The organism is Wolbachia endosymbiont (group B) of Camptogramma bilineatum (assembly GCF_947251825.1).
GTDB lineage: Bacteria > Pseudomonadota > Alphaproteobacteria > Rickettsiales > Anaplasmataceae > Wolbachia.
In genome coordinates, this window is the sequence record NZ_OX366391.1 from 403037 (window position 1) to 460707 (window position 57671).

Here is a 57671-nt window from a genome sequence, read left to right on the forward strand (position 1 = left end):
GTTTCTAGGCACTGGATTTGTTGTAGACTTACTCTATCACTTCACCCTCTTATTTTACCACTCTCCTGCCTATATATTTTTATATGAGGATTTTTGCAAAAGTTTCGCATTTTTTGTAACATGATTTTCAGTATGTGTAACCTAAATGCAAATTGATCACGAAACTAGTGTAATTATTGAGGCCATAGAGAAATTTGGTGGTGAGGCAAGACTTGTTGGTGGATGTGTTAGAGATTCAATTTTGCAGCGTGAAATTCACGACATTGATCTTGCTACTAATCTGCTGCCTAATCAAGCAGTTAAAGCGTTAAAACTCCGTAATATAAAAACTATTCCAACTGGCTTAAAACATGGAACTATTACTGCGATTTTAAATAAAAGATCCTTTGAGATTACAACGCTAAGGCATGATGTAAAGTGTGACGGTAGACATGCGAAGGTAGAATTTACTAATGATTGGCAAGCTGATGCTTCAAGGCGCGACTTTACGTTTAATGCTCTTTATGCAGACAAATATGGCCATATATACGACTACTTTGGTGGCATTCAGGACTTAAAAGCACGAAAGTTAAACTTTATAGGTAACGCTGAAGATAGGATTAAGGAAGACTATCTACGTATTTTAAGAGCGTTTCGTTTTTACGCTAAAATATGCATAGGAGATTTAAGTGATGAAATATTGGATGTGTGCAAAAAGCATTCACACATGATTCAAAACCTCTCTGGAGAGAGGATAAGAGAAGAAATATTTAAACTCTTGGAATGCAATGATCCTGCTCCGACACTTAAGAGCATGCAAAAATCTGATGTTTTACAAAAAATTATTCCAAAAGAAGTAAAATGCGAAATTTTATCTTCACCACTTCTTATCAACACTAAACCTCCTACAAAACCCTCAGCGTATGTCCATACGCCTTTCCTAGATCCCACAATCGATGCACTAACAAAATTAGCGTTGCTTATTAGGACTGCTGAAGATAGAGTTAGTCTTGGGGAAGAAGTGAGCAAGTTTTTACGTCTTTCAAATAAGCAAAAGAAAAAAATATTATTTTTATTATCAAACAATATCAAAACAGAGCTTTCAGAAAAAGAGCAAAAGAAATACATATCTTTATTTGGTAAGGAATTATATTGTGACTTAATGAAGATTTGTGGTATTGAGTCTGGAATAAATGTTGATGAGTATATTTCATTTGCTAAGATGTTTAACATTCCAAAATTTCCTTTATCTGGTGATGATTTAATAACTATAGGTCATCAACCAGGGAAAAGTTTAGGTAGAAACTTGGAATTGCTACGACAACATTGGGAAGACAGCTCCTACACTTTAACAAAGGAGGAGCTAATACTTTATGCTAAGAGCCTACTCTAGTTATCTAGCTAATCTCTTCATGTTTGATATAGTAGTGTGACTCATGGAAGAATTAGGTGTGTATTCTTTTTTAGCTTTTTCTGTTAATTGATACTCGTTTACTCCTCCTTGAGTCTGATTACACATTCCCTGATCTGGGGATAAAAATTTATCTCTTATACTTGATGCTAGTTGTAACAACTCGATATTACTTGAAAAAAATTCCATTCTACCTTTTATTAACTCCTCCGAAACAATTTCTTGGAGATTGCTATTATCTTTGCTATGAAAGTTGTTCAAGACAGAATCTGTAATTGCATTAGCAGCTTCCTCATCCCAACTTAAATTTTTCATGCATTTTTTAATAGAAAGTAACAGCTTGTCTTTTAACACACCATCACGTAACTCCTTATCTATATTTCCAATATTACAATATTTTTTGACAACTCCTTTAACTTCAGCTTCTATGATCTCACTTGCTAATTTTTTCAAATTATTTTTTAATAATTCAAGTAACTTATTGCTTTCAAATTTACCATCACTTTGATTTGATAGAGATTTTATAGTTTCACCAAGCACGTTATGGCAAAAGTGTTTTCCTTCAAGTTCAGGAAAACCTTTTTTCAACTCTCTATTTTTATGAGATAAAAATTCCTTGAGCTTCTTATTACTGAAAAGATCATAAGAACCATTTGAAAAGCTTGACTTCATAGAATGAAAAAGTGTTTTTTTTGTAGTAGATGCTATACTAATTGCATCTACCTCTTTAGTTTTTTTATCCATATCTTCTAACTTTGTATCAACATTTCTCTTCTCTTTTTTCAATTCCAGTAACTCTTGATTATTTAACTTTAGTTGTTTCTGTAACTGTTCTTGCGCAACTGACAAATTTTCCTTTAAGCTATCTATTTTAACTAACAGACCTCTTTTTTCTTCCTGTAGTTTTGTAATATCAGCTTTCGCTTGATATTCTGCTTGCTTACGTTCCTCTTGTAACTGCTCAATCTGCTTCTCTTTCTTTGCAGAAGTTTGCTTTAAGCTATCATCTATTCCAGCTGATTCCCACTCTTTACCTTTTTCTAATGTCTGTACTTGTTCTTGTAACTTTTTATTCTCTTCTTGTTAAGATTTTAATTTTCCCTCCAAATCTGCCTTTTGTTTCTTTATTTCAACGTTACTTTCTTCTAATTTTTGTGATTTTTCCTGCAATTTGTCAACTTCACTTTCTAAGACTTTTTTCTCCTCTTTAGCAGCATTTAGTTTACTACTTGAATCCTTTAATTCATCTTTTAGATTAGTCTTTTCTTGCACTAATTGTTGCTGAGTACTTTTCAATTTTTTTCTAAGATCCTCTAATTCAGCATCTTTTTCCTTAGCTTGTTCTAATTCTGCTTGTTTCTCCTCAAGTTGATTTTTTAATTCCTTTATTTTAGTATCATATTTGTTTTTCCACTCAATAGCTTTACTTTCTAAATCTGTGTTTTGCGCTCTTAGGCTTTCATTATCTTTCCTCACAGTTTCATTTATGTCTTTATTTTTATCAGTAAGTGAAGTAATTAAAGCGCCTTGTTTGTCTATTTTTTCCTCTCGATCAAGTATGATTTGCTGTTGTGCGTTATTTTTATTCTCCATTTCCTTTTTCTCTTGTTCTAATACTTCATTGAATTTCGTAAAACTAACTATTTTCCCATCTTTTTCTTCTATATCTGCTGAGAGCGTTTCTATTTTATTTGCAAATTCTTTGCTGCACTCAATTAATTCTTTCTGCAAATGTAATATATCCTCAGACTTTTCCTTGAACTGTGCTAAAAATTCTTCTCCTCTTTTTTGTGCAATTTCTACCAATTCACTATAGTTCTTTTTAAGTCCTGCAAGTTTAGACTTTAACTCTTCATTTTCTAATTTTAAGTTTCCAATCTGCTGTGCTTGTGCTGCAAAAAATTTAGCAAATATTTCTTTTTCCTCTCCTAATAATTTTACTTGTTCTGTAAGTTCGTTCATTTCTTTCAATTTTTCTTGTAATTTCTCATTTTCATCCTTCAATTCCTTTTCTCTTTCAGATTCTAAAAGATCATCAGTTTGAACCCCATTATCTGCAATAACTTTATTGTAATATAGGATACTCTCTGCCCATTTATTCCACCTCTCTGGCAATATTCGTCCGATTGTTTTTAGATATAGCCAAGCAAGCACAGTGGATAAGCTATATTTTTTTTCCTTTTGTTTAATACTAGGTTCGTCATTAATCTTATTTTTAGTATTTACCATAAAATTACCTAATTTTTAAAGTATTGAAGTTATATATATAATAATATAATTATTAAATAAATAATAATATAAATGTTAAATTGTGTGAAAATTTTTATAGATTTTAAGTAGAAATACACATGTTCGTAAGCACAGAATTTGCTTTTTCTATTGCTCTTGCTAACATTTCTTGTTCATTGTAATGATTCTTCACATTGATTACCTGAGCTGACAAATTTGCAGGGAAAGTGACTAAACTAACTTCCCATAGCTCCACTTGTTTTAACACTCGAGCTCCGCTTTCATGATCAACATCATACTCTATCGGTATATAGCCAATCGAAAGACCGTTAATAGTTCCAGTTTTTAGCATTAAATATGCTTCCTCTGCTTTTTGAATACCAAAAAGCAAATGTGCAGTTATATATAGGCCAACATCATTTTCGCAAATATCTGTAATATTACCTATAGGCTCACTTGGGTTGTGCTGCCAAAGAAGTTTTATCTGACTTTTATTTAAGTTGTTCTTAAATGCTCCGGGTAATATCAGATCATTTTGCTTATCAACTATATTAAAAACGCTCGCATAGCCAGAAAATACTCCGTTTTCTTCTATGCTTTTTATTGATAATGGTGAATAGAGAAATTTCTTATTCATAAGTCCTCCTTGTAAATTATGGTATTGGGTTTGCCAGCGCTCTGAGCCAGCTTAAAATGTTGTATAGATTGTTTTCCTATATCTCAGGATGAGTATAAGGCACTACAATATAATTCTATTGTATGCAGTGCTTTGAAAATGGGGAAGTACTTTTTTAGTTATAAAATTTGTCATTTTATATACATAAGGGTAGGGTTTGTTGCACATTGGGTTGTTCAACAGCAGCGTTTTCCAGATTTGTAGAAACAGCTTCATTTGTAGGATTAATTATTTTTCCTAGAAGGAAGCCAAATCCCAAAGAAACAGCGGCTATAAAACCATTCATTAATGACTCTGTCCATGTTTCTCCCTCGTATTCTTGATAGATTTTAGAATATATCATTGTGCCTAAGAATGCTCCAATCATTGATCCAACCAGTTTACTTGTTTCAGCTACTCTCTGTCTTCTCAACTCAACTTCTCTTAGACCTTTATTATTGGCTTCATTCAGGTTTAAATTTCTTTCCAACTCTTCTGATGTTTTCTCCTCAGCATCTTGGGATTTTGTTGATGAACTTTTCTGTAAGTTTTCTAATTCTTGTGTGTCCATCAACACCTCACTATTAAAGCTTAAGTACAAATCATACAGCACTATAATTGTTTAGTCAAGGTAAATACTAGTATATTAAGTAAATATTTACTATATTAATATGATTGCTTAAATTAATCACTAAAAGAAAATAAATTAAGCTTTTCTGGACTGCAAAACCCAGCTATATGATTTGCAGTGAGTTGTAATTTCAGTAAAAACTGTACGAACATTTTAGATAATTTTCATAGTAGAAAGTGCTATCCCAGTTTTACAATACTGGGATGACGGTAAAAGTAGCTATATGCTCTGTCCTCTGTCCTTGAATATTTTGTTGTTCAGTGGTAGCATTTTCAGGAGTGTTAAATAAACTGTGTCAAATCGCATTTTTAGTTCAACTCGATTTTTAACCTACCAGGAAAAAAGATATCAAGTTGAGAGATAGTTAAAGCCCAATCATGTATAGGCATAGTCCATTTCTCTCCTGCCTTCTTTATAGCACAATACGCCTTCCCTCTAGCAGTTTTTTATAAATGGTGTTAATGCTCCATCTCTTCCTGTCAATGGTCTTCCTTCTCGTATAGATGATAAGATATTTGTTTCTAATTCTTTATAGTCTACCAAACTGGTAGTTGTGTTTGCTTGACTCATTGTCAAACCTCCATTTTTTTATCAATTTATTACTTTACTTCTCGGTTTGACACAGTTTATTTAACACTCCTAACTCATGTTCGTATAGTAGCTACTTGCATTTGTTGTAAACTCACTTTTACTCTATAGTTATCTTTTTACTACCTTATCTATTTTCTGAACTGATTTTCGTATTAAAAAACATCCAATAAGAAGAATTATAAAAGGAATAAACCATAAAATGTAGGTACTAGATTTTACAGGTGGTACAATGATAATTGAATCTCCATAAGAATTTTTTAATTCTGAAACTATTTGCTCGTTAGTATATCCATCACTGATCTTCTTGCGAATTGTCTTACGCATACCATATGCAACTTGAGACTCAGATTCGGATAATAATTCACCAGAGCATACAGGACACTTTATTACTGCAAATAAGCTACTTGCTCGCTCTTCCATACTTTCGTCTCTTAGTTTATCATCCAAAGTAAAAGCATTTATGCTTAAATGGAATATCAATGTAAAAAGTAAGCTAATTACTATTCTCATTCTTGGTGAATTGAGTGATAAAATCAGTAGTGGATAATTTTCCAATAAAGCCTGAACCTACATTATTGTCGTACTTTATTGAAAATTGAATGTCGTTATCAGTGATTTTTTCTGATAAGGAAGATATTGATTTTTCCAATTTATCTGCAGTCTTTGAATCATTAGTCACAAACGAAATTAATTCTTTATAATTTGATATGGCTACATTGATTTTATCTTCAAATGAAGATGTAACTAAATTGTAATTACTTACTCCACCATTCGCAGCAATAGAAAAGTTATTACTCTCAATCAAAAATTTTTCTATGTTGAAATTAATCTTAGAAGCTGAAATATGGTTTACAAATTCATAATCTAATTTAGCGTCGACACTAAGGTAATTTTCAGGACTTGCAGTATGTTTATAACGGTAAGTATAAAAATCAAATTCTAGTTTAGTATTTTCATTCAGTTCTTTATCAAAGTGAAATTGAATGTAATTACTTTTATCATTCACTTCAGTTATAACACTTTGCTGATTTTCTAAAACATCACATTTTAATCCATAATCTTCGTAACGAAATGTATCTATATAGTCTATTACAGTGTTATTTCTGTTGAATTTTAATGAAGATAGTAAATCATTTAGTTTAACAACAAAGTGGCTACTCACGTGTGTGTGACACTTTATATTCTTTTTCTCATCACTACGGACAGCAATGTTTACTTTATTGCTTGGTATATAGATATATACTGACTTATCAAATAATCTGTTTTTTATCACTAAAGCTTCAGATGAAACAGTTAATTGCTCATTAGAAAATTTTGGATTCGTTACACGAAAAACTAGGTTAAAAGGAAATCCCTTAAAATCATGTGAAATATCAACTTTTTCGTCATTAATGTAATCAGTTAAAAGACTTTTTACCTTAAATGCAGAAAAATACCAAAAACCACTATACGCTAGAGGAATAAACAAAGGTAAGGAGATGAGAATATAGATAAAAATTTTACGCATTATCCTCTTATTTATCTAATGATATATTTCTTGTACCTCTGGGCACGGTTACGCACAAACCGTCAATATCTTTTGTGATTTTTATTTGGCATCCAAGCCTCGATGTCTCTGTTAAACCGAAAGCTAGATCCAGCATGTCATTTTCCTCATCAGATATAGGATTATGTGTTTCTACAACATCATAAAATTTTGGATCAACAATCACATGGCATGTAGAGCAAGCAAGAGAACCTTCACATGCACCTTCAAGCAGATCTGGATCACTTCTATGGGCTAAATTAAGAAGAGTTTCTCCCTCTGCAGCTTCATAACTTTTCTTACTTCCATCAGGTAAAATAAAAGTAACGGATGGCATACTATTAAAATCTCTACTAATTTCTCTATATTCTACAAATAATAACTAATATTTGCAAACTCTTTGTAATTCCATTGCCTATCTCTTGTCATCTATATTCCTATCAAGAAAGTAAGATAGATACCACCAGCATCTCACAGAGTTGCAAGTATAGAATTTTCTTAGTTTTAGATTTTACCAAATATATTACTGAATTAACATTATTGAACTTGATCTGCCATTTCTTCTGATCTTAAGTTATAATTTTACTAATGCCATTTGATTAATTGCAACTTCAGCATTGCTATCTTTCAATAAATTTGCAGGACTATTACAATGGTATATGATTGCAGCAACAACAAGACAACAAACTCCAATTCCTATCCCTAACGCTAACATTCCTGAGTAAACTGCAATAGCTACTTCTAAAGCAACTCCTACTACTGCTAACGTAGAAGCAACTATGATAGAAGTATTACGACACTTAATACGAAGCTCATTTAGTTTATCTAATGCAGTAGTACCATCTTTATATTTTAGCTCTCTTAGTACATCTTTATTTTCACATTTGTTAAGCAACTTCCAAGCATAACTTAACCTTGACGCTTGACCATAAAACCCCTTCTCAACATATTCAACCAAGAGATCAAACGGAGTTTCACCTTGGTCATTTTTAACATAAAATCTCGCACCTGCACTCACAAGTGATTCAACTTTGCAAAGCATTGACTTATCGGAGTGTAAGTTTCTTAAAGCATGATGTAGAGCTGTATCCCCACTTTCATCTTGATAGTCAATTTTATTTTTATGTAAAAAGCAATCAAAAATCTTTTTATTGCAATTGCTTGTAACGATATTTTCTAAAGTAATACTTGAAATTTTTATGTTATTTTCGACTAGAAGATTTAGAGCTTCTTTATGGTTACATTCAACAATAATATCTACTAGTTTATTTAATGCAGGTGTACCTTCTAGCTTCTTTAGCTCATCAGTTTTACAACAACTAAGCACCACCGAAAGATTATTTAATCTTTCTATTTTTCTCTTAAGAAAAGGGTATGTAGCATAATTGACCAAGAGATCAAATGGAGTTTCATCTTTGCTATTTTTAACATCAAGCCTTGCACCTTTACTAAGAAGTGACTTGACAAAACCTTGGTATTTTGATTTATCCAAATCCAACCATTTTAATGTATGATGTAAAGATGTATTTCCTTTTTTATCTTTATAGTTGATATTTAATTTATCTAAGCACTCATTAAAAAAATAATCCAAAAACTTTTCAGATTGGTATTCATAAGCATATCTTAAGATTTCATTTAGTGATATTTCTATCCTTCCTTCAAAGAGCTCGAAAAATTCCACACGATCGTACGTAATAGCAATTTGCACTAGAAATGTAATGTCACCAGCAGCAATTGTAACTTTCTTTATTATATCAGAACACTTTTCATACTCATTTGACGAGATATTGCACAACAATTCCATAATAGTGTTTACATATTCGAGTTCGGTTAATTTTTCAGTCTCTTTAGCTTTGCCCATCTTGCCTATTTGTTTAAAACGCTTGATTACCCTTTCTGATTCCTCTTTGATTAATTTTTGACTTTTCAACAAATACATATTACATATTTCATAAAAAATTTTCATTCTTTTATTTTCTTGTTTAAGTTTACTTATCAGTTCCATCAGTTTTGCCCGCAACAACTCCAGTTCATCACTACAATCCCCATCCTCATACTTTCCTCTATCGTACTGGCTTCTTGTTGTTGGGTTAGATAACACTTCGTGTGCTACTGATATTTCCTTGAACTTTGTCAATTTCTCTTCAAGTTGAGTCCGTTGATCTTCTTCCGACTGTGATAGTAGCTTTCCGTCCTTCTTCTTTCCTTCTAGCCTATCTAGCTCTTTCACTTCCTCAAGCAATTTATCTGGATGAAGCTTCAATGCTAATTTGCGATATGCTTTTTTTATCTCATCGTGAGTAGCATCTCTTTTTACTCCTAATATTTCATAATAATCAGGCATTTGTTTCTCCACTATTTTGATACATTTTTTATAACATTAGTAATACTATGTCTTTAAAAGAATTGGTACTATATAAGTATTTTAGCAAATATTATAATATTTGTCAATTTATCAACAAATTGAGTGAAAATTTAAAGAGTTGTTTATGGTAATTGAGGAGCTACAACCGTACGACGTCTGCCGTTAATAACTATTTCACCTATCGCAACTGCTGCAAAAACAAAACAATAATATACTTTTGTCAGTACAGCAATAGGTGAAAGAGAGGCAATGCTGCTTGCTAGCAATATTTGAGAACCATAAGGTAAGATACTTTTTGTGATCGCGGTAAATATTTCTAATAAATACGCACTACGGTGTGGTGCAATGTTATATCTTTGTGCAAGTCTTTTCGCAATATTACTAGTTAATAAAATAGCAACAATATTGCTGGAAACTAAAATAGTAAACAAAGATGATATTCCTGCAATCATAAGTTCAGCTTGACTTCTTGTGAGATTCACCTCATCGGTGAATTTATCTATCTTTTTCTGACTGTATTCGTACATTAAGTGGCTTAATCCACTACTGAAAAGAATAAATATCATTACCTCATTCATCTTATTAAAACCCCTACATATATCATGAGAATAATCAATAATAGAATAATCAAAAAAAGCTATTCCTAATATTCCAGCAACAACCATATTAACAGCTAATGTTACCAGTGTGTTTATTTCAAATAAACCCATAATTATTAAAGATATATAAGGGATAATTTTGACTATGGATAAATAATTCAGACTTGAGAGAGAAACAACTTCTGTGCTATTTGAAATCATTACTAGATAAGTAAGTATTATAAGACCTGTAACAGATCCTGTCTTTAGGGTTAGTTTTAGTTTATCCTTTACTGAAGCTCCTTGTGAAGAAGTAGCAGCAATAGTAGTGTCAGATATCATTGAAAGGTTGCTGCCAAACATAGACCCACCTATCACAGCTCCAACGCCCACCGCACAATCAAAAGCTCCATTTTGTGCTAGATTCACAGCTATTGGTGTTATAAGTGCAATAACTCCGATTGATGTGCCTATTGCACTTGCAATAAACACAGAAATTAAAAACATTCCAGGAAGTAATAATTGTGCTGGAAGAAAGCAAATAGTTAAGCTAGCAATAACATTTATACTACCAAGCGATTGAGTAACAGTAGAAAATGCCCCAGCAAGGAGAAAAATCAAACACACGGTAAGAGTAGTTTTATTCCCCATACCTTTTATAAGAGTATCAACGCTATGCTGAATTTTGTTTTTATTGAATAGAATAGCAAAAAATAATGCTGGTAATAAGCAAACTAACGGTGAAATTTGATGAAGAGGATTGTCAAGTCCTATAAAGGAAAAATAAGTACCACTACCAAGATATAAGGTTAAAAAAATAATGAGAGGGAGAAATGCAAACACTTGTCGTAATTAAATAAATTGAAAATATACTAGAATAAGCTATTTTAAGCAACTACTAATACAGTGTTTTTCTAATAATTTTGAACATCTTAAGCCATCTACTTTTGAATAAATTCCATTTGCATTTCTTGTATACTATCCTCTATTTGCTTTATTTGTTCTATTAACCTTTCCTCTAAGTCAAAATTACCGCCCAGCCTTGCTTTAATTTTTTCTTCTTGTAATACATTTAATTCTTTCCGTAATACTATGTTATTCCAGACAGTTTCTGCCGATCTCTTCTCACTTAATTGACTATTTAGTACGCTAGTTTTTTCAAATATAAACTTTATAACACTAGACTCCTGTAGCAGAATTTCTTTATTAAAGTTGCTCTCACTAGTTACCATATTAATTACGCACTGTTGTAATTTTTTCATCTCATTAGTAAATTCGAAATGAGAAAATTGCTCAAAAAATATAGGACGGTTCAAGATTTTAGGAAATTCTACGGCTATACGCAAAATTATGGCCTGATTTTGCTCTGCTTCAATTAGCTCTGGAGATTTATTGTAAAGATACTCACCTTTTGTTGCTTTGATATTAAAAATCAGCTTTTTAAAGTTTCTTCTTAATTCACTGACCTTATTGTAAAAATAATCTCTATAATACCTTCTAATACTGCTGTTACCGATAGCATTGACATATTTCATGAACTTGTGCTCAAGAATTGAATATTTTTCCGGAGCAAATTTTTCATAATTTTGCAAATTGCTACCAATTATGTGATGCCATAAATATTCAGAGTGCAGTTCTGTTGAGTGGTTAAAAGCAGAGAGTACGTCTTCTGTCTTATATTCTAGCTCATTGCATATATCGTATGGGTCCTGATTGTTTGGCAAAGTCACGAACTTCAATGTGTATCCAGGCTCCAGTATCGGTAGAACAAGTTCTGCAATTCGAATAGCAGCATGACGTCCGGCACTATCGCCATCCATACAGATGGAAATTTCTTTAGCAAATTTCCATAGATTTTTTATCTGCTCTGCAGAAATTGCGGTACCAAGCGGAGCAACTGTATTGCTAATTCCCGCTTGATGTAGTGCTATTACATCCATATATCCTTCAACAACAAATAGATGCTGTTTTTTGCGTATTTCACTCAAAGCAAAGTTTAATCCATATAAATTTTCTCTTTTCTTAAAGAGCTGATTCTCTGGGCTGTTTAAATACTTCGGCTGTTGCTCAGAGTTCAGCGCACGTCCGCCAAAACCAATAACTTTGCCCGTGATGTTGTGTATAGGAAATATCAGCCGATCATAGAAATAATCACGAGAATTCTTATTTATTAACCCAACATCGATCAAAATCTCGTCTTTAATACCAGAGGAGTTCAAATATTCCTTCAAGCCAGAACTTGGTGCATAACCTATCTTAAATTTATCTATGATTTTGAGTGAGATCTTGCGCTGCCTTAAATAAGCCATAACACCTCGATTTTTCTGCGCGAACCAACTTGCAGCTAAATTCAGTGCTGAAAACAGTTTGTCATTTTCTTTAGCAAAGCTGAGGTTTTTGGGTAACTCAACACCTGCAACAGATGCCAATTTTTCCAACGCTTCCTTAAAACTTAAGCCTTCAGTTTGTGAAATAAATTCAAACACATCACCATGAGCTGAGCAACCGAAACAATAATATACACCCTTAATATTGCTGACCGAAAAAGATGGAGTTTTTTCGTTATGAAATGGGCAGAGTCCAACAAAACTATCTCCTCTTTTTATTAACCTAACTTTTTTTCCTACTATGTCGGACAACAATAATTTTGACTTTATAATATCTATATGATCCATTTTACCGAATTAGTAGTGGTAGGATAAAAATTATATAGAATTTATGCATATCTGACTCGAAATTTATTCAGAAAGATCAGGAGAGCTTGACAAAAAGCTCAAAATAAATTACCCATATAAATACCCTTAAGTTGCAATTTCTTATATGTCAGATGTGGTATCAGTTGCTTCAGACCACGCAGGTTATGAACTAAAATCAGAAATAAAGGCTTACTTGGAAACTTTAGATTATACAGTGATAGACCGTGGCTGCACTGCTGAACAAAAGAGTGTAGACTACCCTGACTATGCTGCTGAAGTTGTAGAAGATATAACAAACAAAAAAGCAAATTATGGAATATTAATTTGCGGTACAGGTTTGGGCATGAGTACTGTGGCAAATCGTTTTGAAGGAATCTACGCTGCTTTATGTAATAGTGTTGAGATCGCAAAATTAGCTCGCGAGCATGGCAACGCGAATATACTTTGTCTTGGTGCAGGGTTTACTGCGAGTGGATTAGCAAAAGACATAGTCAAACAATTCCTCGAAACAGAATTTTCAAAAGAAAGTAGACATAAAGAACGCCTTGATAAACTTAGCAATATTAGCAAGAAAAAAACCACAAAAACTTATAACGAAGATGAAATATCAAAATTCGCTAAAATAGCAGGTGAATGGTGGAATGAGAATGGCAAATTCAAGCCATTGCACATGATGAATCCTGTGAGAGTATCATACATCGTTGAGAAAATAAAAGAATTAAAAAAATGCGATTTAAAAGAACTATCATTGCTCGATGTTGGTTGTGGTGGTGGCATTTTGTCAGAGTCAATGGCGCGTATTGGTATTAGCGTTGCAGGAATAGATGTATGTGAGGAAAACATAAAAGTGGCACAGTCGCATGCGAAGAAAGTAGGGTTAAATATAGAATACACACACACTAGCATTGAAGAGCTAAGCAATGACAAGAAGTATGACGTGGTTTTGTTGATGGAAGTGGTTGAACATGTCGATAATTTAGAGTTTTTCATGAAAAAAGCAATAGAGCTGTTGAAGCCAGAAGGGCTAATTTTTATATCGACGATAAATAGAACTATTAAATCCTTCTGTCTTGCAATAGTCGGCGCAGAGTACATATTAAACTGGCTGCCAAAAGGCACACATAATTGGAATAAATTTCTCAAGCCATCAGAAATTGCAAATCATCTAAGGGAAAACAACGTAATACTGCAAAACATGGCTGGTATGGAATATAATGTAATAAAGCGTGAATGGAACTTGACCAAAGGTGTGGATGTTAATTATATACTTTGTGGAAACGTTGTAACTTAAAATCTCATTCAAGTACTAGAAGGTAATGCAAATATTTTAGGCAGTTTTACTTTACTTAGCAGCTAATTTATCATATGTATTTCCATAGGATATCGCTATATTAGAATATGTTACAATTACTAACCTTACTTGCTGTTATCACTTCGGTTGTATTTTTTGGTCATCTAGTTCCAATGGAAGTGAAAACCTTCTTGTATTCAATAAGCCTTAGTATAAAAGAGATCTTACTATTTATAATGCCTTTTATTGTTTTTGCATTAATCTTTAGTAGTGTTAACAATCTTAAGCAGTCGGCTATAAAGTTTATATTGTTACTTATTATAACGATTTTCTTGTCGAATCTAGCTTCAAGTTTAATAGCTTATTCTGTTGGGCATTTCATCACACAAAACACTTATTCAATACAAGATATAACATATGAAGAAACAATTGTTCCTTTATGGTCATTTAGGATACCTGCATTGCTTTCTAATTTTTATGCCCTTGCTTGTGGATTTGTGTTAAGCATATTAGTGTTCACAATATTACCAAAAAAAAGCAAAGAGCTCTCGAACAAAATGTTAGATTTAACTCTCTTTCTTTTGAAGACATTTTTGACGCCAATTATTCCAATGTTTGTACTTGGTCTTGCTTTAAAAATGGAACATGATCAGGTTTTACCCATAATATTTAAGGATTACTCAATAATTTTTATTATTATATCATCTGCAACCTACCTTTATGTTTTTCTCTTATATGGAGCAGCAAATTCGTTCAAGATCACAAGCTGGATAGCTAGTATAGGTAATATGATACCAGCATTTATTACTGCAATGAGCACAATGTCTAGTAATGCAGCTATGCCGCTTACTCTTGAAGGAAGCAAAAAAAATGTAAAGCAGCATGATATAGCATCGTCTGTTGTGCCAATAACTGCTAGCTTTCATTTAGTAGGTGATTGCTTTTTTATTATAATACTATCAATGATAATGACTTTTGGTGGTGCATTGTCTGCAACAGACTATGTGACTTTCCTTCTCTACTTTCTGTTATTTAAATTTGCTATTGTTGCAGTTCCAGCGGGAGGAATTATGGTAATGTTGCCTGTTCTTGAGAAGTATCTTAAATTCTCTCCAGAGATGCTTTCATTAATTACAGCATTGTATATAGTATTTGACCCAATAATAACTTCAGCAAATGTTATGGGTAACGGTGCGTTCACTATGATGTTTACAAAGCTCTATGATAAGCTTAAGTGATGTCCATTCTAGCAATTAATACTGTAGGTGCTGGTAGTTCAATAGCAGTAATTGATTACGATGGTAATTGTTTTGTAGAACGCAATTCTGCAAACAATAGTCATGCAGAATCATTTTTTCAAATACTGAATACTTTGTTTGATAAGCATAATTACAGCTACGATAAAATAGACCATTTAGCAGTGATAGTTGGACCAGGAAGTTTTACTGGAATCAGAGTTGGTATATCAACTGCACAAGGTATAAATCTTGCTACAAATAAGCCGTTATATGGGGTTAGTGAGCTGGAAGCTCAAGCATATGCAATATCGCTACTTTGTGCAAATAGCAAAAAAAATATTAAAGCTATAATCGAAGATGATCAAAAGTTTTATACACAGTTATTTGATTTCAATTTGTTACCGCTATCAAATCCTGCTGTAGTAAGTGAACTCCAGCCTGAAACGGACTGCATTACATATATGGATTGCAGTTTACCAGAGTTAAATGCTAGCCATGCAGGGCTATTAGTCCGTTATAGACTAAAAAATAAACAAAAATTAAATGGTGTTGAAGCTCTATATTTAAATGAGCCTCAGTATATGAAATCGTTGCCTATTGCGTAAACACTATTAATTTGGCCAAGTTTGTACATCTGACTTACTATTTCTTCTGCTACTTCTTTTATACTCATATTTGAATTTTCTATCTCTATAGCATTTGGTGGCACAAATAAATTTTCCGCTCTAAATTTAATACTATTTATATTGGTAACCTTCCTATTTTTTCTTTGCTTTTTTAATATAGTACGCTCTTGTAATATCAATGGATTGCACCTAAGTACTATGGGAAGGATTTTTGTGCTCATTTTTTTACTAAGTTCTACTATTGAGTTATATATTGTTATGTTGTCATTATTATTTTTCATTAAGTCATCAAGAAATATATAATTTTTTGAATAAATTGGATAGGCTTCTACTGCCTGAAGCATAACCTGCACAATGTTATATATTCTATTTTGAACTTCTTTGGAAGTTTGATTATATTCAAATCCACTTACAATTAGTGCATTTATCATACTAGATAATACTATTGCTGTAGAAAGTTTACCACTTCCTGGAAGACCAGTGATATATATGAAAAATTTTGTTAGCTGTTTTTTTATGTCAATATTTACCATATTACTCTTAATATTAAAACCTACACTTATAATAACATAAAAACAAGGCTTTAAAACATATGAAATATTACATAAAAAGCCGTTTTTATAGTTAAAATATTATGTAATCTAGAAATGTAAACTCTAATCACCTAAGGCAAGTAAAAGTGCTTATTATTTTAAAGTAGGTTCACTTTTTAGTTTATAATAAACTTTTTTTTCACGTATAAATCCTTAGAAAATTTTAGTCAAGAGCTATGTTATTAACAAATAGTGAGTTGAAAAGAGACCTAGTTAACGCCTATCAGATTTTATCTTATCTTAAATTAGATGATCATACGTATACTCATCTCTCTGTACGTTCTGAAGATAAAAAGTCATTTTATGTTTATCCGTTTGGTATACGTTTTTATGAAGTAGATGAAAGTTCATTGATGAAAGTATCGTTTGATGGGAATATAATTGAAGGCAAAGAATATCAATATAATAAAACTGGCTATGTAATCCATGGCTTCATTTATCAAGCAAGGAAAGATATTCAAGCAATTTTTCATCTACATACACCTTCTATTGTAGCAGTTTCTTCTCTCAAGGATGGATTACTCCCAATAAGTCAGTGGGCGCTGCACTTTTATAATAAGGTATCTTACCATGATTATAATTCCCTGGCACTTGATGATACAGAAGGAAAAAGATTAATAGCTGATTTGAAAGAAAATTTTGTGATGTTAATGCGCAATCATGGATCTATAACATGTGGTCAGACTATACAAGAAGCAATGTTTTATACGTATCACTTAGAACAAGCTTGTAAAACTCAATGCCTGACGCTAGCAATGAATAGGGCGTTGTCAATTCAAGTGAAGAAATTTGCTCAAAAGCCGTAAAGGATCTTCTGTCTTTCGAAAGCAATCTTGGTGAGAGAGATTGGCACGCATGGGTTAGGTTGATTAAAGGTAAGTTATAAAAGTTTCTGACTCTTCGATAGATATTAGATTTCTTGCATAACCAGCCAGTCTGAAATCCAATAATGGTTTCACACTCTGTAACTCTTCAATTCATGCAAGAAGTCTAATGTCTCCATCTCTACTTAAGTTAACACCCTTAACTAAGCAGATACAAGTAAATAACTAGTAAGTTTTTTCAATCCTGCTCCACAGCAAATTTTAATGCTATGTGAGTAGTTATAGTGCTGTTAACAATTAAAATGACAAAAACTAAGATGGTGATTAGTAGTGTATAAATATTCAAGGATAAATTTTCAAATTGAGTTAGCAATTTGAAATATACGAAAGTTGGCATTATTATTGGCAAAACAAGAATTTGCGACACTCCTGATGCTAAGTTATTTCGACCAATCATCAATGCATTTCCAGTAGCTGAAATATTAATGATTATCAGCGTATTAAATAATAAAGACACTCCAACTGCTATTGAATGTTCAATATTATTGCCTAGAATTGCAAAGCTGAACATGAAAGAAATCACTGAAATCGGTAACCCAAATAACAACCAGTGAGCGAAGATTTTATAAGCAACTATCAGCCTAGAAGAGAGTGGCTGTACAAAGATTTGCTCTAATATTCCATCATGATAATCAGATGTAAATAAATTATTTGTAGAGATCTGCAAAACAAATGTAGCACATATCCATGTTAATGTTAATATGACTTCTTGTTTACTGTTGTTTTCAAGTGTATATGAAGATAAACTTAACATTATAATAAAAATACATACTATATAAGTAAGATTGTTATCATTTATTACTATTTTTTTTACCGAACTAATCATACCAGGATTTTAAATGTTTATTATAAATTATAGTGTTTACTTTGAGGGTAGTATAATTTTTTTTGTTTATAAGTTATATAAGTTTTAATATATTTTATTGATAATGCTATGGAAAAATTAATAAAAATAAAGTTACCGGAAGATTACGTTCCTTCAGAAAATGAAGAATATATGAACGTAAAACAACTGGAATACTTTAGCTTAAAGTTAAAATCAATACTCTCTGAACTGGAGAAACAAGATCTAGAAGATAGTAGTATTTATTCTGATAGTGAAAATGGAGAATTAATTAAGCGCCGAAAAGATAGAAAAGAAAAAATTAAGGAGGCGTTGGAAAAAATAAAATTAGGCATTTATGGTTACTGCGATGGAACGGGAGAAGAAATAGGAGTCGAAAGACTTAAAGCTAATCCGCTTGCTATGTATTGTATTGAAGAACAAGAGAGAATAGAAAAAGAAAAGAACGTGTATAACATTAATGATAGAACTTGTCGGGAGTGTTAAATAAACTGTGTCAAACCGAGAAGTAAAGTAATAAATTGATAAAAAAATGGAGGTTTGACAATGAGTCAAGCAAACACAACTACCGGTTTGGTAGACTATAAAGAAGTAGGTTAAAAATCGAGTTGAACTAAAAATGCGATTTGACACAGTTTATTTAACACTCCCAGAACGTAATAAATTATTACGTAATTGGTCTCTAGGTGGAGCCGGTCTTGGAGGAGCTTGTGCTTTTTTCTTTTGACTTTGTCGATTTTTCTGTCAGATAATTCACGCTTGTCAGATTAAGTCTAAACTATTACACTTTATTGTATAACTTGCTTTTTTCAAATAGAGGACTATATGAGTAATATAAGTTTTTTGAGAGACATTGACTCCATTAGAATGAAATTGAATTCGGAATGTCTTGAGCGAGCGAAAATGCTTCACGCAAACCAAGATGAAGAATTATTAGAGCTTATGTGTATGGAGCAAGCTGAATTGATGTCAGCAAAGCTTGGATGCATTGAATATAATAATACAGAATTAGAGAAATTTGAGTGCCTTACAGAGCAGGAAAATAGGTTACAAGAACTTATGGCTAGTCAAGAAGAGGTGCTTATGAGCTCTGATCAAGTTGGTGTAGTGTAGTATGATTTGAGTGATTCCATAAACGTAGTTTCAATAAAAAATGATAATTCAAGTTGAAAACAAATTCAGAATTGAAAGAAAAACTAGCCTTGTATTGGCTGAAAAAGAGGTTAGTTTTTCTTGTGTTATGGAAAAAACTAAAAAGAGAAATACCGATGTTATGGGGTGAACAACTGGAGAGGTTTTACGGGTTTAAGCAAGCTGTCTGCCAATAAAAAATAAGATAATTTCTTTAAAAGAATATATAAATTATTAAACTTTCTGCAATTCTTTAATCTCACTTATGGAAAGATTAGTAAATTTAACACTCCCACTAAATTGGATAAATTGACTGCAAAAAAAATAACATTTTCAGGAAGGTAGCCTTTCATAGGTAACAAAGCCAACCTTCCTGATATTTCTCCTTACCTTGAGTTATAATCATTCCACTGTTATTTGATTCACTACAATTTCAACATTGCTATCTTTAAGTAAATTTGAAGGACTATTACAACAGTATATGACTGCAGCAGCAATTAGACAACAAACTCCAACTGCTATTCCTACCGCTAACATTCCCGAGTAAAATGCAATAGCTATTCCTGAAACAATTCCAGCTATTGCTAATGTGAAAGCACATACAGTAGGCAGTTTATTTTTTTCTTTACTTCGTGGAGCATCATTTGTTGGTGGAGAAACTTGTTCATCCGAAAAACAAGCCTGACTAACTGCTGGAAGTTGCTCAATATTTGGATTACAAAGATTTCCTTCTAGTAGTTTATTTTTTATGCAGTATTTAACTGTCTGTACTGACAGTTTAGGACAGCTTCTCTCTTCACAATCTATTAAGTATTTTAACCTATCAGAATTAAACCTGCCCATAATACTGCCTAAACGCATTGGATACTTTTTGAATATCTTATCCTGTTTCCTCTTATCAAAGAAGGAGCATATACCGGAAAATGTTATTGCTCGAAAATTACATTTATAATATGGCTTGTAGCCAGTGAATCAGTGGCTTCTGATTATGCAGAAAAATTTCTTTTTTTACTTTATTAGCTTTGTTAATTAAAATGTCAGCATATTCTGGATATTTCCCTTTTAAACCCTTTTCATTATCAAATTCATTACGTACATTTTCATTTTTTTCCCATATGTCAACCATTTTATTAACGTCACTTTCCCTAAAAAGTCATATAGTGGCTCATTTCTTTCTTTAATCTTTTGAACTTCTTTTTCACATTTTTGAGAATGCTGGCAATAATTTTTTCTCTCCTCTGAAGAGTTTATAAATTCATTTTTTTTTGTAGGTTTTGATCACTTATATATAACTCAATAGCTTCTAACTTTGTTATATGATTTACTATTAGCCTACTCAGATCTGTGTTTTTAGCATTATCAGCAGTAGTAAGAGGCGTTTCCCCAGTTCGATTTACCGCATTAATATCTGCTCCTGCTTTTATTAGAGCTTGCACTACCTCTGTAGCGTTACGTTTTCTAGCTAAATTATAAGCATTTATTGAATTAATACTTAAGCCTGTTTTTATTAGATCTAGCATTGGCTTTGTATAGACATATTTAGCAGCTAAATGCAAAGGAGTCTCTCCATCATTTATTGTATTAACATCTTCTCCGTTTCTCATTAATATCTTTACTAACTCTAGCATTCCTATTCGAGCAGCAAAATGTAAAAGAGGTTTTCCTGGTATTCGATCTTGTGAGTTGATTGAGAGAGGGTATCTATCAGGATTTTCTAATATATATTCAATAACTTTTCCTCTAAGATCAAATAAAGCTGAATCCATAACCATCTTTTCTACGTCTTTTTCACCTGCAATTTGGTTATCAGAATATACTTTTGATAATAAGAATCTATAAAAGATCTGATATTCATTCCTGAATAATTTATCAAACTCAATTCTATGATCACGAAGTTCAGCTATAGCTTCAACTATTTTACAATCAATACTTCTGCTATGTATAATAAGCTTTTCAAGATTTTGTAGATGTGGAGATTTAGCTAAAGTTTCTATAGTCCGAGTGCAGTACCAAGAATCTTGAAGACTAAGCTCTTTAATATGCTTGTTGCTTTGCAAAAATTCTATGAGTTGATTTACCAATTCTTGTTGCTTCTTGCTCATTATTTCTTGGACGACTTCTTCCCTTTCTTTCTCTTATATATGCTTTTTATCATTTATTTTTTTAGTTGAAATCTTCTCATTTTGACCTAGATTTATTAGTGATAGCATAAAAGATGAAACTGAAAGTTTTTCACCTTCAACATATTGACTAAAATTAACTCTCATTGCATATTTGTTAATATTCTGACATTATTATAACAAGTATTACAATATTTATCAACTTATTAAAAATAACATAAAAACTTTTAAAAAATACTGGGTTTTGTAGTGTTACAAGAAATTTGTTTATTTACTCTTTCCAAAAACCACAAAAAAGTACCTACCTTTGTGAGAGCAGCTGAAATAAAAGCAGGGTTGTAAAAATAAAAACGCAAAGTTGTTACAACAAAGTTAGGCAAACTAGTTCGTATATAAATTTAGTGAAAGTAAGCCAATATAGATGATTTTAGCGTATAATAAAATCACTATATTAAAAAGTTCGTATGGTACACTTGGTAGACCAATCTACCCCAAAACGAACGATTCTCACCGCCTGTGGCTTTGGTTGCTGAAAATGGTTAATTCAATTGATATATTAAGTAATATATTTTGCTAAATTAATATTATCTTGCTTGCAAGAAGGATTAACGAACTTATAACAAAAACAAAATTTAAAATAAACAAGAGTTCATGTATGGAGCTCGTTATCAAAAATTATTCCAAATCTAAAAAATCTTCTAAAATAATGGTTGACAAATTTTAAGGGTGTGGTAGCTTCGACTATCTATGATACACAAATTAAGAAATGAGTAGTAAATGGCGCAAGGAGTGCGGGCGTTTGTGCTTGTTCGCCATATAGGGGCTAGAGGAATAATGTTTTATGGGTATTGATAAAATACCTACATATAAGTTTCGAGTGAATAAAGATAAAGCAGCAGAACCGTTGCCACAACGTCATCCTAGATTTGCAGTACGATCGAGGAGCTGATTTGTAGGAAAGATTTTGCTTGGATCAATATAGATATAAAACTTTCAAGAGATATTGTGATTCACTTGCAACATACACCGAAAGTTTTATATCTATATTTATAAGTAAAGCTATGTTAAGTAGAAATATGTCTGATTTACCTGTTTGTAAACAAACTACAAGAGTTTGTGAAACAGTGGGTGATGGTAACTGTTTTTTTCATGCAGTGTTTGGTGACTATACACCTGATGGGTATCGGGCTGAAAGAGCGCAAGATATGAGAATGGAATGGCATAGATTTCTTAATCAATTTACGTGTTTAAACGATGAAAGCATGCCTGCTGATTTAAAGAGTCAGTTGTACTCAGTTCTAACTACCTTTTTAGGTGAACCAGAAAAGTTAGGTAGTAACTCTCATAAAATAAAGGATTTCGCTAAAGAAGTAAATGATAAGGTTGATAAAACTTCTAATGACATTCGAGAATTAAGAGAAGCAATTGCAGCAAAGTTTCGTGAGGATGACGAATTTGCAAAGATAATATATTCAGTAATAACTGATGTGTATAATACCAGATCTTTAGGAAATAAGAAAGTTTCTCTTACTATCTCAGATTTACGTAAAGAAGAAAACAAGAATAAACTACTTGCTCCTATCGAGGAAGACACTTTCCCCTATTTATCATGTTACATTCCTGGTCTTCATATTAGAGACTATGACGTTAGATACAATCCTAAATTCATAAGCGACACGTTTATTGAAAGTGAATCCTTATATCAAGCCTATCTAGAAGAAATACAAAGTCAAAGTTATTTTATTTTCATTGAAGAAGTTCCTATTTTAGCTTCCCTATCTAATACTAGAATTATCGTCAATATTGAAGGTAATTCTGAGCAAAATGTACATGATTTTAAACCAGACTCAAGAATGATAAATACTAAGTATGTAAGGGTAGATAAATTATGGGGTAGTAAAGAGCAAGAAACAATATTTTTATCAGCAGGGCATTTCTCTAGACTCGTGCTAGGTCCAGAACAAATAGCAGGTGATTTAGCAGGTCCAAGCTGTGCAAAATAAGGATCTTCTACTGATATAAGTAGTTCTAAAAATGAAACACAAAAGCAGTCATCAATATTAAAAGTGCCTCCTGTTACAAAGAATCAAAAAAAGGCGGGACCTGCTTCAGGTATATGTCTTCTGAGTAAAGATTTTCAAGAGAACTTGACAGGTAATAATTGTCGATCTTTTCTTGAAAATTACGTTATCTCGGATCTTGGAAAGCATATCTATAAATGGACTGAAAGTAATGATATAATTTTTGGAGTTGAAGGTTGTGAAATCTTACGAGCGCAATTAAACAAGTTCAAGAAGAATAGAGATAAGAAATTAATATACATTCTTAATCAAAATTCTAACCACTGGGTAACATTGGTTGCTATCCGTGATAATAGGAAGGAAGATATTTTTTTTCTATTCAGATTCTCTTGGAGAAGGTATCGAAACGTGTCTTGTAAGTGCTACTGGTAGATGTAATGTCGGTCGTAATATGAAGAATAAAGCTTCTTCTGTTAAACGGACTTGCTTAGATGAGTTTTTAGAAAGCAATGGATACTCGAAGAATAATATTTACGATGTATCTTGCAAACAGCAGCATGACAGTCATAATTGTGGAGTATTTGCTGTGGAAAATGCGAAAGAGATTTTAAATGTAATAGGGAGTGGAAACTATGATCACGTTAAGGTAAGGGAGAGCTTAAAAAGCTTTAAAAAAGATCCTGTCTCTTTAAGAAAGGGTTTTGCTGAAGGTCTTAAAGAAATTTTAAATTCTGAGTCTACGGTAGCTAAGAAATCAGAGAGAAGTGTTAATAAGCCAAAAAAAGCTTGCAAATTAAAAAGTGGTGTTATTACTAAAAATGCTTCCGGTAATGATGATTCTTTTTTTTGCTTTTTAAGAACAAAAGAAGAGAAAGCGATGTTTGACTTCTTGTCTAAAAATCAATATATAAGCGGTATACAGTCTATTATTCGTGGATCGGGATGTAAGTCTGAAGAAGCATTCAAGGCAGCATATAATACTTTCTTTTATTCGAACGGAAAAAAAAACAGATGAGCTACAACATGTATTAGGTATTGGGTTCACTATGGATCATGTATTCTCCATTATGACTAATTCGGGAGTGAGGGTGGGGAAGTTATTCAATGAATTTCATAATGCTGTGTGCACTAAAGAAGGAGAAAAAACACCAGAACTAGAGCATATCTTGAGTACTGGACTGACTCTGTGTGATGTAAAAAATATTATGAGAGGAGTAAGAGGAAAGGCTGCAGAAATGTTTAGGAAGTTTTATGATGTATTTTTTTTTGAAGGAAAGCCCAAAGCGATACTAATCCGTCTGTCAGCAAGTGTTATGAGTATGCAAGACTTGGTCACTATTCTGGGTATGAGAGGGATCGTGCATGTGGAAGTATTGGAGAAGTTGATAAATAAGTTTTTTGATAGCGAGGGGAAAGCAAAACAGGAACTAGAGCATATGTTAAATGCTAGGTGCACTATGCATGATATATCTTACATTTTAAGTGGGTCAGGAAGGCATACTCTAAAAGTATTCAATGACTTGCATAATATTTGGTTTGATAAGGAAGGAAGAAAAAAAAAGGAGCTGTCTTGCATGTTAAACTTTGGGTTTGATTGGAAGAGTATCTCTCGTGCTTTGGGTAAATCAGGAGACAAGTCTCCAGAAATGTTTAATCAACTTCATAGTATATTTTTTTCGAAAGATGGATCGGAAAAGTTAAGGCTCATGTTAGATAATGGATTGACTGTCTCTCATATCCTATCCATTGTAAATAAATCAAAATTAAATTTTTCAAAAGCATTCGACTCGTTCTATAAAGTATTGTTTGATGAAAAAAAAGAAAGAACAAAAGAATTCAACGATTACTTAGAATGCGGTTTTACTTTAACTAGAATATTCAACGTTATATCTATTTCATCAGCAAAGATTGCAGATGTATTTAAGGATTTCCATGATGCTTTGTTTTTTATCGTAAATCAAGAAAGCAGGATATCCTATATATCGCGCAGATGTCTGAATAGTGAGAAGGTGTCCTCCTTAATGATTGGAGCGGGATCAAAGGCTCCAGGAGCATTCGAGAAATTGTATGATGCCTTATTTGATAATAGAGGACAGCCATCATCAAAACTACAGGATATACTAAGAGCTGGATTATCTTTGACTGTTGTGTTCAGCATCCTAGGTGGATCGGGAGCAAAGGTTGAAGAAGCATTCAAGAATTTGCATGGTATTTTATTTAAGTCGGATGGAGAGAAAACAAATGAGCTAAATCATATAATAGGTAGCGGGATATATTTGCCTGGTATAGCCAGCGTTTTGCATGGATCAGGATCAAAGGCTCCAAAAGCATTCAAGAATTTGCATGATGTTTTATTTAAGTCGGATGGAGGGAAAACAGATGAGCTAAGTCATATAATAGATAGCGGGATACATTTTTCTAGTATAACCAGTATCCCAAGTGGATCAGGAGCAAAGGCTGCAGAGGCATTCAAGAATTTGCATGATGTTTTATTTGAGTCGGATGGACAACAAACAGATGAGCTAAGTCGTATGTTAAATTGCGGGGTGAGATTTTTTGCATATCCAACGTTTTGAGTGGAGCGGGATTAAAGGCTGCAGAAGCATTCAAGAATTTGCATAATGCTTTATTTGATAAGGAAGGAAAGGCCACAAATATTCTATCAAGTATTACAAATAGCGGTCTCAAGTTATCTTTCGTGTTTAGCTTGATAAATAAAGCAAAGGCAGCGGCTGCAGATGAATTAAAGAATTTACATAAGATCTTTTTTGATAATAAAAGCAAAAAAATACAGAATATGTTAAGTAAAAGTGTAGATTTTGCCAGTGTGTCCAGTATTTTGGGTGGATCAGGATCAAAGGCTTCAGAAACATTCAATAATTTGTATGATATTTTGTTTAAGTCGGACGGAGAGAAAACAAATAAGCTAAATCATATAATAGATAGCGATATAGATTTTGCCAATTTATCCAGTATTTTAAGTGGATCAGGAGTAAAGGCTCCAAAAGCATTCAACGATTTGTATGGTGTTTTGTTTGATTTGGACGACAATCAACAATGCAGGCTGGATTATATATTACGAAACGGGATTAGGTTTTCTAGCATATCTAGTATTTTATGCGGATCAGGAGCAAAGGCTGCAGAAGCATTCAAGAATTTGTATGATGTTTTGTTTGATGGTTCGGGAAGAAAAAAAAACAGAGTTAGAGCATATACTAAACGAAGGTATAGATTTTGCCAGTGTGTCCAGTATTTTAAGTGGATCAGGAGCAAAGGCTGCAGAAGCATTCAAGAATTTGCATAATGTTTTATTTGATTCGAACAGAAATCAAAAAAGTAGGCTAAAGTGTATATTAAGTAGCGAGATAAATTTTTCTAGCATATCCCATATTTTGAGTAAGGTAGGAGCAAATGCTCCAGAGGCATTCAAGAATTTGTATGATGTTTTGTTTGATGGTTCGGGAAGAAAAAAAACAGAGTTAGAGCATATACTAAACGAAGGTATAGATTTTGCCAGTGTGTCCAGTATTTTAAGTGGATCAGGAGCAAAGGCTGCAGGGGCATTCAAGAATTTGCACGGTGTTTTGTTTAAGTCAGATGGGAGGAAAACAGATGAGCTAATTGATATGACAGATAGGGGTATAGATTTTGCCAGCCTTTCCAATATTCTATCTTCGGCGGGAGCTGGGATTGGAGAAGTATTCTATGAGCTCTACTATGCATTTGATTTGAAGGGAAAAGAAACAGGTAAGCTAAGTCGTATATTAGATATCGGTATAGATTTTGTGAGCATTTCGACTATTATGGCTAGGTTAGGACCACGTGCTCCAGAAGTATTTAATAGGTTGTATGATGCTTTGTTTTCTTTGGATAAAAGTCAACGATGCAAGATAGAGTATATGCAAAAAAGAAAAGTGAACTTTTCTAGCATATCTTCTATTTTAAAAAGGACAGGAGTAGAGGCTCCAAAAGCATTCAATGGGTTGTATGATGCTTTGTTTGATTTGGACCACAATCAACGGTGCAAGCTAGATTATATATTACAAAGCAGGGTTAGTTTTTCTAGCATATCTTCTATTTTAAAAAATGCAGGAGAAGGGGCTCCAAAAGCATTCAATGGGTTGTATGATGCTTTGTTTGATTTTAATGGAAGAGAAACAGATAAGCTAACGAATGTATTAAGTAGCGGGATAGCTTTTTCTAGCATATCTGGTATTTTATGCGGATCAGGAATAAAGGCTCCAGAAGCATTCAAGAATTTGTATAGTGTTTTGTTTGATTCGAGCGGAAATCAAAAAAGTAGGCTAGAGTGTATATTAAATAGCAGGGTAGATTTTTCTAGCATATCCCATATTTTGACCGAGACAGGAGCAAATGCTCCAGAGGCATTCAAGAATTTGTATGATGTTTTGTTTGATAGCTCGGGAAGAGAAAGACCAGAGTTAGAGCGTATATTAAACATAGGTATAAATTTTTCCAGCCTTTCCCATATTATAGGGGTGGGAGCAAATGCTCCAGAGGCATTCAAGAATTTGTATGATGTTTTGTTTGATAGTTCGGGAAGAGAAAGACCAGAGTTAGAGCGTATATTAAACATTGGTGTAGATTTTACCAATGTGTCCAGTATTTTAAGTGGATCAGGAACAAAGGCTGCAGAAGCATTCAAGAAATTATGTAATGTTTTGTTTGATTTGGACGACAATCAACTATGCAAGCTGGATTATATATTACAAAGCGGGATAGCTTTTTCTAGCATATCTAGTATTTTAAGTGGATCAGGAACAAAGGCTGCAGAAGCATTTAAAGATTTTTATGATGCTTTATTTGATGAGGAGGGAGGGAAAACAGATGAGCTAAGTCATATAATAGATAGCGATATAGATTTTGCCAGTTTGTCCAGTATTTTAAGTGGAGCGGGATTAAAGGCTGCAGAAGCATTCAAGAATTTGTATGGTGTTTTGTTTAAGTCAGATGGAGGGAAAACAGATGAGCTAAGTCATATAATAGATAGCGGTATAGGCTTTGCCAATGTGTTCAGTATTTTAAGAAGATCGGGAACAAAGGCTGCAGAAGCATTTAAGAATTTGTATGGTGTTTTGTTTAAGTCAGATGGAGGGAAAACAGATGAGCTAAGTCATATAATAGATAGCGGTATAGATTTTGCCAGTTTGTCCAGTATTTTAAGTGGATCAGGAGGAAAGGCTGCAGAGGCATTCAAGAAATTATATGATGTTTTGTTTGATTCGAGCGGAAATCAAAAGTGTATATTTGATCAAGAGTTAAATGTAACTCATTTTTTCAATATTTTAGCCTGTTCTGGAGAAAAGGCTCCAGAAATTCTCAAGGATTTTTATGATGCTTTTTCTGATAATAAAGTGGACCTAGAAGCGGATTTACAATGTATGTTAAGCAACCAAATGGCTCCGGACAATATATCCGATATTTTATATGGATCAGGATTGAATGCTAAAAGTTGTTTTAAGGACTTGCGGTATGCTCTTTTTGATAGTAATGGAGCTGTGGTGCAAGATCTGGACGATATGTTAAAAATGAAATAACTATATGTGATCTATCCAATATATTAAGTAAAACAGGAATAAAGGCTCCAGAAGTATTCAAGAGATTTTATCATGTTTTGTTTGATGATAAAAGAAAGCCGAAACGAGAGCTAAAGGATATGTTGTTTCACAAGATAAGTCTTGGGGATATATTCAACATTTTGGGTGGAGAAGGAGAAGTTTCTCCAGAAGCATTCAGGAAATTGCACGGTGTTTTGTTTAAGTCAGATGGGAGGAAAACAGATGAGCTAAGTCATATAATAGATAGCGGTATAGATTTTGCCAGTGTATCCAGTATTTTAAGTGGATCAGGAGCAAAGGCTGCAGAAGCATTTAAAGATTTTTATGATGCTTTATTTGATAAGGAGGGAGGTAAAAAACCAAATCTAGAACGTATATTGAATGAAAAAATAAGTTTTGTTGAAATATCTCGTGTCTTGTATGGAACAGGAGCGAAAGCTAAAGAGCGTTTTAATCAGTTATGTGGTTTTTGGTTTGATTTTGAGGGAGAAGAAGTGAGCGATGTTTATATAGCTTCTATCTTTAATCTTAAGGTGCTCAAAAACAATTCAGTATTTGGTCTTCCTGAAAATATTGCTCAAATCTGTGTCTGCTTATCAACATGGTCATCAGAGATGCTAATGGGTAAGAATGTCCAATCCCTCAGTGATAAGCTTATAAAAAATGTAAAAAAAATCTCCGCGCAGTTTAAGTTTCAGGATATTGCTCCTATCTATAATGCGATAACAAAATTATATGAAAGTAAACAACGATCAGCTAGTTTTTCTCATGCTAATTTTGATAACAGTATTTACAATGATTGTGTTTCTGATCTTGCAGCTCGTGCTATTGCCATCGCTCCTGTAAAACATAATATACGATACATTATGAATACAGTCTTTAGCTTATCTAGATTGACCCATGCAGGTTTAGTGATAGATGAAGACCTATTATGTGAGTTAATTCGTTCTTTGACAAAAGGCCTTGGTGATTGTCGATTAGATAGTAGCTATTCCGATGAAAATTACTTATGTATTCGTGTTCTTGTTAATTCTTTATGTACACTTGTTTATCTCATTTATCAAAACGGAGAAAGAGATGCTATTATTAATAAGGAGCTTGCTCAAGGTATGCTAAGAATGGTTTCTAATTTAAATAGTCTTCAGAAGGATGTTAAATCTTCTACTGAGATATTGTCTATATTAGGTAGAGTATCTAAACTGACGAAAGACAAAGTAGAGATAAAATTCTTCCAAAGGACTATTGGTAGGGTATTATACAGACTACACTTTATTGGTGAGCATCGAAATGATGATTTAGAAAAAAAAGCTCTTTCCGTCGTTCATGAGTTGTCAGATGAATTAAAAAATTTACTACATTCAGATTGGTACCTGGACTATCTTTTAGGCAAAACAAGAGTGGAAGGTCATTTGAAGCGCACGAAAGGAGAATCTCCAATCACTAGTGATAATATACTTATTGATGAGGACCAACCAGAAAAGTATACGTTAAAACAAATTAAGGAACAAGGCAAAATTAAGTACAAGGCAGGTATTGAAGATCAAATTAAGTATAATTACCGTGCATTGGGCTTAAATTCTGACTTTAATGTAGAGAAAAATGATTCTAGTATTATACTTGCAAAAATTGCCTGCTTAGAAGAAGAAACGGTTTATGGGTTGTTTTTGAATACCCAAGAAAGAATATCTCCTAAAGCTTTCTTGGGAACGGGTAATAGGGAAATGAACGAGTGTACTCTGGAACGTTATTCACAAATATCTACAAATTCAGAGAAAGAAAGAAACTGGGTAAGTTACTTAAATCATGCATCGATAGGCACCAGTAATGTTGTTGCCACTTTAAATAGGATTCAAAGACATGCCTGTTTCATCTTGAGTACAAGTAGAGAAATTTTGCCTGGTCATCAACTGCTTTTTAATTATAAGCAAGATTGTTCTCGTAAATTAGATTCTACTCCTATCTACCTGCATTCACTGATAATTACAAGTCACCTTCACAACGTTATAATAGCACAAAAGATTTTTATTATGATTATGTTTTCTCTTTAGAGAAAGAGATTGCTAGAGGTTTAGGGTACCGCGGGCAAAAGTATTTTGTGGTAACTAAATTATTCAAAGAAATATACGATAATAGTCTTTCGCAGGCAGGTTGTGCGCCAGACACTATAGCTGCATTGTCAGAAGGATCGAATATGCCGATCTATGCGGTAACTTTGAAAAATAAGAAATGGAATTTTGATAAATATAGCGAACAACAATAGATAGTTCCTTTAATGCTTGCATGTTATTTGGGACAGGAGGATATCATAAAAGTGTTATTGGAAAGAGATTACGTTGATGTTACTCGTCGTTCATTACATGATGGATATAATGCATTGACTTTTACAGTCATCAGTAGAAGAACTGATTCAGAAACAAAAAAAAGGATCCTTGGTCGTTTGATTGAGAAGATAAGTACAATAGATAAGATGCATGACAATGCAAAGCAGGTAGTGATGTTTGTATCTGAGGTGCTATGTTCTACCGATTCCCTTGGTTACAACCTATTTGATCACCTGATGAGTGCGGGTGAGTATTTGTTGTATCAAGAATTTTACAAAAAACTTTCTCCGCAATCGCAGAGGAAAGTTGCAAGAAAGTTTATAATTGAAAGAGGAATATTCAATGTTGTATTTAGCTTGGGTGATTTAGAATATATTAAAATAGTAAACTTATTGCTAAAAAAAGTTTCAGTCAAAATGATAAAAGAATGTTGGAGAGTAGACCGGCGGAACTTCCCCACCAGTCTCTCGCAGAACTGTGCATGAACCTCTCAGCTCACACAGCTCCCATTATTTAGCCTTTTGATCCTTGTCCTAGTTCCCAGTGGTAGAAAATATTTGGAGACCTTTTTCTCACCTTTCCTAGAAATTGGCTCGCTAGTCTTCCATGAGCTCGAAGTTTCTTATATTTTTTCCTAGCCCACTTTATTAGGTATCTCTCTATATTTCTGAGAGTTGGATGCATCTCTGATTTATAAAACCTGCCATAATACTGAAACCAGCCTCTGACTATGGGATTTACTTTCTTTGATATCTCCTCCATGGTTGTAGATGTTTGCCTGTGTATTTTCCATGATTTTATAGCTTGGTGGATCTTTTTCTTGGCTTTGTTGCTAATTGCAGGCATAAATAAGACTCTATAACCCTTAACTTTGTTCTTTGCTAACCTAGGTCTAAAAGTGTAGCCTAGAAAATCAAAGCTTTGTTTGGGAAATTCGCCCTTCCTGTAGTGGTCCTTACAGTACACTATTTGTGTCTTCTCAGGATGTAGTTTTAGCTTATACTCAGCCAATCTTTTTCCGATCATTACCTTGATAAATTCCGCCTGCTTCTGAGTTTTGCAGTGTACTATCGCGTCGTCTACATACCTCTCAAATGGCATGGTTGGATAGTTTTGTCTCATCCACATATCAAATACATGATGCATAAATATGTTCGAAATTATAGGGCTTATTATACCACCTTGCGGGGTACCTGCAGTTGTGGGATACAGAGTTTTTGATTCTAGGAAGCCAGCTTTTAACCAACTATGCAGAATTTTTTTCTCCATAGGAATATGCTTCATAAGCCATTCATGATTAATGTTGTCAAAGCATCCTTTGATATCACCTTCAAGTATCCATTGTAGTTGATTACGACTTGCCAGTAACAAATGACAAGCTACTGTAGCATCTGCACAGGATCTTTTAGGTCTAAAGCCATAGGAGTGACGATCACTGATCGTTTCAGCTATCGGTTCCAGAGCAAACAGATATAATGCTTGCATGGCTCTATCTTTTATCGTTGGTATTCCAAGAGGTCTTCTTTTGCCATTAGATTTACTGATATAAATCCGTTTTAGCGGAGAAGGTTTATATCCTCTTTGCTTTAACTGCTTTATTCCTTGAAATTTAGCATTGCAAGTTGACCATAGTTGACGATCTACACCCGCTGTGTTTTTTCCTTGGTTTTCAGTTACTCTCTTAACAGCCAAAGCTTTTCCGCTAAAAGAGCGTGTGAGAAGATGTTGTAAAGTTTTTACATTACATGCATTTAGCCTTCCTCCAGATGCTAATACTTGGTCTATGGCTTTATGCAATTCATTTACGCTTTTTGCCTCTACTACAGAACTCTTAAACCAGCTTAACTTTTCACTTTCGCTTGCATTTGGCTTTATTTTTTTTAAAGCTGAAGTAAATGGATTTAAATATTCTGCTTGATCGTTTAAAGGTTTTGTACCATATATATAATCAAGCCCTTTTCCATAGTTGATTTGAACGTCTCTATTAGAGGAGGGCACTTCTCCAGGTTTTTTAGCCTTATTAATTTTGCTTACAAAAGTAGGCTGCTGGCTAGTACGACCAATTCCTACAATAGCATTTAACATCTCACCTTTTGATAATTTATCAAGATCAACGTTTAACTCGTAAACACCTCCCCCTTTATCACTAAAAGGTACAATTATTTTATTATTCATATTAGCCTCCGCTATTTTTCTAAGTGTACAGTTATTATACACCTCATTACTCATTGTAAATTATAGTGAGCAGATTTGCAAATACTTTCTGCTATAACAATCCGTTTTCTCGAAAGCTAAAATAGCCTGCACTTGTGATAACAATGTGATCAAACAATCTAACGCTTACAGTACTACACGCTGCTGCCAAGCTCTTTGTTACTGCTTGATCTTCTTCTGAAGGTTCTAAGCGTCCCCCAGGATGGTTGTGTGACATTATTACTAATGTTGCATTCTTTATTAATGCTTTTCTTATAATTTCCTTTATGTACACCGGTGCTTTTTCCATTTCACCAATATAGAGTTCTTCTCCGATTAGTTGGCGCCTTTTATTCAAGTACAGTATTTTTACACATTCCCTCTCTGCATGACCTATACTTACGTTCAAGTATTCTACTAGCCCTTGTAAGTCCATGATTGGTTCTCCCTTGAGCTTTTCTCTCAGTACCCTTTCTAGTGTTTCCTTAACGCACATAATCATTGCTACTGCAGAATCAGTTACTCCTTCTATGACTTTCAGGTCATCCATTTCTCGACCTAAAATCCTTCCTACTCCTGCATAAGTATTCACCAGATTTTTAGCAATTTCTTGAGCTTGTGGCCTTTCATGTACTGCACTTAAAAATGTTTCCATTATTTCACGATCAAGTAGTGCTTTGCCTTTGCTTTCTAATATTCTGAATTCGATTTCTTCTTTACTTTTATTCATATAATTTACCCTTCACTAACAACAAACTTTTTTTAAATATTTACTGCTGTTTTTTATCAGCATTGGCATAGAGCCATAGCTTTCGAGTGAAGTCAAATCAATTTTTCAATCTTTTTTACTTATTTTTTTATCAAAAAGTAAAGATATTAACAGATGCTTATTTATCTAATTGAAAATTAATTCTTCATGTAAAAAAAATTGTTATTAATCAATTATTTTAGAAATAACATCAGTAGAAAAACCTAACTGAAGTAAATTATTTGTAACTTTCATTTCCTCTATTTTATCAATCTTCTCTTTGTAAATTTGCTTTCTTTGCAATAAAAATTCTACCCATATATTCAGTTCATCTCGTGATTCTTGATTATCAATTCTTCTATATTCTCTTGCCAAACTTAATAATTCACTTTCTCCTTCGCAATCATTTTCTTTGTACTCCTTTATCAGATCTTCAGCATTCACTGATAATTCTCTTGCTATCTCCCACAACCTTTCACTTAAAAGAGTAACGCTACCTTGTTCATAGTGATGTATCTGTGAGGAACCTATATTAAGCTTTTTTGCTAATTCTTCTTGTGTATATCCTCTTATTATTCTCCACTTTTTTATCTCTTGTCCTCCGTTTGGCTCGTATCTCTCTTTATCAGCATATTCTTCAGTTGATAAGCCCGTTGCTCGATAGATAATGTCAGTAACAAACCCAGCTTTAACTAGATTCTTTGCAATTCTTATTCTTGCTGCTTTTATATTACTTTCTTCTTCAGCTCGGACAGACTTGCTTAATACATAAATTGCTTTGTGTCCTCCTGTTTTTTCTATGAAATTATACAGTTCCTGGCTTCTAGCTTCATCAAAACAACAGCTCTCTCTTAGTACTTTTCGTCTTGGAAAGAGATTTCCAACAGGAATTGATAATGCCCCTGCTAATATTTTTAACTTTTCAATTGGAATGCCACATGTTCCTTGTTCATATCTTAGCAGTGTATGATAGTTTATGTTTGCTTTGCCTGCTAAGTTTTTTAGGGTATATTTTCTTTTTAACCTCCAGCTCCTTACTTTTTGTGCTATTTGGTACCTTATGGAAACAGTGGTATACTTTGCCATACAGAAATAAATATTATACAGGTTGACATAAATCAAAATTGTTGAACATTTCTTCAAAATTGTGTATAATTATTAATGCTTTTTATCTTACTTTCTCATGGCTTTATCTAAATTTCTTGATGCACGCAACGATTATGCCTTCAAAAGAATATTTGGCACTGAGAAAAACAAAGATATTCTCATTCATTTCTTGAACGATATTTTAGGCTTCACTGGCTTAGCTGCTATTCACGATGTTGAATTCTTAGCTACCATTTTGGACCCTGAAATTGCCGCTAAAAAGCAGAGTATTGTCGATGTTCTTTGTAAAGACTCTCAAGGTTCAAGATATATTATAGAAATGCAGTTCACTAAGACCAAGGGCTTCGAAAAACGTGCTCAATATTATGCTGCCAAAGCATACTCAAGTCAAGCTGATCAAGGTGATAATTATCATAATCTCAAGGAAATTATCTTTATTGCTGTTGCTGATTGTATCATCTTTCCAGATAAGGCTGAGTACAAATCTAATCATGTCATTTTAGATCAAAATAGCTTTGAACATGACTTAAAGGATTTTTACTTCGTATTCATAGAACTACCAAAATTTACAAAGACAAAAGAAGACCAACTAGAAAATATAGTAGAAAAATGGTGTTACTTTTTTCGATATGCAGCAGAAACAAACGAAGAGGACCTAGATAAAATAGTTGGTAGTGACGTAATAATAAAACGAGCTTATGAAGAGATGAATAAGTTTAATTGGTCAGAAGAAGAGTTACTAGCATATGAACAAATGAAGAAACGCATAATGGATGAGATTGCTGCTTTTGCTCAAAAATTTGATGAGGGTCTTAAAGTAGGTCACGAAAAAGGCAGACAAGAAGGCATCCAAATCGGCCATCAAAAAGGTAAAATTGAAGGTAAAATTGAAGGTAAAATTGAAGTTGCAAAAAATTCACTCAAGGCCGGTGTCCCTATAGATGTTATAGCTCAAATTACCGGTCTCTCTCATTCTGAAATTTTACAACTCAGGGAAAAAACATAAATACTACAACTTATTCACTTCAACATTTATGAAAATCTTTCCTCAGTTAAACATATCCTATAATTAAGAGTCTAATGAACTGTCTAAAACAGCTATAAAGATTGCACATAGAATTATATAAATTACTATCATAACGTTACCCAAACTTCTATATCAAAGCTACGTGCTGTAAGTTTAATACGGATAGTATATTAACCATTTATTCCCCAACTCTAGTCTTGTATTCCTACTTCATTCATGTTAGTATTAGAACCATCAAACTTGCTACTGGTATACCTAATTATTTTGTAGCTAATTTTGCCACCTTCACTTTAAATTTTCCACTACTTGGCATATTACCTCTTATATTATAACCTACCTATTGAGATTACCTCCAAGTTTGGTTACTCCTACATCAGAAAGACAAGTTGATACTTTTGAATGGCTTTGAATAGAAGCATTACTTAAATAACTTTGAGGCTCTAAACTCATTTGCTTTGCACCATCAACTTCTAATCTACCATCTCCGTTGTGTAATGTCCTTTGTATTGATCGATTTAGTACAACATTTAGCCTGCTATTAAACTCTACCATAAACTTGTCAAGCTTCTTCGAACTTAACTTACCAGGACATCCTGCTTCTCTACCAGGACATGCTTTCTCTAAATACGAACTTAAAACTCCTGAGATCTCATCAAATTTACCACTCATGATTTTCCCTGTAACTTCTTTCTGTATTTCCACAAAATCAATATTCAATCGATGCATTGATACACCACTTTTTAATCTAGCTTGCTCTACTACTTTCTCAAATTCCTTTGTAATAATATTGAGTGTATATCCCTGTGCCTCTAGTGGGGATATAGACTGACCTACTGTAGAAATATACTTTTGACCTGTAACTTTTCTAATTAATAAATCAAGTAACATTATTGTACCATTTACATCAATTGGTGCACTAATTTGTGAGATTGAACTTTGAGTGAATGTTTTCTCAGGTAAAGCAGCTCTAGAACCTAATAACCCACCTATAGAGCTCTTTACCCAACCAAATAAATCATTTATCCATGAAGATGGTCTTGCACCACTACTTGCTACTATTTCGGGTTGATTACTCGAATCTATACTACGAAGCTTGCGTGATAAGTGATGAGAATTGTGATCTCCATGATGATGAAGACGTTTACGTCGTACAGTTTTTTCTCTTTCTTTACTGAGCTCTTCCTCTAAATAATTTACAACATTATCATATCCTTTATCTCTAGCAATATCTAGAGGTGTTCTACCGTCAGCAGTTGAGGCATTAAAATCAGCACCTCTTTCAACAAGACGCTCAACGACGTCTAATGAACCCAACTGCACAGCCCAATGAAGAGGTGTCCAAGCTTCATTATCTTTGACCTTAATATCAGCACTGTTATCTAAAAGAAGTTCAACTATATTAAAATTATTGTTTTGAATGGCCCAGAATAAAGGAGTCCAACCCTGACTATCTTGAGCATTAACATTAGCACCTCGTATGATACTGTCTCTAACTTTTTCAAGATCTCCTTTTTCTGCAGCCATTAATAGTTCTTTATCTAATTGTGTTTGTTTGAAAAACTCTACTATATCCGCATAATTTTCTTGAATAGCTAATTCCAAAGGTGTTTTTTCATCTTTATCTTTAGCATTGGTATTGGCCCCTTTTTCTATAAGGTACTTTACCACATCTAGTCTGTGATGCTTAGCAGCTAAATGCAAAGGTGTTTGTCCATCCATATCTGTAGCATTTATATTGGCTCCTCGATCAAGGAGAAGTTCTAATATGTCCAGCCTGCCTGCTTTAACAGCAATATGCAAGGGTTTTTCATTATATGTATTTTCAACCTCAATATCAGTACCTTTATCAAGAAGAAATTGAACCATATCCAAATTTCCTTCCTGAACAGCAAAATGTAAAGGTGTTCCTTGATATGTTATTTCATTATTAAATTTAGCACCGTTACTAATAAGAAGTTTTACCACATCCCATTTACCTGACTGAGCAGCATGAAGTATTGGCGTGTAACCAAAGTCATCTTGAACTTCAATATTAGCACCTCTATCAACAAGAAATTGAATCATATCTAAATTATTCCCTGATACAGCAAAGCATAAAAGTGTTTGACCTTCCTTATCTTGAGCATCAATATCAGCACCATAATTAAGAAGAAGTTCTACCACACTCCATTTACCTGAATGAGTAGCAAGAAATATTGGTGTGTAACCAAACTCATCTTGAACTTCGATATTAGCGCTCTCATCAAGAAGAAGCTTCACCTTATCCCATTCACCCGCTTCGGAAGCAAGATGCAAAGATGTCCTATCAAGTTTACCTCGAGCATTTATTTCTCCACTGTTTGTAACTCCAAAAGACGCAGAATTTTCCTGTAAATTGAGAATAGAGCTAACATAATTTAATTTATCAGCACTTTCTGATTTGTATATTTTATCTATTTCATCAATTAATAACACCTCTTTATCAGCAAACCTTATGGATAAAGTTTTCATTTTAGGTTCTTTATAGAAATCTCTAAAATATATAATATACAACTCATTTGCTTCTATGTCAGCATCAAAGGCATTGGTAATCATCAAGTCATATTTATCATGAAGATAAGTATATTGTCCTGCTCTTTTAGATATAATTAGTTTATTACTTTCTTCTACATCTTGAGGTCTTACTAAAGTAATTTTTTCATCAGAAATAAAGAGTGAAGGCTTCAAATCTAAACTATCACCTATTTCCATAGGTGCATTATCAAAAATAATTTGTAATTTTTTATACCACTTATTTATAAGTGCATCTTTTAGCCTAACTGTTATTATATCTTGCCTTAAGCCAGTAGCTGATATAGACAACTTAATTAACAAATCACTTGCATCTTTAATAACCATTGATATTGGTTCAATACCCAAATCCTTATCTATTTGTTGTACCAACTTATACAAATCTAACGTACTCCTCAAACTCCTTTTTCTGTTGATATTGTCATTAATTACTACTTCTCGGATAGGTAAGTTTTCTATATCGAGTGTTTCATGGTATGAAGTAATTACACGTATACTGCTTTCTTCTACAACAATATTTCTCCTTTCACTTTCTTCTCTATTAAGTTCATTGTGTATATTTTTCAAAAACGCTGGACAAAAATCAGAGCTTCTTTTCCTCCTTTTACTTAAACATCTACCTAAATCTAACTTATTTTCTGATTGGCTGAGGAAAGTAGATTCTTCAACACTCTTAACCATGGAAGATATTTTACTCTGCTGATTATTTTCCTCAGTCAATATTAATTTAGAGCACTTACCTACTATATTTTGATCATATCCATTTAATAAAAGATTGTTTTGTAAATTCTTTGATAACGCTGAAACCTGAGTGCTCTTCGATTTATCTCTAAATTCAGTGAGTTGTTCTAAACTACAGAAATTTTCAGTAAAGCTAATTTGATTTTGGACTGACGAAAAACCTAAACATTGATACGTTGAATTTTTATTTGCAAAACCATCAATTGATATTAAACATTTAAAGTCAGTTTCTACTTTAGGAGTATATTTACTTCTATTGTGGTAATTTTCTGAAGCTTTATCAATTAAAGCTTGTATTTTTCTTACCTCAGATAAACTAAACCTATCTAATCTACGGATTACTATTGGTTCTAAACCTAGATCAAATTCCAACGTAGAAATTCTATGAAATTCATTATTATCCCAATCTTTTATATTGATCGTGTGATTAGACATCTTATCGCGAAATATCAGATCTGCACCATTGCTGAAAATTTCAATTTGACCAGGAGTAATATTCTTTAATATCATTACTCCTATACGTTCCTCATCTTGTTCTATAGAAGTAGAGATATTTTCTTCCAACTTTTGGTTGTGATGAATAATACTAGTAGAGTCACTGAAATCTTCAGTGTATTCTTTGAAAATTCTTTCATAATCATTTCTAAGTTTATCCTTATACTCCATTACATTATCAATGTTTCCTAATAACCCAGAAGATGGAAAAAGATCATTGTTATTCCAGAGAGAATAAGAAATATTTTCCCATTTACTTCGATCAGTATAGAATCCTTCTATTCTAATGATAAAAGGATTTTCACTTTCTCTTATTAATAAGAGATCATCCTTATCTTTATATTTCTCAATATCTTCAAGACGGGAATCTATCACTACATGATCATCTTCAAAATCTTTAGGCAATAAAAACATATTCTGAGTTTGTGTAGCTTGTAAAAAAGGAACTAATTTCCCTTTTTTTGAAGAAGAACATGACATTGATTGTACATAAGGAATAAATGCTTCTCCTTTGTGATTCATAATTATAAGATGCCTATAATTAGGATCTCGAAGGTAGCTTTTCACTCGAATGTTACTATTATTGTATTTTAAATGCAGATCACATTTGTAGATTGAAAAATCTTTTTCAACTACTCGCATAAATAGTATATCCAGTTTTTTATCATTTGAATTATTATCAATTTTGACTGCTTTACTACTTATATCATTGCTAACAAAATACACATCTCTTCCTTCTCCTCCCTTAGCAAACATAGTACCTTGATCAAAGTTAATTATATCATCTCCTGAAGAACCAAAAACCATGTGTGAAACTACACTATTATTTTGACTTTGTGTTTTACCTCTAACAACGCTCAAGACTTTATAACCCTTATGATTATTTAGAATTTTCTTGTAATGATTTTCTACAGCTCTAAAACCCTTTAGAGAATGTTCTGAATGTAGCTCAAATGATTTGATTTCTATAGTTGGTGAGTCCGATTTTTCAATTTTAGGAACAATATTACTACCATTTTTGTCTATTAGTGCAAAGTGAGGTTTATTACTGCTTTGTTCAACATAATTTTTTATATCGAGGGTAAATTGATTATTTTGACCAAAATTTATTTTCAAAGATAAAGTATTACTATTTTTAGAGTAAGTTATTTGATCACAATCACTTAATAAATCAAATTCAGGAAAACTTACAGTTCCTGTTCCATCTACGTCAATTTCTGAATATAACCCCCTACCCTTATAGTCTGCAGTTTTTACGTAAAAAGTATAATTGCTTTTTCTACCTTTGACTCTAGTATACGGCGAAATAATTACTTTTTTGCAACTTTCAACTACATCTTCCTTATTTCTATTAAAACCACCGCCACTATCTATTATAACATCACTGCTATCACTTTCTGTAAAATGCTCAGAATAACCCACGCATAAGATCTCATCTACCTTGTTCTGTCTTCCAACATAATGGTAATTAAAGAGGTTGTTACTAACATAATCATCAATTAATAAACAATTATTTATTTTTACCTTTAATTGTCCATAGGCACTAGGCTTAAAACGATAGTCAATCACACCTGTAACTTTATTTTCTGCTAATTGACTTAGATCAAGTATATTAATAGAGTTACTTCCACCAATCATTTTGCCTGAAAAGCTAGGGTTATTTACAAGAACAAACCTGTTCACTACATTATTACCACCAGTTATTTCTGCTGTACCTGAGCCAATTAGAAAATTATTGTGCCACTCATTACTTCCAACAATTGTACCTCTGTTTACATTTTGTAGATCATAAACAATTGTCTTGTCTTTCTGCGCCACGTTTACTCTACCACCTTGGTTAATAACCATTGCATTTTCACAGTAGTATACAGCCGACTTAACTGAGCTTTTAATACCTTTCTCATAATCTTGATTAGTAATCTGTGGTAAACAAAGCATGTTAGCACCTTTGATATAATCAGGTACAACACGTGAAAGATTTTTTGTATTGGCATTTTTCCTATTCATCATAATCGTTGCATAATCTGGACGAAGAGTATTACCACTTACTTTTCCAAGACCAACACCATAAGCAATAACACTATTAGGAGCATTATTTAAAGCCTTCCAAACTTGTTTAGCTAAACTATTAACTATGTCTTTCCTAGCTGCAAGATGCTGCACATCAGCTGCCATAGGTTAAAAAAGAAGTGTACGCCAAAAAATACTCCAATTCTCTCCATGGGTTGTATCATACTTTTTCTTGTACTCTACGATATTGCTAACACCACTATAAATTCCGCAACCTACCATGAGCCCAAACCCAACTGCAATACCAACTACCGGCATACTTGCTGCTGTAAGAGCAACACCAGAAACAAATGACACACCAGAAAAAGATATAGATGCTATATTATCTCTTATTTCTTTCTCTCCACATGGATTATCACTATTCTCTCTTTTTTTACAATCTACAAGATTACTTGCTGACATGCCTATATCAACAATATCAAAGACACCAGTTAAAGCTCCTGCTGTACCTTTCGCTATTGTACTTCCAAATTTTACTCCTGCAACTCGAATAGCAAATTTTGTCTGTTCACCTAAAGCACCTGGTATAACTTTTCCTACAACCTTTTTAGCTGATGTTACAACTCTTGGAGTAATTTTAACCATTACATTCTCAATTGGTTGAGATGCAAAAGGACCATCCTACTCCGCCTAGATTTAATCCACAATCCGTTGCTGTTCCATCCTTACAAGACACAATGGCACCATGGATCCCTCTTATTAATTGTATCCCACCAGCAGCATTCATTAACCTGCTTTTTAGCTTTAGATTTTTTGTTAAACTACTCTCTTGATGTACAATATCACCGTGCAAATCCTTGATACGTTCATTCTGGACATAGCGCTCATATCCTTGATCTTCAATTACCTTATCAACTAAATATTTATAGTCACCTTCAATATTTTTGTTCCTAACAAACTCCACTAGTTGAGCATTTTTTGCTTCATCTTGACTATTTTTAACATAAGTTAGAAATTTTTCGCTATCAACTATAATTTTGTCCACATTATTTCCATCTACTTTCCCTTTACTAAACTCTTCCACATCACCCTTTGAAAATAAACAAGGATTGATACTTCTTCTACTTCTACCTCCTCCTACGCAACTATTTAGGTCGAATTTTGGTTGTTGTGTCCCAGCAAGTACAGCCTCTAAGTTAGCTATACGTTGTGGATCTATACTTAATGTGTTTGAAATACCTTCTCTCATACGTATAAAATGATTTTCTCTTCTTTGAATTCGCAAATGGTTACGTATTTCATCAGGAATATTACTTAATCTATTTCCTTGCAACACAGTATTAATATCTCTAGCGTTTTCTAACGCCCATAAGCCGCAATTATAACCATCTCTTTGTTGAATAACAGAAACATCATTAACGGTAATTTGAGCCTGTTGTAAAACTTGACGAATATTATCTGGAACATTATTACCCAACGAGTCTACATAGTATCCATTATACTGCCCATTTTGATGGGAGATGACCAACGTAACCCAGTGATTATTATCTAAATTAACAATTAAAGTTAATGGCCTTCTTTCACCTCTTGTTGTTACTCTATCTTGAAACTGTTGCAATTGATTAACTATATGTTCTGGTGATCCCACTATTTCAAACAATGTGTCAATTCCATAACCATATTTTATTCTTGCAATATCAGCTATATCATGTTGCTGCAGCCAATAATGATAATCTCGTTCTGCTGTTGCAGATTCTAATGTACGTAAATTCTCCTCTTGTATACCAGTATTTTTAAGTCTCTGAGTTATCTCTTGTATTCTTTCTAAATGTTTTCTCTTAGCTATGTCAATAGAACTATGAACTACTAGAGCAGGAACAAACTTATCACTTGTTAATATTAAAGAATTTTTATCTTTAGCTTTCACATTAACAACTACTCCCATGAAAAGCATTTTGTCGCTATCTGTGATTGCTTTCAGTGCTGCCCCTTTAGCATATCTAATATTTTGTTCTTTTGTTAATTTATCAACTTCCTGTTTTAGCTGATCTTGATTTAAGTTTTTACCTATAAGCTTAAATTCCAGTGCTATAGGAGTGTATTCTTTAGCACCCTGAGGTGAAGGACCAATACCTTGAATTACCATATCGACACGACCACCTGCTCCTACTTGAAATTCAGGTATAATTACAGTCTTCGCAGAAGTCTCCTGTAGCTTTAAATCACTGTAACTACTAAATAAACCATTAAGAATGGCTTGTAATCTTGCTTCATTAGTAATCAAATCTTTAATAGGGTAAACCGCATCTGCCACTTCACTAAGCAACACTTTATAAGCTTGCAATGAAACCTCACCGTCAGAAGCATGTTGAGAAGTAATTGCTTGATCAAATTTTACCTTTAATTCATCAGAATTAGGTATCTTAAGAAAACTACCTGTAAATTGCTGATCGGCACCACTTGGATTATATTTACTTATCTGTTCTATTTCAAAAAGTTCTTCAAAAGATAATCCTGTTTCATATTTTTTGAGACTCATTTTAATTTCTATGACATTTTTTACTTCTCCTATTCCAGGTATGTTCAGCACTGGAATTTTTTTTATCAGCATAGAATTCCTTTGTATTGGACTCTCGTATATGAAAAATGAATGCTGTGTTTTCTTGCCCTTCATTACCTTGAACAAACATTAATGTCATAACCGGGCTTTTGGACAAAGTGTACTCCGTTCCTCCAGACCAATCCAGAGGGTACTCACCATATGAGTATATATATTTTTTAATGTTACTTTGATCTTGACCAATCTTGTTGATTAAAATTGATTGACCTAACATATCTCTACTGAAATAGTAATGATCTTTTGTTTCTTTATTTGCTGGAAAAGTATGGTATTCGCTTGACAATAAATCTTTTACCTCTCTCTTAAAAACTTCCTCATAGGCTAACTGATTATCCCACTTGCCAATTAGTTCGATAAATTCCTCCATCAAAGGAGCTGGGACTCCGCCAACAATATTGCAATAAACCTAAAACTTGAGAAGACTATTTCTCGAAAGCTTCTACAAAAAGAACGGAGAGTTGAATTTATTTATAGAGCTAATGATCAAATAACCATATGTCTCGATGGATAATATATGGTAGAGCTCATGGGCAACAAGAAATTAATAGTGCGGATTAGTTGTAGTTATGAAGTAAATCGATTAGCAGAGTTGTATCTATTAGATGCATATGAAAAATTAGTGTTAAGTAAACCAATAAAAGCGAGCAAAAAGGAAGAAAACTCTGAATATAAGAAAGTAGATTTGAGGACGGTAAAATGGTAACAGTTAGTTTATATGCAAGAGTTTCTTCAGGGAGGCAAGCACAAGAAGATACAATAGCAAGCCAAATTGCTGCTATAGAGAATCAAATTAGTATGGATGGACATAAATTATTAAATGAATATAAATTTATTGATAATGGTTATAGTGGTTCTAACATAATCCGTCCTGGTTTGGAAAAATTACGTGATAAAATAGCAGAAGGTAACATTGATAAGGTTTATATTCATTCTCCTGATCGTTTATCTCGTAAGTATGCATATCAGATGATATTACTTGAAGAGTTTAAGAAGTTAGGAGTGGAGGTTATTTTTTTAAATTATCAAATTAGCGATAATCCAGAATCTCAATTACTATTACAAATGCAAGGTATGATAGCAGAATACGAACGTGCAAAAATCATGGAACGAAGTCGTCGAGGAAAGATTTATGCAGCAAATAAGGGTTGTATAAGTGTAATGAGTGCTGCTCCTTATGGCTATCGTTATATAAACAAAAATACAGAAACAGGACAGGCCTTATTTGAGATTTATGAAGAAGAAGCTGAAGTTGTTCGTAAAGTATTTTCTTGGGTAGGAAGAGAAAGAGCCAGTATAGGAGAAGTATGTCGTAGGCTAAGTGCTATTTCCATTATGACGAGAACTGGAAAAGAGTATTGGGATAGGGCTGTAGTTTTGAGTATGTTAAAAAACACTGCTTATAAAGGACAAGCAGCTTTTGGTAAAACAAGGTTTGGCGTAAAACTAAAACATATAAGACCGAAAAAAAACTCCTGCGAGCATCCAAAAGATAATTATTCTACTTATCCTGTTCCAAAAGAGGATTGGATTTATATTAAAGTACCTAGTATAGTAAGCGAAGATTTATTTAAAATCGTCAAGAACAATTAGCTGAGAATAGAAAAATAGCAAGAACAAGACAAAGAGGAGCAAAACATTTATTGCAAGGTTTAGTAGTATGTAAGCTTTGCAATTATGCATATTATGGTACTAGCACTGCAAGGAATAAGGAGGGGAAAAAACTAATAATCAGGTATATTATCGTTGTATTGGTACGGATTCATACCGTTTTGGCGGTAATAAAATGTGTAACAACAAATTAATTCGTACAGATACATTGGACATGGCTGTGTGGGAAGAGGTAAAACACCTATTAAAAAATCCAAATAGAATATTAGAGGAGTATAAACGTAGACTTTCAGAACTTAAAAAATCACCACTAGATCAAAAAAGCGCTTTGCTTGAAACACAAGAAGATAAGTTAAAACGAGGTATTGCAAGGTTAATTGATAGTTATGCTCAAGAATATATTGATCAAGAAGAATTTGAGCCAAGAGTTAAAGCAATGAAACAAAACTTAAAAATGGTTGAAGAACAAAAGAAAAAGATATTTGATCAGAAAAAACTCACACAAGAGTTAACTCTAGTAGTAACAAATTTAGAGGGGTTTTCCTCTAGTATTAACTCAAGTCTTAATAATGCAGACTGGCTAACTAAACGTGATATTATTAGAACGTTAGTTAAGCGAATTGAGATTAATTTTGAGGATGTAAACATCGTGTTTAGAGTAAAAGAGCTTCCAGACTCTTTTCATATGGAAAAAAATCAATGCTTGCAATGTTGTTGTAGGGGTAGGAGTATCATTTCTTGGTATGAAGCCTGCAAGGCCACTTAAGATATTCTATCTACAGGATGAAATGGAATATGATTACATAAGAGAGCGCTTACAGAAGCTAAGAATCAGCAAGAAAATTCTTGATGAAGGAACAGAAAACTTAGTTATTACTAAAAAAGTACAGTTAACTTTGAATGTGGAAAAAATAAAAGAAATTATGTCGGAAAATCTTGATGTAAAAACAGTTGATCTTATAGTGATAGACTCTCTTTTTGATTATAGGAGTATGATCTCTTTTCTGCAAAATAGTATTGATGAACTACGCTCTATCACTAATCCTATGGCTGGAGTAATAGTTACACATTACACCAAAAAAGTGTCAACAACCACGTTAAAAAAGAATCCATTTCAAGCATTGAGTGGTGCTAATGTTTTAAGAAGTTTATATACATCTGGAGTAATGATATTTAGGCCAGAAAGGAATACTCTGCAATTGATGTACGAACTTAAAAATGGCAAACCAATACCAACAAAATTCATAAATATGGTTAACGGACGCTGGATAGCTACAGCTTAACCAAATTTCTAAACTTTAAATATATTGGAGATTTTATGGATATCTATTGCAATTTTAATACTGCAGCTTCACGAAAAAATGCATCGTTAGTAGAAAAAGAACAGCTTAAAGCTCAGCTTTTGTTAAATATCAGATCATGCCTTTCATATCTATTACCAAGAGGAACTTTTCGTGGTGATAAGTTTTATGTAGGCAATGTACAAGGCGATAAAGGAAAAAGTCTAGTAGTAGAATTAAGTGGTAGTGAAGCTGGACTATGGCACGATTTTGCAACAAAAGAAGGTGGAGATATAATTGATCTTTGGGCAGAAGTGCATAGAAAAAGTACTAGAACAGAGTTTACTGAAGTAATCGACTCTATAGCTGAATGGCTTGGTCATTTTAAAAAGATCAAAACTGACAAAACTGCAGGTAATCCAACTGCATATTGGGATTATTACGATGAAAACGGCCAAGCTATTGTTAGAGTATATCGTTATGATGATGATAGTGGAAAGAGATATCTTCCTTTTGATATCAAAAAATCCACCTTTAGTGTACCAGAGATAAGGCCGCTATATAATATTCCAGGTATTTTAAAGTCCGATAAAATTATTCTTGTAGAAGGGGAAAAGTGTGCAAATGCTCTCATAGAGCAAGGTATTACTGCCACAACTGCAATGTCTGGAGCAAATGCACCTATTGAAAAAATAGATTGGACTCCACTTAAAGGTAAACACATTATTATATGGCCAGATAATGATGAAGCAGGTAAGAAATACGCTGAAAAATCTGCTATGAAACTTACTTGTCTTGGAGTTGAAGAACTTTGCATTTTGGAAATACCTAAAGATAAACCAAAGGGTTGGGACGCTGCTGATTGCGTGAAAGAAGGTATAAATGTTGAAAAATTCTTATCTTTAATTCTTCAAGTTCCATATGTGAAAAAACTATCAACTACCGAGGAATTCTCGAAAGTTCAAAAAGCAGGACGTTGCATTTCACTTTCAGCAATTCCAGTAATAAAGTATTTAAACGATAAATCACCAATGCCGAAAGACATAATAGTTCCAAGAATTTTAACTCCAGGAGGACTATTGGTGTTTGCAGGTGCACCTAAGGTTGGAAAAAGTGATTTTCTTATTTCTTGGTTATTACACATGGCAGGAGGAATTCCATTTTTGAACATGATGCCCACAAGACCTTTGAAAATCTTTTACTTACAAACTGAAATTGGCTATCACTATATGCGTGAACGTCTTCAGCAAATTAAACTAAATGAAGAACTTCTTGAAATTGCTGGATATAACTTAGTTATTACACCACAAGTGGAGTTACTTCTAAATGATGATAGTATAGAGATTATTGTAGATAAAATAGAAAGTTCATTTGGCTCGAATGCAGTTGATATAATAGCAATAGATCCACTACGCAATATTTTTGATGCCGGCGAGAATAGTAGTGAAAATGACAACAATGCTATGTTATTCTTTCTACAAGAAAGGGTTGGTAAATTGAGAAAGCTGGCTAATCAAGATGCAGGAGTTATTTTAGTACACCACACAAAGAAGATGCAAAAGAAATCATTGGAAGAAGACCCATTTCAAAGTTTTAGCGGTGCAAGCAGTTTAAGGGGATTTTATACTACAGGAATAATTATGCACAGACCAGATGAACAACAAAGTAAACGTCAACTAATCTTTGAGTTACGTAATGGCCACGCTATTGCATCAAAATACATTGATAAGATTAACAATAACTGGTACGTAGTTGATTATGAATCGCAAAGACTTGTGAACAAAGATTATGGCCAAAGGTTAGATGCAGAACGTTCGCGTAGGTATGATACTATTCTACAATTAATTTATGATGAAGCACGGAAGGGACGTCTATATACAATAAATTCGTTCTGTCAGGCATTTGAGAATAAAGCAGGTCTTGGTAGTCAACATTCGATCCGTGAACGTATTGATACTTTAGCTACAAAAGGCTATATAAAATTTAACAGAGAAGGTAAAAATGGAGCAAGAACTAGATATGGAGTACTTTGTGTTGCAGGCATGGAAAAGAAAAGTAAGGTATTTGATCACCAACTGAATAAAGAAGTGACAATTTATGAAAAGGTCTTACCAACCGACTATAAATCAACGGAGAATGGTAGCATTTTACCAGTTAAAAATCCGAATACTTGGGTTCATCATAGCATCTGCGATTAATAAAATTAAAATAGAAAATATGAGTTATTTCAGTCTTCGGATTTGCTCAGTTTGTCTTCAGAATTTGCTTAGTCTATGCAGACTGAATTTAGTAAGGATGAAAGAAATGCGAGATTTTCAACAACTTAGAGGGATTGTTGAATTTTATAGCTGCAGACTGAGCAATAGGGAAAAAGTTCAGGAATATAGAGGGTTTTGTTCAACTCTCAGTTTTTAGAATAACTCCTATTATTATATAATAATATAGTAGTATGACTTTAAAACATACTACTCTGTTCGTTTCTCTTTTACTTACAATAATAAGCTATGGAAAGCTCTCTTTCAAAGTTATCTGATAAAAGAAACGAAAGAAAACGCTCAGAAAAAACAAATGGCCCGTAATTGCGTTTTAAAGTCATCCTACAACTTCAGGGTACAATTATACCACCTTGACCTAAAGAACGCTTATAACAGCCCTTAAAAGCCGATTAACACCATGTCTTAACTTATAAGAAAGACCATATGTTGATTTTATCACGTTTTACTTTAGTTGTAAAGAAATTTTTTTAATGTATGACAGATTTGTATAGTCGATATTTTACGTAACTTATGGCGTTTAATTGGTTATTTAGTATCTCTAAAACTTAACGAGTTGCTTTTATAACTAAAGTAAAAGGGTTAATACGGTAACCATAATCTCTACGCGATGATCCAGGCCAACCAACTGTTTGAATCACATCATTACGTTCGATGTTTAGTCCTAATTTTTTAGCTAAGGTGGTTTTTATTGTTCTTTGGATTGTGTTTAGTGGTTTTCTGATGTGATGTTCTGGATCTGCTTCTGGATCAAGATTTAGGCGCTTTTCTATTTCAGTTATGTTAAGCAACATGTGTTTTTCAGGAGGTAATTCTTTTTTACAATCATTCAAAAATTGTTCAAATAATATGCGAAAAACCTTCATACATGCTACAGCTTTCTTATTTAGAATCTCTATATTGTTTACGTAAAGTGAGCCCTCTATCAATTGCAACTTTAGTAATTCTTTCTCTTTAGAAGGTTCAATTAGATTAAGTGCAGTATGTAAGATTTGCATTGAAGTATTTGGTATGAACTCTAGTACTCCTCTTTGTGCTGCTTCTTGGAATACTTCAATTAAAGTCTTATGCTGAAAGAAAAGGTCAACCATTTTTACTATGGGCAAATCAAGAGGTATGTTTGATGGATTTTTTCTCAGTATTATTAATACAGTTGGATTAGCTTTAAGCTTATCTATCGTTAAGAATGTTGGATTGGTGCAAAAATCAAGAACAATGAGATTTACAAATTGACCTTGTCCACCAACATGATAAACTCCACTTTTTGCCACATAAAATTTGTATCACTTAGCTGACCTTCAAACCAATTCATAAATTTCTCTGGGTTAAAATATACAGATAAGCGGTGAAATCTTTGCTTCTTGTAGGTATTAGGCAAAATATCACGGTTGCAATTTTCACAAATTATATTATCGCATGCTTCGTTAAAGTCCTCATCAATGAAAATCTCATTGTTACAGTATGGATCAACTATATTTGGCCAATCTAATTTATCTTGTCTACGAGAGCAGATAATGTAAGACCTCTCTTGCATCTGAATTAATTCAAGATCTGACAAATACCTTGCTGCTTTGATGTAATTTTGATTTGGATTAACCCAAGAGCTGCCAGAATTAAGAAGATCAGAGATTTGCTCTTGGCAAGATTGTAAGACCATAAAATTGTTTTATGTATGCTTTAAAATCCTCTCTTTCCCTTTTATTCAGAGGATGTTCAGAGTAGTAAATTGCTATGTACTCATCACTTCTCTTGAAAAATAAGCCTATCTTTTTGCCTTAAAATATTACTTTAATCGACTCTATAAGTGGCACTATGTTTCCTACAAATGGCTTTAAAACATGCAATTCCGGTGCAATAGGATCATATGGAGCGACAGTCAAAGTGATATTAGTATAGCTGTAATTGAAACGATTTGACTGAAACTTTAACTCAAAAACACGAATATTTGAATCAGATTCATTAATACAAGTTTCTATAAATTTATGCACCTGTTCCGCGAAGTTTTTATCCTGCACATCTACAAAAATACATTCGCAGCCAAAGTAACAACTTGCAATGCTATTTGCTATTTCTATAGCTTGATCAATATTTCTAGCACCAAGATCTACCTGAGTGCCATTTAGTAGAAAATCCAAAATCATCCACTCTGCCTTATGGCCATGAATAACTTTGTTTGAATTTAACAACAAATCTATATCGCTAGCTTTGCGTATTAACACATATAAACGATTCTGATGATAGAAGAAACCTTGTAGTTGATTCTCGAAACTGTCATTTCTCTTAATGTTATCTTCTTTCAGTATTTGTTGTATGATTTCCTCTGAGATAAAGTCCTTAAATGGAGTACTTGGTCGTCTTGGTATTTTTTGTAAGGCAAAAGACATGAAACTCTTTCTTTGTATTTTTTCAAAGTGATAGACAGACTTTAAAAGATTGTAATCTGCATGAAACAGTAGAAACAGCAAAGACTTTTTATCATATTTATTATTATTTTTTACAAGGTAGGATTTCATGAGTTCCGTAGTTAATGCAGATCTTGCAATTTCACTGACAGTAACTTCTAGTTTTGCACGGTCAAAACAGGTAATCAAGTAGTAAGTAACGAGAGAATCGGAATAATTAGCAATCACTTTACGTTTGTATTGTACAGATGTATTATCGTAACTTTCATCATCAAAGAGTTGAGCATTTAATTTATCTTTAAAGGAGTTTTGAAAAATAATATTTAATTGCTTACCAGAAAGTGAATCTATCCTAGACTGACGTATTTTTGTATTGTGAAAACGATCAAGCAAATGGTTAACAGGGACTTCTAAATCATCTTCCCAAAATTTACGATTTGGATAAATGTTCATAAGAAACTAACCACACCATAATAACATAATAGACTATTTAAATAGTTAAGATAGAAATCTGAAAGTCTTGACCAATAATTATGCAAGGGCTGTTTACTGATTTTTAACCAAGTTTTTTCTAAAAAGTTTGCTTAAGAAGAAGATTTTTTGGACAAAAATTTTTCAAATCCTGAATATATATTATATAGCACTCTAGCAAAACAAATTCTGAATATAAATGTCAACCCTAACACTGGACCTTGGCAAACAAACAGGCTGGGCAATTCTAACCAATGGAGTAATTGAAAGTGGAAGCAAAAGTTTTCATGGTAGCCGTTTTAGCGGAGGTGGCATGTGCTTCTTGAATTTTCGTAATTGGCTTAATTCTTTGAAGGACATTTCTGCAGTGTATTTTTAGGAAGTAAGAAGACACTTAGGAACTGATGCTGCTCATTGCTACGGTGGTTTTCTTGCCGTTCTATCTGCTTGGTGTGAAGAGAACAATATTCCCTACCAAGGTGTTAATGTTAAAACTATAAAACGCTTTATAGCAGGCAAAGGTAATGCAAGTAAGAGTGAAGTTATTGAAGCGATACGTGAAAAAAGTTTTTCACCTAGAGATGATAATGAGGCCGATGCTTTGGCATTAATGTTCTACATTAGTAAAGATATTAATAAGACGAAAAATCCATAAAAAGTGGGTCCTTTCGGCCACACTGGCGGGTTTGGTGGTGCTGACCTCAGGCCTTCTTTAGCGTCAGAGATATTTTGAATATTAACTTTTTAATTATTAAGATATGAATTTAGCAATCCACTACTATCCTACTCGAAACCTAGTTGAATATGAGCGTAATCCTCGTAAAAATGATGACGTAGTAAATAGAATGTGTGCTTCAATCAGGGAATTCGGCTTTCGTATACCAATAGTTGCAAAAAGCGATGGTACTGTGGTTGATGGTCATTTAAGACTTAAAGCAGCAAGAAAACTTGGTATGGAGAGTATTCCAGTGGTCTTAAGTGATAATTTAAATGAACCACAAACCAAAGCTTTTCGGTTACTGGCAAATCAATCAGCTAATTGGGCAAAGTGGGATGATGATCTTTTGAAGGTGGAAATTCAAGAGTTAGAAGATTTACAATTTGATCTTAAAATGACTGGATTTGAGCTAGAAAAAGTTCAACATTTCCTTGATGACTTAGATGGTGAAAAAGAAGATTTTTCTGACTTGGTTGGTGATGAAAAAAGGGTAGAAATAACAAAACCAGGGGATTTATGGATTTTAGGTGATCATAGAATCTATTGTGGTGATAGCTCTGTAGTTGAATCATATAAAGCGCTGTTAGATGATAAAATGGCAGACATTACTGTTTGTGATCCTCCATATAACGTTGATTATGGTGGTAGCCAAGATAAAAAAATATTAAACGATAATCAAGGTGAAAAGTACGAACTTTTTCTCTACGATATCTGTTCCCACATTTTAGCATATACGAAAGGTGCAATTTACATCTGCATATCATCATCAGAGTTTTCAACGTTGCAAAAAGTATTTGAGGAGGCAGGAGGAAAATGGTCAACATTTATCATTTGGGCAAAGAATCATTTTACGCTAGGCAGATCAGATTATCAAAGACAATACGAAGCAATGCTCTATGGATGGAAAAGCGGCAATAAACGTGAGTGGCATGGAGGTAGAAATCAAAGTGACCTGTGGTTTTATGATAAGCCAACACATAACTCACTGCACCCAACGATGAAGCCAGTAGAGCTAATGGAGAGAGCGATAGTAAACAGCAGCAGATCAGGAGACATAGTACTAGATCCATTTAGCGGCTCTGGCAGCACACTGATTGCATGTGAAAGAACAGGAAGAATTTGTAGGACAATAGAGCTAGATTCAAAATTTGTAGATGTAACGATAAAACGTTGGCAAATATATACCGGAAGAGATGCCCTTTTAGCCAGTACTGGTAAAACTTTTGCAGAAATTCAAGAAGAAAATTCTTAAAAGGGAGCAAAAAGAGTGGAAAAAATCACGCAGACGGAATGGGCAAGAGAGATAGGAGTATCAAAGCAATATGTCTGTTATTTAGTAAAAAAAGGAATAGTTGAGCTGGAGGATGGACTCATTGACCGAGAACAAGCAAACAGGGCTATAGAAACAATAAGAGATCCAAGTCAACCACTGAGAAGAAAAAACTATTCAGAAAGCGGAGAAAAACTTTCCACGATGTTGCTTAAAACGCGAATAAAAAATGAAATGGAGCGAGGTAAACTTCTTGAGGCGAAAGCTAAGGCTGAGATAGGAGAACTTATAGCAGTAGAGGAAGTAAGAAATGAAGCATTTAACGTAGCAAGAGTTGTCCGTAATAATTTGCTTAATATTCCAAATAGAGTTTCAGCACTGCTTGCATCACTGAGTGACACTAAAAAGATTCATAAGACGCTCACTGAAGAGATTACAAACTCATTACAAGAATTATCTAATACTAAATTTTAAATATAAAATGGCTAATAACTTAAGTTTAGAGTTAATAAAGTGTCTCATCAATCAACCTGGATTAGATGTTAATGTTAGAGGATTAAATGGAAAGACACCACTACATTGTGCTATAGAATTTGATGAATTAAGCATGGTAGATCTGTACTCACAAAAAAGAATATCAATCCTTTTGTTGAGGACAATGAAGGCAAAACCTCCTTAGATTATGCCAAAGAAGGTAAAAAAGCAGAAATATTACAAGCGCTAATTAATAACAAATACGGATCAGAACAAGATAACTTACTTCATTTAGCTGCAATGATAGGTGAAGTTAATGCAGTTAGATATTTGATAGGAAAAGGTGTTGACGTTAATGTACGAAATGCTCTGCATCATACTCCATTACATCTAGCAGCAGGCATAGGACATGAAAATGTTGTCAAAATTTTAGTGGAAGAAGGAAGCGCTGAAATAGATGTCTTTGATGTACGAAATCAAACACCAATGCATTACGCAGTTAATAATAAAAAACTGGAAATAGTAAAGTTATTACTCGAGCTCGGAGTAGATGTAAATAGCACGCGCATAGGACAAAACTCAATGAAATTGTCACCTATGCATATAGCTGTAAGTAATACTAATTACGATGAAAGAGATTTATGTCTTGATATCCTCAGATGCTTAATAAAGGAGCCTAATGCTCAAGTAAATTTGCAAGACTACGAAAATAAAACGCCACTACATTACGCTGAAAGACTTAAAACAATAGAGGTTTTACTAACTCGAGAGGATATAGATCCTTTAATCAGGGATGATAATGGTAAGACACCATTTGATTACGCTAAACCTGAGATAAAGAAGGCTTTGATGAGTAATAAATACGGTTCTGAAAAGAATAGTCTACTTCATTTAGCTGCACAAATGGGAGAAATTGAGCTTGTAGAGTCTATCTTAAAAGAAGAAATCGATATTGATATTGTAAATAATAAAGGTCTATCACCGATTTACCTTGCTGCAGAAAAAGGACATTTACATGTAGTAAAATTACTACTGAAAAAAGGAGCAAACTATACACCTGTTTTGCACTTAGCAATCAAATCAAATAATTTGGAGTTACTTAAAGTTTTATTTACTGAAAAAATGGGTCATTGCTCTGCAGAGATACCGTTGTTAATTTTCCAACCCTTCATAATAAATATATAGCACAGAGAGAAATAGCAGATAAAAGGATGAAAAAACATAATAATATTATCTGCATCTGTATTACAGTTAGCGCAGTAGTAATGGCAGCATATATAGGTTTAACAGCAGCAACAATAAGCAGTGCAATCATTTTTGCAACAATAACAGGGATATTTGCTCTTGTTATAGCAATAATGATAAGTGAGATGAGCAAAAGATATATAGAAAACGAATTTCAGAAAAAGATGCTTATGGAGATGGAGGAGTGTAGTTCTATTGTTAATGATGTCGAGATAGAACCAATTATGAGTAGATGCAGACAATGATATACGCTAGAGCTTTTTCTGAAGGTTTAAGACCAGATCCCCAGCTTAAAGTATCAGAGTGGGCGAATGAGTATCGAGTTCTAGCGCCAACTGCAGCATCAGAACCAGGTAAATGGAGAACGGAAAGAACTCCTTATTTAAAAGAAATCATGGATTCACTATCTCCATCTTCTCCAGCGGAGAAAATAGTATTCATGAAAGGAGCGCAGATTGGGGGAACAGAAGCTGATAATAACTGGATTGGCTATATCATCGATCAGACACCAGGGCCAATGCTAGTAGTACAGCCAACAGTTAAAATGGGAAAGCGTTGGTCAAAAGGAAGATTTGCGCCACTGATTGAAAGTACACCATGTTCAAAAAGTAAAGTAAAAGACCCAAGATCAAGAGATTCAGGGAATACTGTACAAAGTAAGGAATTTTCAGGTGGAATAGTAGTAATAACCGGAGCAAACAGCAGTGTAGGACTGAGATCTATGCCAGTAAAATATCTCTTTCTTGATGAAATAGATGCCTATCCAGGAGATTCGGGAGGTGAAGGAGATCCAGTTTTACTCAGCATAGCCCGTACTAATACATTTGCACGGCGAAAGATTTTTTTAGTATCAACGCCAACGATTCATGGAATAAGCAGAATTGAGAAGGAATTTGAAGCTACAGACAAGAGATATTTTTTTGTACCATGTCCGCATTGTAATTATTACCAAATTTTAAAGTGGTCACAAATAAAATGGGAAGATAAAAATCCAAATACAGCACACTATATGTGTATAGAATGTGGTAAAAAGATAGAAAATCATCAAAAGACAGAGATGCTAGACCGTGGAGAATGGAGAGCTACAGGGGCAAAAGAAGGGGAGAAAAAAGGATTTTATCTTTCAAGTCT

The 57671-nt window shown here is 33.3% G+C and carries 48 protein-coding genes and 8 pseudogenes (1 of these 56 cut by a window edge); 27 read left to right on the top strand and 29 right to left on the bottom strand.

Annotated elements, in window-relative coordinates; genetic code table 11:
* Positions 1-145: 145 nt before the first annotated feature.
* A complete protein-coding gene (locus OPR44_RS02090; RefSeq protein ID WP_265015179.1) occupies positions 146-1372 on the top strand; it encodes a CCA tRNA nucleotidyltransferase in 1227 nt (408 codons plus the stop codon).
* On the opposite strand, the gene OPR44_RS02095 is transcribed toward OPR44_RS02090, so the two are convergent.
* The 12 genes and pseudogenes from OPR44_RS02095 to dnaG form a co-directional block, all read right to left on the bottom strand.
* The gene (locus tag OPR44_RS02095) at positions 1373-2239 is read right to left on the bottom strand and encodes a hypothetical protein (protein WP_265015180.1); all 867 of its coding nucleotides are present in this window, start codon (positions 2237-2239) and stop codon (positions 1373-1375) included.
* A 234-nt stretch (positions 2240-2473) separates the two neighbouring features.
* On the bottom strand, positions 2474-3619 hold the full coding sequence (locus OPR44_RS02100) for a coiled-coil domain-containing protein (protein ID WP_265015181.1): 1146 nt from the start codon (positions 3617-3619) through the stop codon (positions 2474-2476).
* A 103-nt stretch (positions 3620-3722) separates the two neighbouring features.
* On the bottom strand, positions 3723-4256 hold the full coding sequence (locus OPR44_RS02105) for an HK97 family phage prohead protease (RefSeq protein WP_264374754.1): 534 nt from the start codon (positions 4254-4256) through the stop codon (positions 3723-3725).
* 175 nt (positions 4257-4431) lie between these two features.
* Positions 4432-4845, bottom strand: coding sequence for a hypothetical protein (locus tag OPR44_RS02110; RefSeq protein ID WP_264377900.1), 414 nt, complete (start codon positions 4843-4845; stop codon positions 4432-4434).
* A 504-nt stretch (positions 4846-5349) separates the two neighbouring features.
* Positions 5350-5475: pseudogene (locus OPR44_RS02120) on the bottom strand (IS256 family transposase); the annotation flags it as partial.
* 129 nt (positions 5476-5604) lie between these two features.
* Positions 5605-6006, bottom strand: a complete 402-nt coding sequence (locus OPR44_RS02125) for a cytochrome c-type biogenesis protein (RefSeq protein WP_010401557.1) — start codon at positions 6004-6006, stop codon at positions 5605-5607.
* On the bottom strand, positions 5990-7003 hold the full coding sequence (locus OPR44_RS02130) for a hypothetical protein (RefSeq protein WP_264377899.1): 1014 nt from the start codon (positions 7001-7003) through the stop codon (positions 5990-5992). The genes OPR44_RS02125 and OPR44_RS02130 overlap by 17 nt, the downstream gene beginning before the upstream one ends.
* Before the next feature lie 7 nt (positions 7004-7010).
* The gene (locus OPR44_RS02135) at positions 7011-7358 is read right to left on the bottom strand and encodes a ferredoxin family 2Fe-2S iron-sulfur cluster binding protein (RefSeq protein ID WP_006013713.1); all 348 of its coding nucleotides are present in this window, start codon (positions 7356-7358) and stop codon (positions 7011-7013) included.
* Between the two features lie 237 nt (positions 7359-7595).
* The gene (locus tag OPR44_RS08835) at positions 7596-9026 is read right to left on the bottom strand and encodes a TomO hydrophobic C-terminal domain-containing protein (RefSeq protein WP_458694752.1); all 1431 of its coding nucleotides are present in this window, start codon (positions 9024-9026) and stop codon (positions 7596-7598) included.
* A gap of 57 nt (positions 9027-9083) precedes the next feature.
* Positions 9084-9365 (bottom strand): annotated as a pseudogene (locus tag OPR44_RS08735) (DnaJ domain-containing protein); the annotation flags it as partial.
* Positions 9366-9508: 143 nt separating this feature from the next.
* Positions 9509-10807, bottom strand: coding sequence for a Na+/H+ antiporter NhaC family protein (locus tag OPR44_RS02145; protein WP_264377898.1), 1299 nt, complete (start codon positions 10805-10807; stop codon positions 9509-9511).
* A 98-nt stretch (positions 10808-10905) separates the two neighbouring features.
* On the bottom strand, positions 10906-12639 hold the full coding sequence (gene dnaG / locus OPR44_RS02150; RefSeq protein ID WP_265015182.1) for a DNA primase: 1734 nt from the start codon (positions 12637-12639) through the stop codon (positions 10906-10908).
* A gap of 145 nt (positions 12640-12784) precedes the next feature.
* On the opposite strand from dnaG, the gene ubiG reads away from it, so the two are divergent.
* The 3 genes from ubiG to tsaB all read left to right on the top strand — a co-directional run bounded on the left by ubiG (position 12785) and on the right by tsaB (position 15794).
* A complete protein-coding gene (gene ubiG / locus OPR44_RS02155) occupies positions 12785-13951 on the top strand; it encodes a bifunctional 2-polyprenyl-6-hydroxyphenol methylase/3-demethylubiquinol 3-O-methyltransferase UbiG (protein ID WP_265015183.1) in 1167 nt (388 codons plus the stop codon).
* Between the two features lie 107 nt (positions 13952-14058).
* The gene (locus OPR44_RS02160) at positions 14059-15189 is read left to right on the top strand and encodes a dicarboxylate/amino acid:cation symporter (RefSeq protein ID WP_265015184.1); all 1131 of its coding nucleotides are present in this window, start codon (positions 14059-14061) and stop codon (positions 15187-15189) included.
* Positions 15189-15794 (top strand): tRNA (adenosine(37)-N6)-threonylcarbamoyltransferase complex dimerization subunit type 1 TsaB, encoded by a 606-nt coding sequence (tsaB, locus tag OPR44_RS02165; protein WP_264377894.1) that lies wholly within the window; start codon positions 15189-15191, stop codon positions 15792-15794. The genes OPR44_RS02160 and tsaB overlap by 1 nt, the downstream gene beginning before the upstream one ends.
* On the opposite strand, the gene OPR44_RS02170 is transcribed toward tsaB, so the two are convergent.
* Positions 15764-16348: an AAA family ATPase gene (locus OPR44_RS02170; RefSeq protein WP_265015185.1), complete on the bottom strand. Its 585-nt coding sequence runs from the start codon at positions 16346-16348 to the stop codon at positions 15764-15766. The genes tsaB and OPR44_RS02170 overlap by 31 nt on opposite strands.
* Positions 16349-16584: 236 nt before the next feature.
* On the opposite strand from OPR44_RS02170, the pseudogene OPR44_RS02175 reads away from it, so the two are divergent.
* A pseudogene (locus tag OPR44_RS02175) lies at positions 16585-17294 on the top strand (class II aldolase/adducin family protein).
* A gap of 176 nt (positions 17295-17470) precedes the next feature.
* Here OPR44_RS02175 and OPR44_RS02180 read toward each other — a convergent pair.
* Positions 17471-18118 carry a heme exporter protein CcmB gene (locus OPR44_RS02180; RefSeq protein WP_265015186.1) on the bottom strand — a complete coding sequence of 216 codons (648 nt, stop codon included), beginning with the start codon at positions 18116-18118 and terminating at the stop codon, positions 17471-17473.
* Positions 18119-18226: 108 nt separating this feature from the next.
* On the opposite strand from OPR44_RS02180, the gene OPR44_RS02185 reads away from it, so the two are divergent.
* The 3 genes from OPR44_RS02185 (at position 18227) to OPR44_RS02195 (ending at position 19464) form a co-directional block, all read left to right on the top strand.
* Positions 18227-18622: a TraR/DksA family transcriptional regulator gene (locus OPR44_RS02185; protein ID WP_265015187.1), complete on the top strand. Its 396-nt coding sequence runs from the start codon at positions 18227-18229 to the stop codon at positions 18620-18622.
* Between the two features lie 339 nt (positions 18623-18961).
* Positions 18962-19249 (top strand): hypothetical protein, encoded by a 288-nt coding sequence (locus tag OPR44_RS02190; RefSeq protein ID WP_264377891.1) that lies wholly within the window; start codon positions 18962-18964, stop codon positions 19247-19249.
* A gap of 53 nt (positions 19250-19302) precedes the next feature.
* The gene (locus OPR44_RS02195) at positions 19303-19464 is read left to right on the top strand and encodes a hypothetical protein (RefSeq protein WP_264377890.1); all 162 of its coding nucleotides are present in this window, start codon (positions 19303-19305) and stop codon (positions 19462-19464) included.
* Between the two features lie 205 nt (positions 19465-19669).
* Here OPR44_RS02195 and OPR44_RS02200 read toward each other — a convergent pair whose 3' ends face one another.
* The 4 genes from OPR44_RS02200 to OPR44_RS02215 form a co-directional block, all read right to left on the bottom strand.
* A complete protein-coding gene (locus tag OPR44_RS02200; protein WP_265015188.1) occupies positions 19670-20128 on the bottom strand; it encodes a TomO hydrophobic C-terminal domain-containing protein in 459 nt (152 codons plus the stop codon).
* A gap of 85 nt (positions 20129-20213) precedes the next feature.
* Complete coding sequence (locus tag OPR44_RS02205) at positions 20214-20393, bottom strand: hypothetical protein (protein ID WP_265015189.1); 180 nt, start codon at positions 20391-20393, stop codon at positions 20214-20216.
* A 121-nt stretch (positions 20394-20514) separates the two neighbouring features.
* Positions 20515-21369, bottom strand: coding sequence for an ankyrin repeat domain-containing protein (locus OPR44_RS02210; RefSeq protein WP_265015190.1), 855 nt, complete (start codon positions 21367-21369; stop codon positions 20515-20517).
* 33 nt (positions 21370-21402) lie between these two features.
* Positions 21403-21534: a hypothetical protein gene (locus tag OPR44_RS02215; RefSeq protein ID WP_265015191.1), complete on the bottom strand. Its 132-nt coding sequence runs from the start codon at positions 21532-21534 to the stop codon at positions 21403-21405.
* A gap of 914 nt (positions 21535-22448) precedes the next feature.
* Here OPR44_RS02215 and OPR44_RS02220 point away from each other — a divergent pair.
* The 7 genes from OPR44_RS02220 (at position 22449) to OPR44_RS02250 (ending at position 31793) form a co-directional block, all read left to right on the top strand.
* Complete coding sequence (locus OPR44_RS02220) at positions 22449-23390, top strand: hypothetical protein (RefSeq protein ID WP_265015192.1); 942 nt, start codon at positions 22449-22451, stop codon at positions 23388-23390.
* A gap of 469 nt (positions 23391-23859) precedes the next feature.
* Positions 23860-24423: a hypothetical protein gene (locus tag OPR44_RS02225; protein WP_265015193.1), complete on the top strand. Its 564-nt coding sequence runs from the start codon at positions 23860-23862 to the stop codon at positions 24421-24423.
* A 31-nt stretch (positions 24424-24454) separates the two neighbouring features.
* Positions 24455-25984 (top strand): hypothetical protein, encoded by a 1530-nt coding sequence (locus tag OPR44_RS02230; RefSeq protein WP_265015194.1) that lies wholly within the window; start codon positions 24455-24457, stop codon positions 25982-25984.
* A 600-nt stretch (positions 25985-26584) separates the two neighbouring features.
* On the top strand, positions 26585-28966 hold the full coding sequence (locus tag OPR44_RS02235; protein ID WP_265015195.1) for a hypothetical protein: 2382 nt from the start codon (positions 26585-26587) through the stop codon (positions 28964-28966).
* A gap of 77 nt (positions 28967-29043) precedes the next feature.
* Positions 29044-31035 (top strand): SET domain-containing protein, encoded by a 1992-nt coding sequence (locus OPR44_RS02240; RefSeq protein WP_265015196.1) that lies wholly within the window; start codon positions 29044-29046, stop codon positions 31033-31035.
* Between the two features lie 47 nt (positions 31036-31082).
* The gene (locus OPR44_RS02245) at positions 31083-31247 is read left to right on the top strand and encodes a hypothetical protein (protein WP_265015197.1); all 165 of its coding nucleotides are present in this window, start codon (positions 31083-31085) and stop codon (positions 31245-31247) included.
* Positions 31248-31274: 27 nt separating this feature from the next.
* Positions 31275-31793, top strand: a complete 519-nt coding sequence (locus tag OPR44_RS02250; protein ID WP_265015198.1) for a hypothetical protein — start codon at positions 31275-31277, stop codon at positions 31791-31793.
* 28 nt (positions 31794-31821) lie between these two features.
* On the opposite strand, the pseudogene ltrA reads toward OPR44_RS02250, so the two are convergent.
* The 4 genes and pseudogenes from ltrA to wmk all read right to left on the bottom strand — a co-directional run.
* A pseudogene (ltrA, locus tag OPR44_RS02255) lies at positions 31822-32946 on the bottom strand (group II intron reverse transcriptase/maturase); the annotation flags it as partial.
* A 9-nt stretch (positions 32947-32955) separates the two neighbouring features.
* A pseudogene (locus OPR44_RS08740) lies at positions 32956-33483 on the bottom strand (reverse transcriptase N-terminal domain-containing protein); the annotation flags it as partial.
* 91 nt (positions 33484-33574) lie between these two features.
* Positions 33575-34231: a JAB domain-containing protein gene (locus tag OPR44_RS02260; RefSeq protein WP_265015200.1), complete on the bottom strand. Its 657-nt coding sequence runs from the start codon at positions 34229-34231 to the stop codon at positions 33575-33577.
* A 204-nt stretch (positions 34232-34435) separates the two neighbouring features.
* Entirely contained in the window at positions 34436-35335 is a 900-nt protein-coding gene (wmk, locus tag OPR44_RS02265; RefSeq protein WP_265015201.1) for a WO male-killing family protein Wmk, read from the bottom strand.
* 97 nt (positions 35336-35432) lie between these two features.
* Between wmk and OPR44_RS02270 the strand changes: the two genes are divergently transcribed.
* On the top strand, positions 35433-36362 hold the full coding sequence (locus tag OPR44_RS02270; protein ID WP_265015202.1) for an Rpn family recombination-promoting nuclease/putative transposase: 930 nt from the start codon (positions 35433-35435) through the stop codon (positions 36360-36362).
* Between the two features lie 354 nt (positions 36363-36716).
* On the opposite strand, the gene OPR44_RS02275 is transcribed toward OPR44_RS02270, so the two are convergent.
* The 4 genes from OPR44_RS02275 to OPR44_RS02290 are packed head-to-tail and all read right to left on the bottom strand — an operon-like array spanning position 36717 to position 45166.
* Positions 36717-42344 (bottom strand): ankyrin repeat domain-containing protein, encoded by a 5628-nt coding sequence (locus tag OPR44_RS02275; RefSeq protein ID WP_265015203.1) that lies wholly within the window; start codon positions 42342-42344, stop codon positions 36717-36719.
* A 3-nt stretch (positions 42345-42347) separates the two neighbouring features.
* Positions 42348-42824, bottom strand: coding sequence for a hypothetical protein (locus tag OPR44_RS02280; RefSeq protein ID WP_265015204.1), 477 nt, complete (start codon positions 42822-42824; stop codon positions 42348-42350).
* 7 nt (positions 42825-42831) lie between these two features.
* A complete protein-coding gene (locus OPR44_RS02285; protein ID WP_265015205.1) occupies positions 42832-44790 on the bottom strand; it encodes a C48 family peptidase in 1959 nt (652 codons plus the stop codon).
* On the bottom strand, positions 44720-45166 hold the full coding sequence (locus OPR44_RS02290) for a hypothetical protein (RefSeq protein ID WP_265015206.1): 447 nt from the start codon (positions 45164-45166) through the stop codon (positions 44720-44722). Before OPR44_RS02290 ends, OPR44_RS02285 begins: the two co-directional genes overlap by 71 nt.
* Before the next feature lie 147 nt (positions 45167-45313).
* Between OPR44_RS02290 and OPR44_RS02295 the strand changes: the two genes are divergently transcribed.
* From OPR44_RS02295 to OPR44_RS02320, 6 genes are read left to right on the top strand one after another with little or no spacing between them, the layout of a single operon-like run.
* The gene (locus OPR44_RS02295; RefSeq protein ID WP_038249248.1) at positions 45314-45502 is read left to right on the top strand and encodes a hypothetical protein; all 189 of its coding nucleotides are present in this window, start codon (positions 45314-45316) and stop codon (positions 45500-45502) included.
* Complete coding sequence (locus OPR44_RS02300) at positions 45496-46389, top strand: recombinase family protein (RefSeq protein ID WP_265015207.1); 894 nt, start codon at positions 45496-45498, stop codon at positions 46387-46389. The genes OPR44_RS02295 and OPR44_RS02300 overlap by 7 nt, the downstream gene beginning before the upstream one ends.
* Before the next feature lie 50 nt (positions 46390-46439).
* On the top strand, positions 46440-46601 hold the full coding sequence (locus OPR44_RS02305) for a hypothetical protein (RefSeq protein WP_265015208.1): 162 nt from the start codon (positions 46440-46442) through the stop codon (positions 46599-46601).
* A complete protein-coding gene (locus OPR44_RS02310) occupies positions 46583-47173 on the top strand; it encodes a hypothetical protein (protein ID WP_406829271.1) in 591 nt (196 codons plus the stop codon). The genes OPR44_RS02305 and OPR44_RS02310 overlap by 19 nt, the downstream gene beginning before the upstream one ends.
* Complete coding sequence (locus OPR44_RS02315; RefSeq protein WP_265015209.1) at positions 47151-47690, top strand: helicase RepA family protein; 540 nt, start codon at positions 47151-47153, stop codon at positions 47688-47690. The genes OPR44_RS02310 and OPR44_RS02315 overlap by 23 nt, the downstream gene beginning before the upstream one ends.
* Positions 47691-47725: 35 nt before the next feature.
* Positions 47726-49885, top strand: a complete 2160-nt coding sequence (locus OPR44_RS02320; RefSeq protein ID WP_265015210.1) for an AAA family ATPase — start codon at positions 47726-47728, stop codon at positions 49883-49885.
* Between the two features lie 623 nt (positions 49886-50508).
* Here OPR44_RS02320 and OPR44_RS02325 read toward each other — a convergent pair.
* The 3 genes from OPR44_RS02325 to OPR44_RS02335 all read right to left on the bottom strand — a co-directional run bounded on the left by OPR44_RS02325 (position 50509) and on the right by OPR44_RS02335 (position 52815).
* A complete protein-coding gene (locus tag OPR44_RS02325) occupies positions 50509-51231 on the bottom strand; it encodes a hypothetical protein (RefSeq protein ID WP_265015211.1) in 723 nt (240 codons plus the stop codon).
* Positions 51183-51617, bottom strand: coding sequence for a hypothetical protein (locus OPR44_RS02330; protein WP_265015212.1), 435 nt, complete (start codon positions 51615-51617; stop codon positions 51183-51185). The genes OPR44_RS02325 and OPR44_RS02330 overlap by 49 nt, the downstream gene beginning before the upstream one ends.
* 118 nt (positions 51618-51735) lie before the next feature.
* Positions 51736-52815, bottom strand: coding sequence for a hypothetical protein (locus OPR44_RS02335; protein WP_265015213.1), 1080 nt, complete (start codon positions 52813-52815; stop codon positions 51736-51738).
* Between the two features lie 217 nt (positions 52816-53032).
* On the opposite strand from OPR44_RS02335, the pseudogene OPR44_RS02340 reads away from it, so the two are divergent.
* From OPR44_RS02340 to OPR44_RS02360, 5 genes and pseudogenes are all read left to right on the top strand, one after another.
* Positions 53033-53488: pseudogene (locus OPR44_RS02340) on the top strand (Holliday junction resolvase).
* A gap of 103 nt (positions 53489-53591) precedes the next feature.
* Positions 53592-54803, top strand: a complete 1212-nt coding sequence (locus OPR44_RS02345) for a DNA modification methylase (RefSeq protein ID WP_265015214.1) — start codon at positions 53592-53594, stop codon at positions 54801-54803.
* Between the two features lie 15 nt (positions 54804-54818).
* Positions 54819-55295, top strand: coding sequence for a hypothetical protein (locus OPR44_RS02350; RefSeq protein WP_265015215.1), 477 nt, complete (start codon positions 54819-54821; stop codon positions 55293-55295).
* A 7-nt stretch (positions 55296-55302) separates the two neighbouring features.
* Positions 55303-56785, top strand: a pseudogene (locus tag OPR44_RS02355) (ankyrin repeat domain-containing protein).
* Positions 56782-57671: pseudogene (locus OPR44_RS02360) on the top strand (phage terminase large subunit family protein); it runs 934 nt beyond the window's last position. Before OPR44_RS02355 ends, OPR44_RS02360 begins: the two co-directional pseudogenes overlap by 4 nt.

Bases quoted from the DNA above. Each gene is read 5' to 3' on its own strand.
- OPR44_RS02320 (WP_265015210.1), top strand. From the start codon at position 47,726: ATGGATATCTATTGCAATTTTAATACTGCAGCTTCACGAAAAAATGCA.
- OPR44_RS02130 (WP_264377899.1), bottom strand. From the start codon at position 7,003: ATGCGTAAAATTTTTATCTATATTCTCATCTCCTTACCTTTGTTTATT.
- OPR44_RS02300 (WP_265015207.1), top strand. From the start codon at position 45,496: ATGGTAACAGTTAGTTTATATGCAAGAGTTTCTTCAGGGAGGCAAGCA.
- OPR44_RS02135 (WP_006013713.1), bottom strand. From the start codon at position 7,358: ATGCCATCCGTTACTTTTATTTTACCTGATGGAAGTAAGAAAAGTTAT.
- tsaB (WP_264377894.1), top strand. From the start codon at position 15,189: ATGTCCATTCTAGCAATTAATACTGTAGGTGCTGGTAGTTCAATAGCA.
- OPR44_RS02280 (WP_265015204.1), bottom strand. From the start codon at position 42,824: ATGGTTAAAATTACTCCAAGAGTTGTAACATCAGCTAAAAAGGTTGTA.
- OPR44_RS02190 (WP_264377891.1), top strand. From the start codon at position 18,962: ATGAGTAATATAAGTTTTTTGAGAGACATTGACTCCATTAGAATGAAA.
- OPR44_RS02215 (WP_265015191.1), bottom strand. From the start codon at position 21,534: ATGAGAGTTAATTTTAGTCAATATGTTGAAGGTGAAAAACTTTCAGTT.
- ubiG (WP_265015183.1), top strand. From the start codon at position 12,785: ATGTCAGATGTGGTATCAGTTGCTTCAGACCACGCAGGTTATGAACTA.
- OPR44_RS02200 (WP_265015188.1), bottom strand. From the start codon at position 20,128: ATGCGTTTAGGCAGTATTATGGGCAGGTTTAATTCTGATAGGTTAAAA.
- OPR44_RS02160 (WP_265015184.1), top strand. From the start codon at position 14,059: ATGTTACAATTACTAACCTTACTTGCTGTTATCACTTCGGTTGTATTT.
- OPR44_RS02225 (WP_265015193.1), top strand. From the start codon at position 23,860: ATGAAGAATAAAGCTTCTTCTGTTAAACGGACTTGCTTAGATGAGTTT.
- OPR44_RS08835 (WP_458694752.1), bottom strand. From the start codon at position 9,026: ATGGAACTGATAAGTAAACTTAAACAAGAAAATAAAAGAATGAAAATT.
- OPR44_RS02270 (WP_265015202.1), top strand. From the start codon at position 35,433: ATGGCTTTATCTAAATTTCTTGATGCACGCAACGATTATGCCTTCAAA.
- OPR44_RS02230 (WP_265015194.1), top strand. From the start codon at position 24,455: ATGGATCATGTATTCTCCATTATGACTAATTCGGGAGTGAGGGTGGGG.
- OPR44_RS02275 (WP_265015203.1), bottom strand. From the start codon at position 42,344: ATGGCAGCTGATGTGCAGCATCTTGCAGCTAGGAAAGACATAGTTAAT.
- OPR44_RS02285 (WP_265015205.1), bottom strand. From the start codon at position 44,790: ATGCTGATAAAAAAAATTCCAGTGCTGAACATACCTGGAATAGGAGAA.
- OPR44_RS02295 (WP_038249248.1), top strand. From the start codon at position 45,314: ATGGTAGAGCTCATGGGCAACAAGAAATTAATAGTGCGGATTAGTTGT.
- OPR44_RS02345 (WP_265015214.1), top strand. From the start codon at position 53,592: ATGAATTTAGCAATCCACTACTATCCTACTCGAAACCTAGTTGAATAT.
- OPR44_RS02090 (WP_265015179.1), top strand. From the start codon at position 146: ATGCAAATTGATCACGAAACTAGTGTAATTATTGAGGCCATAGAGAAA.
- OPR44_RS02260 (WP_265015200.1), bottom strand. From the start codon at position 34,231: ATGAATAAAAGTAAAGAAGAAATCGAATTCAGAATATTAGAAAGCAAA.
- OPR44_RS02170 (WP_265015185.1), bottom strand. From the start codon at position 16,348: ATGGTAAATATTGACATAAAAAAACAGCTAACAAAATTTTTCATATAT.
- OPR44_RS02180 (WP_265015186.1), bottom strand. From the start codon at position 18,118: ATGATTAGTTCGGTAAAAAAAATAGTAATAAATGATAACAATCTTACT.
- dnaG (WP_265015182.1), bottom strand. From the start codon at position 12,639: ATGGATCATATAGATATTATAAAGTCAAAATTATTGTTGTCCGACATA.
- OPR44_RS02310 (WP_406829271.1), top strand. From the start codon at position 46,583: ATGTGTAACAACAAATTAATTCGTACAGATACATTGGACATGGCTGTG.
- OPR44_RS02110 (WP_264377900.1), bottom strand. From the start codon at position 4,845: ATGGACACACAAGAATTAGAAAACTTACAGAAAAGTTCATCAACAAAA.
- OPR44_RS02330 (WP_265015212.1), bottom strand. From the start codon at position 51,617: ATGGTCTTACAATCTTGCCAAGAGCAAATCTCTGATCTTCTTAATTCT.
- OPR44_RS02335 (WP_265015213.1), bottom strand. From the start codon at position 52,815: ATGAACATTTATCCAAATCGTAAATTTTGGGAAGATGATTTAGAAGTC.
- OPR44_RS02235 (WP_265015195.1), top strand. From the start codon at position 26,585: ATGGTTCGGGAAGAAAAAAAAACAGAGTTAGAGCATATACTAAACGAA.
- OPR44_RS02100 (WP_265015181.1), bottom strand. From the start codon at position 3,619: ATGGTAAATACTAAAAATAAGATTAATGACGAACCTAGTATTAAACAA.
- OPR44_RS02315 (WP_265015209.1), top strand. From the start codon at position 47,151: ATGAAGCCTGCAAGGCCACTTAAGATATTCTATCTACAGGATGAAATG.
- OPR44_RS02210 (WP_265015190.1), bottom strand. From the start codon at position 21,369: ATGAGCAAGAAGCAACAAGAATTGGTAAATCAACTCATAGAATTTTTG.
- OPR44_RS02105 (WP_264374754.1), bottom strand. From the start codon at position 4,256: ATGAATAAGAAATTTCTCTATTCACCATTATCAATAAAAAGCATAGAA.
- OPR44_RS02290 (WP_265015206.1), bottom strand. From the start codon at position 45,166: ATGGAGGAATTTATCGAACTAATTGGCAAGTGGGATAATCAGTTAGCC.
- OPR44_RS02205 (WP_265015189.1), bottom strand. From the start codon at position 20,393: ATGGTTGACATATGGGAAAAAAATGAAAATGTACGTAATGAATTTGAT.
- OPR44_RS02125 (WP_010401557.1), bottom strand. From the start codon at position 6,006: ATGAGAATAGTAATTAGCTTACTTTTTACATTGATATTCCATTTAAGC.
- OPR44_RS02220 (WP_265015192.1), top strand. From the start codon at position 22,449: ATGTTAAGTAGAAATATGTCTGATTTACCTGTTTGTAAACAAACTACA.
- OPR44_RS02185 (WP_265015187.1), top strand. From the start codon at position 18,227: ATGGAAAAATTAATAAAAATAAAGTTACCGGAAGATTACGTTCCTTCA.
- wmk (WP_265015201.1), bottom strand. From the start codon at position 35,335: ATGGCAAAGTATACCACTGTTTCCATAAGGTACCAAATAGCACAAAAA.